Genomic DNA, 55524 nt, shown 5'->3' with positions numbered 1-55524 from the left:
TGCCTTCATCGCCATGACCGTACGGCCCTCGACGAGGCAGGTCAGACGCCCGCGGTCGACGGTGAGGACCATGCCGTCCTCGGCGTCCTCGTGCTTCGGACGGGTATGCGTACGAGGCCGGTTGCCCTTCGGGTTGGGGCGGAACCGGATGTCGTCCTCGTCGGGGTTCTTGCCGTAGCGGCGCATGACTCAGACCTCGAGCATTCGGGTCCACATCTGCGGGAAATCCGGCAGGGTCTTGGCGGTTGTCGCCACGTTCTCGATCTCCACTCCGGGGACTGCAAGGCCGATGATCGACCCCGCGGTGGCCATCCGGTGGTCGTCATACGTATGGAAGGTACCGCCGTGCAGCGGGCGCGGCTCGATGTGCAGCCCGTCGGCGGTCTCGGTGACCCGGCCGCCGAGCTCGTTGATCTCCTTGGTGAGCGCGGCCAGCCGGTCCGTCTCGTGCAGCCGCAGATGGGCGACACCGCTGAGCGTGGAGGGGGAGTCGGCGAGAGCCGCGACCGCCGCGATGCCCGGGGTGAGCTCGCCGACCTCGCCGAGGTCGACGTCGATGCCGTGGATGCGGCCCGAACCGGTGAACGTGAGACCGCGCTCGGTCAGCTCGCAGCTGCCGCCCATCGCGGTGAAGATCTCGCGCAGCGCGTCACCGGGCTGGGTGGTGCGCAGCGGCCAGTCGGGGATCGTGACCCGGCCGCCGGTGACCAGGGCCGCGGCCAGGAACGGCTGCGCGTTGGAGAGGTCCGGCTCGACCGTCAGATCCCGGCCGAGCAGCGCGGACGGGGAGACCCGCCAGACGTTCGGCTCACCGCCCGTCTCCGGCTCGTCGACCTGGGCGCCGACGACGCGCAGCATGTCGACCGTCATCCGGATGTGCGGCATCGACGGGAGCCGGGAGCCGGTGTGACGCACCTCCACGCCCTGGTTGAAACGCGGCGCCGACAGCAGCAGCGCCGAGACGAACTGGGAGGACGAGGACGCGTCGATCGCCACCGGGCCGCCGTCGAGCGCACCGCCGCCGTGCACGGTCATCGGCAGTGAGCCGCGCCCGTCGTCGTCGATCCTGGCGCCGAGCACCCGCAGGGCGTCGATCACGCCGTTCAGTGGCCGCTCGTACGAACGCGCGTCGCCGTCGAAGCGGATCGGCCCGTCGGCGAGGGCGGCGACCGGCGGCAGGAAGCGCATGACCGTTCCGGCGTTGCCGACGTCGATCGTGGTGGGGCCGTGCAGCCCGGCCGGGATGACCCGCCACGCCTCCCCGGAGCCGTCCGGGCCGACACCCTCCTCGATGCCGACGCCCATCGCGCGCAGCGCCTGCGCCATCAGCAGGGTGTCGCGGGAGCGCAGCGGGCGGCGCAGCCAGCCAGGTTCGGCGGCGAGCGCGGCGAGGACCAGTGCCCGGTTGGTGACCGATTTCGATCCGGGCACGGTGACGGTGGCGTCGACGGCTCCGCTCGCATGGGGGGCGGGCCAGAGGGCAGGGTGCACGGAACTTTCGGTCATGGCCCTCACTTTAGTGGCTCACCGCAAACCCGGATCTTGATCAAACAGGCGGAAACCGGGGCGTAATGCAAGCGTGGTATCGGCCGCAACAAGCCCGGGGCCGGGCGCCGCCGACCCTCACAGGCCGAGCAGCCAGCGGCCTCCACCGATCAGTGAGCAGAGCGACACCGCATGGAAGAGGAAGAGCCACAGCACGGCCGGGACGTCCGTGAGCCGGGACAGCTGGTCCGCGTCCGAGTCCGGTGCGCCGCCGTGGCGCCGCTTCGACTGGAGCTCGAACGCCGGACGCACACCGCCGAGCAGCAGGAACCACACCACGGTGTATGCGAACAGCGACTGCACGTCGGGCGAGGCGAGCCAGGACACCAGCAGGAAGGCGGAGCCGGTGCAGATCACCGTGAGCGCCCCGTACACATTGCGGATCATCACGAGCATCACGGCGAGCAGCGCGGTCGCCACCCACAGCAACAGCGTGATCCTGCCGCTGCTGAGCAGCCACGCGCCGCCCAGTCCCAGCAGCGGCGGAGCCGTGTAGCCCGCCGCCGCGGTGAGGATCATGCCGATACCGGTGGGCCTGCCCCGGCTGACGGTCAGCCCACTGGTGTCCGAGTGCAGCCGGATGCCCTGCAGCCTGCGCCCGGTGACCAGCGCGATCAGCCCGTGGCCGCCCTCGTGCGCGATGGTGATCGTGTTGCGGGAGACCCGCCACAGGACGTTCGGCACGACGGCGATGAGCGCGACCGTGGCCGTCACGACCACCAGCCACTGCTCGGGTGCGGGCTGGGTGCCGGATATGCGATCCCACAGATCGCCCAGATCGGTGCTGTCCATGGTGCGGGCGGCTCCTTGCGGTCGTGCCGGTGGGTCGTGGCAGTCTGGCACTTATGTGCGGACGGTATGCAGCGAGTCGGCGGCCCGAGGATCTGACCGGACTCTTCGGGGTCGAGAAGTGGGAACCGGCGGAGGTGCTGGAGCCCGACTACAACGTGGCGCCGACCAAGGAGGTCTACGCCGTACTGGAACGTCCGGTGAAAGACGCGGATGATCAACGTCCGGTTCGCCAGTTGCGCGCACTGAAATGGGGGCTCGTGCCCTCCTGGGCGAAGTCGCCGGAGGGCGGCGCCCGGATGATCAACGCCCGGGCGGAGACGGTCCACGAGAAGCCGTCGTTCCGCCGACCCTTCGTCTCCCGGCGCTGCATCCTGCCCGCGGACGGCTACTACGAGTGGGTCACCGGTACCGACGAGCGGCAGCTGGAGGAGCAGGGGAGGAAGAAGCGGCCCCGCAAGCAGCCGTACTTCGTGACGCCCGCGGACGGATCGGTCTTCGCGATGGCCGGGCTGTACGAGTTCTGGCGCGACCGCACCCTGCCCGACGACCACCCGCAGGCGTGGTGGGTGACCTGCTCCGTGATCACCACCGAGGCGGAGACCACCCCGCTCGCCGTCGCCCCGGCCGAGGGCCCGGCGGCGCTCGCCGACATCCACCCTCGGATGCCGCTGATGCTCACCCCGGACCGCTGGGACGCCTGGCTGGACCCCTCGCACACGGACGTCGAGGGACTGCGGGGGCTGCTCGCACCACCGCCCGGCGGACTGATGCGGGCCTACCCGGTGGCCACCACCGTCAGCAATGTCCGCAACAACGGACCCGAACTACTGGAGGAGCTGGCCGCGCCGGAGGTCGGCACACTGTTCTGACCGGGCAGGATGAGGCACGTGAGTCCTACAGAGACAGCCCGTACGGCGACCGAGACGGTCGACACCGACGCCGGGCCGGCCCGGATCACCTGGCTGCGCGCGAAGAAGCCGCGCCTGGTGCTCGCCGCCGGGCACGGCGCCGGTGGCGGCATCGAGGCCCGCGACCTCCAGGCCCTGGCCGCCGCGCTCCCCGCCCACGGAGTGAGCGTCGCCCTGGTGGAGCAGCCGTGGCGGGTCGCCGGGAAGAAGCTCGCACCCGCCCCGAAGACCCTGGACAGCGGGTGGCGCGGCCTGTGGCCCGCGCTCGCCGCCCCAGGGCTCCCGGTCGTCGCCGCAGGACGCAGCGCCGGTGCCCGCGTGGCCTGCCGGACGGCGACCGAGCTCGGGGCCCACGCGGTCCTCGCGCTCAGCTTCCCGCTGCATCCGCCGGGCAAGCCGGAGAAGTCCCGCAAGGACGAGCTGCTCGGCTCGGGTGTGCCCACGCTCGTCGTGCAGGGCGGCCACGACCCGTTCGGACGGCCCGCCGAATTCCCGCCGGGCGAGTACGAGATCACCGAGGTGCCGTACGGGGACCACGGGTTCGCCGTACCGAAGAAGGCAGACCTGACCCAGGATCAGGCGATGGAGATCCTCACCGCCGCTGTCACCGCCTGGCTGGACCGACTCCCGTAACGCCCGGCCGGTCCCCCTCGCGCACCGGACACGCCTCCTTTCGGGTGGTTCGGATCACCCTCGCGGAGAGCGGCCACAGCCTCGGGAATGTTGAGTGGGGGGCCACTGTTGTTGCGGACATCGGTACATCAACGTCGTATGTGGAGAGGGAGTCCGTCGCATGGGTTCGACCATCTGCCCGCGCCGCTCGAACGCCGCTGACCTGGAGTGGACGGTGCTGCACGCGGCGAAGACCACTCCCGAGCGGGCACTGAGCGGATCGGATCGACAGCCCGCGTCGAAGCAAGGTCGACTATTCTCCGATTCGAGCGGGTCCGGTTTCGGTTCCGCCACAGCGTTGGAGGAGGTGGGTCCGGTCACCGGTACCGACACAGGGACCGACGACGGCCGCGCGGAGGAGACGACCGCCGAGCGCAACGCGCGCTTCGAGCGGGACGCCCTCGGTTTCCTCGACCAGATGTACTCGGCCGCGCTGCGCATGACGCGCAACCCCGCAGACGCCGAGGACCTGGTCCAGGAGACGTATGCGAAGGCGTACGGCTCCTTCCACCAGTTCCGCGAGGGTACGAACCTCAAGGCGTGGATGTACCGCATCCTCACGAACACCTTCATCAATTCGTACCGCAAGAAGCAGCGCGAACCTCAGCGCAGTGCTGCCGAGGAGATCGAGGACTGGCAGCTGGCGCGCGCCGAGTCCCACATGTCGACAGGTCTGCGCTCCGCCGAGTCGCAGGCTCTCGACCACCTTCCTGACTCGGATGTGAAGTCTGCACTGCAGGCGATCCCCGAAGAGTTCCGCATCGCGGTCTATCTTGCGGATGTAGAGGGCTTTGCCTACAAGGAGATCGCGGACATCATGGGGACTCCCATCGGTACGGTGATGTCCCGACTGCACCGGGGCCGCCGCCAACTGCGCGGCATGCTGGAGGACTACGCCCGTGACCGCGGGCTCGTCCCGGCCGGTGCCGGAGAGTCGGACGATCGGAAAGGCTCGGGCTCATGAGCTGCGGAGAGCCGCACGAGACAGACTGCTCAGAGGTCCTCGATCATCTCTACGAGTTCCTCGACCATGAGATGCCCGACAGCGACTGCACCAAGTTCGAGGTGCACTTCGAGGAGTGCTCCCCGTGCCTGGAGAAGTACGGCCTGGAGCAGGCTGTGAAGAAGCTGGTGAAGCGCTGCTGCGGTCACGACGACGTGCCGAGCGATCTGCGCTCCAAGGTGATGGGCCGGATCGACCTGATCCGCTCGGGGCAGGCCGTGCCGGATCAGGACGTGGTGGCCGAGTCCCAGCTGCCGACCGCCGCCACCGAGTGACGGCCGGCGGGTGAGGGCCGAAGAGCGCCGGGCGGTAGCCGCTGAGCAGCGGTACGTCCCGTAGCCGCCTCTTTTCCTCTTGTACCTGTGAGGGCGCGCCGCGACTGTCGCGGCGCGCCCTCACACGTACCACCGGTACGGCGTACACATCACCCGAACTCACCCGAACGTGCTAATCGCGCTCATCGGCACTCGATCAAGCGCCCAACTCGCTAGCCTGGCGCCTCCATTGACCATCGTTGGGGGGCGGGTGAGAGCCACACCGTTAGCGGCGCGCGCGCACATTCTGGCCGCAGTGGTCTGTGCCACGCTCTGTGCCCTGCCCGCGTTGCGCCCCGGTGCGGGGATCGCGTGGACCACCGTCGGACTGCTCACGGCGCTCTATCTGGCCTGCGAGCTTCCGGGCCGCTGCCGCCTCCTGGGCAGTTCCGTGCCGATCAGTGCCGGATCGTTCTTCCCGCTCCTGCTCGCCGCCGCGTTCCTGCTGCCCCCCGCAGCCGCCGCGCTGGTGGCGATTCCCGGCTCGCTCGTCGGCCGGGTGGAGCACGCGCCCGCCACGGCCCGTCGCATCTGGCGGGCGGCCCAGCTCTCCCTCACCGTCTGGGCGGCGTCGTGCGTCCACGGTCTGCTCGGCGGCGGCGCCACGCTCGGCGGGCCGGGCCCCGAACGGCTGCCCGACTTCCCGTACGCGCTGCTGCCCGCCTGCGCCGCCGCGCTGGCCTTCAGCCTCGTCCTGACCGCCCTGGACGGTTCGATCCTGGCCACGGCCGAACGCCTGCCGCTTCGCCGCGCCTGGAGCGGGCTCCTGCCGCGCTCGCTCGGACCGCACCTGGTGCACGGTCTGGCCGGGCTGATGATGGCCGTGCTGTGGCGCAGCTCGTACGGACCGGTGTCCGCGCTCTTCGTCCTGCTGCCGATGTACATCTCCTGCTGGATCTTCTCCCAGTACCACCGCGAGCACGCCGCGCACCGCGCGACCATCAGGGCGCTGGTGCAGGCCGTCGACATCAAGGACACGTACACCCGCGGGCACAGCGAGCGCGTGGGGCGGGCCTCCGTGCTGATCGCCAGGGAACTCGGCATGGCGGAGGACCGCCTCGAGGTGCTCCGCTTCGCCGGCATCCTGCACGACGTCGGCAAGCTCTGCGTCCCGACCCGGGTACTGCGCAAGGACGGTCCGCTCACCCCGGAGGAGCGGCGCGTGATCGAACTGCATCCGGAGTACGGGCACGAGATCGTCCGGGGCATCGGCTTCCTGGGCGAGGCGCGTGCGGCGATCCTGCACCACCACGAGCGGCTCGACGGCAGCGGCTACCCGTACGGGCTCAGCGGGCGGGAGATCCCCGAGTTCGCGAGGGTCGTCGCGGTGGCCGACGCGTTCGACGCGATGACATCGACACGGTCGTACCGGAGAGGGAGGCCGGTGCCGGCGGCGGTGGAGGAGCTGAAGCGGTGTGCGGGCACGCAGTTCGATCCGCAGATGGTGCGGGCACTGGCGCGGGGCCTGGACCGGCACGGGTGGTCGACGGCGTCGACGGTGGTGACGGCCGACGAGACGGTGCCGGTGCCGGTGCCGAGAGCGGGCGGGGGCGCGGGGGTGGGGGCCGTCCGGAGGCCGGTTCGCCCGCGATCGCCTGACGGGTGCGAGCCGGCCGCCGGTCGTGCGGTGCCCGGTGACGAGCGCGACGTGGCCGGCGGCCGTGCGGTGGCCACGGACGGGTCCGAGCTCGCCTCCGGGGCGCAGTCGTCCGTGGACCGGACGCGGTGAGTCGAGGTCGGGGCCGGACGCGCCTGCCCCCCGCTGTCCTGGCCGTCCGGGGCGCCGCCGTTGCGCTCGCCGTCGCCGGGCTCGCCCACACGCTCTGGCACGGCCTCCACGAACCCGGGCTCGCTCTCGCCTTCGGCGTGCTCATCACCGTCGGGGAGCTGGCCCGCTGGGGTGCGCTGCCCGGTGAGCGGGAGCCCGCTCCGATCGGCGCCGCCGGAGCGCTCGCGTACGCGCTTCTCGGCCGTAGCGGCGGTGAGCCCACCAGCCACGGAGCCCTGCAGGTCATCGCTGTTCTCGTCGCGGCGCAGCTCGTCGCCGCCGTGCCCCATGTGGCACGCGGCAGCGGGCCCACCGCCGATCAGGTGGCCCGGCGGATCGTCATCGTCTCCTTCGCCGCCGTGTGCTTCCAGCCGCTCCACAACTCCGGCCGGTCCGCCGTCTGGTTCGGCGACGGCCCGTACTTCGCCCTCTTCCTGCTCGTACTGCTCGTGCTCACCGCCCTGTGCGACGCCGTGCTCGGCGCCCTGCTGCTGCGGTCCGGTACCCCCTTCCCGTACGGGCCGCTGCTCCGTGACGAGCTGCGCGCTCTGCTGGGCATCGGTTCGGCGGTCTGCGCGACCGGGGCGGTGATGGCCCTGGGGGTCTCTGTCGCCGGCCTGTGGGCGCTGCCCGTGCTCTGCGTACCGCTGCTGCTGACGCAGGTGTCCTTCCGCCGATTCGTCGCGGTGCGCACCACCTACCGGCAGACCATCACCTCACTCGCCAGGTCCACCGAGATCGCCGGCTACACCCCGCACGGGCATGCCCGCAGGGTGGCGATGCTCTCCACGGCCGTCGGCCGCGAGCTGGGGCTCTCCGGGGCCGAGCTGACCGTGCTGGAGTACGCGGCCCTGATGCACGACATCGGACAGCTCTCCCTCGTCGATCCGGTGCCCGACGGGGCGACCGCCCCGCTGCCGGCCGCCCAGCAGCGCCGGATCGCGCTGCTGGGTGGAGCCGTCGTCCGGCAGACCGGGGTGGACACCGAGATCGCCGTCGTGGTGGAGCGGCAGGCCGACCCGTATCGCGAGCAGCCGCTGCCCGCCCGGATCGTCCGTGCTGTCAACGCATACGACGACCTGTGCGGGGAAGGTCTCAGCGGGCCGCTCGACGCACTGGAACAGCTCAGGCTCGGGACCGGCCACGACTATCAGCCCGAGGTCGTGGAATCGCTCGCGCGCGTGCTGGCCCGGGGCGGTCTGACCCCCGTCCTGCCTGGGTAACCCATGGGTAATGAGCGGGCGTCCGGCTGGGCATGGTTGGATGCGAAGAAGACCGGAAAACGAGGGTGTCCGAGTCGGGACAGGCGGGAATCGTGAAGATCTTCGGGAAGGTACGGCATCGGCCCTCCGCCTCTTGGCGGCAGGCCACCGACCGCGCGTTCACGCTGATCGGCGACGGCCGGTACGAGGACGCGGGCGCGCTGCTGACACGGGCGGCGGACCTGGAGCCCTGGCTCTCCGAGTCGTGGTTCAACCTGGCGCTGCTGCACAAGTTCCGGCACGACTGGGAACAGGCGAGGGCGGCCGGCCTACGGGCCGTGGCGCTGCTCGACAAGGAGTCCGGTGCTCCGGACTGGTGGAACGTCGGGATCGCCGCCACCGCGCTGCAGGACTGGCCGCTGGCCCGTCGCGCCTGGCAGGCCTACGGCCTGAAGGTACCCGGCAGCGGCCAGCACACCGCGGCGGCCAACAGCGAGCCGACCGGCATGGAGCTGGGCAGCGCGGCCGTGCGGCTGTCGCCCGAGGGCGAGGCCGAGGTCGTCTGGGGCCGCAGGCTGGACCCGGCGCGGATGGAAGTGCTGTCGATCCCGTTGCCGTCCTCCGGGCGGCGCTGGGGCGAGGTCGTTCTGCACGACGGGGTGCCGCACGGCGAGCGGGTGACCGCCGCCGGCCCCTCGTATCCCGTGTTCGACGAGATCGAGCTGTGGGCGCCGTCCCCAGTGCCCACCTGGGTGGTGCTTCTCGAAGCCGCCACGGAGGACGACCGGGACGCCCTGGAGCAGCTGGCGTCCGATGCCGGGTTCGCCGCCGAGGACTGGTCGTCGTCCGTACGACTGCTCTGCCGGGCCTGTTCGGAGAGCCGGATGGAGAGCGACGAGGGGGACGGTGAGCACCTCGACCCGCACGACCACAGCGAGCCCGGCCATCCGGGCCCGCTGGGCCACCGGACCGCCGGTGAGCTGTGGGTCCCGGAGCGCGAATGCGGGATAGCGGCGCCGGCGGGCCTGGTCCGCGGACTGCTGGACGGTTGGGTGGCGGACAGCCCGGACAGCCGTGAGTGGCGGGATCTCGAAGAAGTCTGCTGAGCCGTGCGCCCGCGGCACGGCCGTTACGCTGTACCGGCATCGATTCGGGTTTTGAGGAAGGCGTGCGGCGGACATGGCGCAGCAGGAGACGGACGAGCAGATCAGCGTCGACGACGAAGGATTCGTCGTGGACACCGAGGACTGTGAGGCGCGTGAGGCGGCGTACCGCGAGCGTGGCACCTCCCGGCCGATCACGGTCGTGGGCAACCCGGTGCTCCACAAGGAGTGCAAGGACGTCACCGAGTTCGGCGACGAGCTGGCCCAGCTGATCGACGACATGTTCGCCAGCCAGAGGACGGCCGAGGGCGTCGGCCTGGCCGCCAACCAGATCGGCGTGGACCTCAAGGTCTTCGTCTACGACTGCCCGGACGACGACGGTGTGCGGCACGTGGGCGTCGTCTGCAACCCGGTGCTGGACGAGCTGCCGCCCGAGGAGCGCGTCCTCGACGACTCCAACGAGGGCTGCCTCTCCGTCCCGACGGCATACGCCTCACTGGCCCGGCCGGACTACGCGGTGGTGCGCGGACAGGACGCCAAGGGCAATCCGATCAAGGTCCGCGGCGACGGATACTTCGCGCGCTGCCTTCAGCACGAGACGGACCACCTGTACGGCTACCTGTACATCGACCGGCTCTCGAAGCGCGACCGCAAGGACGCGCTGAGGCAGATGGCGGAGAACACGCCGCGCTACGAGATCGTGCCGAACGACTGACGTTCCTGAGCCCACCGGGCATGCCCGGTCCGGTCGGCGCCCAACTGCGGTGTCCGGCACCGGACATGGAAGGGCCCCACGCGCCGGCGGTCAGGTGATCCGGCGGGCGGGGCCCCGTTCGGTGCGGCGTCGGGCGGGTTGCACCGTCAGCCGGGTCGCGTCGGGCGGATGATGCCCTCAGCCGGAGCTCGTCAGGCGGCGCGCGCAGTCAGCCGGGTCGCGCCCGTCGTCTGCACCGCGGTGCCGTCCGACGCCCGCTCCGTCAGATGCAGCTGCGAGATCGCGTTGCGCAGTGTCAGCGCACCCGCCCCGGTGTCCAGCTGCCAGCGCTGCGTACGCGCCGTCGCCGAGCAGTTCGCGAGTGACAGTTCCGCCCCCACCTCCAGCGGCGCGCCCAGATACTTCTTGCCACGCACCGCGTCCAGGCACTGACCGGTCTCCGTGGACCGCACCGTGTAGTACCCGTCGGCGGTCGCCGTCAGCGCCCAGGAGGCCGCGCTGTTCCTGACCAGGGACACGCCCGCGTCCGCCGCGGGGGCCAGCGCCTTCGCACCCGTGGTCAGCCGGTACGTACCGTCGGCGAGCGGGGCGCGGTCGGCGTTCTCCCAGCCCGGCGCGTGACCGATCTTCCGGGCGAGCGCCTCGAAACCGGCGTACGTCGGGCTCGGCTTCGGACCGCCCCAGGTCGCCTGCGCCACGAAGCGCAGCGGCATGAAGACCTTCGTCTCCACCTCGTTCTCCGTCTCGGCCGCCGCGCTGTCCGGCCACAGGCTGATCTTCGCGCCGGTGAGGTTCGCCGCACCCTGGGTCAGCGTCTGACCCTCGAAGCTCAACGGCGTCCAGTCGCTCTCGTACAGCTTCTGGGTCTGCATCGTGAAGCCGCCGCGCACCAGGTAGAGGGAGTAGGCGGAGTTCATGACCGGCCGGCCCTCGGCGAGCAGCGAGGACGGCTGCTGGATGGAGCCGCCGCCGAGCCAGTGCTCGACGGTGATGTCACGGTCCAGCGGGACGACGGCGTTCTTGCCGACGAGCCCGTCGTTCCAGATCCGCAGCGACCTGCCGTCCGCCTTCACATGCGCGTTGACCTGGTTGATGAAGTCGGTGAAGAGATCGTCGGGGGTCGCCGACGCTCCGAACTTCGCGGTCGCCGCGGCCTGCAGCTGCGGGTAGCTCGGGTAGGCGGAGCCGAGCATGTACTCGTCGGCGCCCATGTGCCAGTAGCGGCTGTCCCAGACCTTCAGCGCCTCGTCGACCATCGAGGTGTAGTACGCCAGTGCCTCGGGCCGGGAGATGTCGAGCCGGGGCGGTGAGGCGACACCGTTCTGGTCCTTGAGCTGGAGATCCGGATGGTTCTCCAGGTAGGTGTCCATGTGGCCGGGGGAGTTGATCTCCGGCACGAGCTCGATGTGGTACTTCCTGGCCATCGCGACCAGCGTGCGGACCTGCGGCTTGGTGTAGTAGCCCCAGAACGCCGATGCCGGGTCGGTGTCGCTCTTGACCTTGGCCTCGATCCACAGCTGGTTGAGCTTCTGCGACGCCATGTCCTTCATCAGCCGCTCGAACCACTGTGTCGATATGTTGATGTAGCAGGCGCAGACCCCGACTCCGCGCTCGCGGTACTCGGGTACATCGGCCGCCGAACCCCGCGCGGCGCGGCCGTCGTCGTTCAGCAGCTGGAGAACGGTCCGGGTGCCGTAGAACACGCCGGTGGAGGTCGCGGCGGTGACGGTGATGCGGGCGCCGACGGTGAGCCGGTAGCCCTCCGCGCCCAACGCGCCCTTCTCGGACGGGTCCTGGCGCAGCACGATGTCCCCGGAGCGGGCCGCTCGGCTCCGTGACACCGACGCCTTGCCGTTCAGTTCGCCGGCGAACCGGCCCGCGTCGGCGGCCGTACGACTGTCCCGCACGCCGTCCAGCACGATTCTGGCCCGATCGGTGAGCGTGAACTCGCCCTGACCGCCCTGCCATTCACGGAGCGTGGGCAGCACCTCGGGCGGGGCCGCGGCGGCCGAGCCGCCCTCGGCCGCCGCGCTCTGCCAGGGCAGCAGCGCGGCGGCGAGCGCCGTCACCACGGCTCCGATGGTCCTTCGTCTTGCCATCCGCATGTCCATGCGCCCGACCCTTGCGGCAAGCGGGGCCCGTGGTCCATGGACTGATGCAGAAAACGGTTGGACGAATGATCGGAGGTCAGGTCCGATGTGGATCAGGCAGCTTCGGAGACGGACATCGGCCCACGGAACGTGCGCCGGTAGGAATTCGGGGTGGTACCGAGGGACTTGACGAACTGATGGCGCAACGCGGCGGCGTTTCCGAAACCGGTACGACCGGCGATCCCGTCCATCGTTTCATCGGAGGTCTCCAGCAAGTGCTGTGCCAGCAGAACTCGTTGTCGTAGCAGCCAGCGGTAGGGGGTGGTGCCCGTCTCCTGCTGGAAGCGGCGCGCGAAGGTGCGTGGCGACATGTGCGCCTGCGCGGCGAGCTGCTCGACGGTCATCTCCTGGTCCAGGTGGCGCTCCATCCAGGCGAGCGTCCCGCCGACCGTGTCGCAGGCGGTGCGCGGCAGCGGACGCTTGATGTACTGCGCCTGGCCGCCGTCCCGGTGCGGCGGCACCACCATGCGGCGGGCGATGGCGTTGGCGACATCGGGGCCGTGCGCCTGACGGACCAGATGCAGACAGGCGTCGATCCCGGCGGCGGTGCCCGCCGAGGTGATGACCGGCCCGTCGTCCACGTACAGCACATCGGGCTCGACGACGGCCCGCGGGAAGCGGCGGGCCAGCTCGGCGGCGTGGCGCCAGTGGGTGGTGCAGCGGCGGCCGTCCAGCAGTCCGGCCGCGCCGAGGACGTACGCACCGGAGCAGACGCTCAGCACGCGCGCTCCCCGGTCCACCGCGCGGCGCAGGGCGGCCAGGACCTCCTCGGGGTACTCCCGGTCCATGAAGTGGCTGCCGGCCGGTACGGCGACGAGGTCGGCCTCCTCCAGCCGGTCGAGTCCGTGCGGTGTGCTGATGGTGAATCCGGCATGGGTCTGCAGCACCGGGCCTTCCGCGGAGACCACCGCGAAATCGTGGACCGGCAGACCCTCGTCGCTGCGGTCGAGGCCGAACACCTCGCACAGCACACCGAGTTCGAAGGGGTGGACCTCGTCGAGCAGGAGAGCGGCGACATTCTTCAGCATGACGCCAGTGTGGCAGCAATTCGATGCTGTGTGGCAGTCCTGCCACTGCCGGAATGTGGCCGCACGGACGACAGTAGAGGCATGAACACATTCACGAACTTCCTGGCCATAGCTGCACTTTTCGCTCTCGTCCTGCTGCCCGCGCTCATCGGGCTCGCCCGGGAGCGCCGGATCGACCGTGAGCTGCGCGCCGCAGAGCACGAACGGCGGGCGGAGCCCCCGGAAACGGCAGGCGCCGCGCAGCCGGTCACGGCCACGCGGCGCCCGTACCCCAGGGTCGGGGCCAGGGTCTAGAAGTCGTCGTCGAAGGCGACCGAGCCCTCCACCGCCACCTGGTACGCCGAGGGGCGGCGCTCGAAGAAGTTCGTCAGCTCCTGAACACCCTGCAACTCCATGAACGAGAACGGGTTCTCGGAGCCGTAGACCGTCGGGAAGCCGAGCCGGGCGAGCCGCTGGTCGGCCACGCACTGCAGGTACTCGCGCATCGACTCGGTGTTCATGCCCGGCAGGCCGTCGCCGCACAGGTCACGGCCGAACTGCAGCTCCGCGTCGACGGCCTCCTTCAGCATGTCGGTGACCTGCTGCTGGAGTTCGTCGTCGAAGAGGTCGGGCTCCTCCTTGCGGACGGTGTCCACGACCTCGAACGCGAAGTTCATGTGCATCGTCTCGTCGCGGAAGACCCAGTTGGTCCCCGTGGCGAGACCGTGCAGCAGGCCGCGTGAGCGGAACCAGTAGACGTACGCGAACGCGCCGTAGAAGAACAGTCCCTCGATGCACGCCGCGAAGCAGATCAGGTTCAGCAGGAAGCGACGCCGGTCGGCCTTCGTCTCCAGCCGCTCGATCTTCTCGACCGAGTCCATCCACTTGAAGCAGAACTGCGCCTTCTCGCGGATGGACGGGATCTCCTCGACGGCGTCGAACGCCGCCGCGCGGTCGTCCGGGTCGGGCAGATAGGTGTCGAGCAGCGTCAGATAGAACTGGACGTGCACGGCCTCCTCGAAGAGCTGCCGCGACAGATACAGCCGCGCCTCGGGGGAGTTGATGTGCTTGTACAGCGTCAGCACGAGGTTGTTCGACACGATCGAGTCGCCGGTCGCGAAGAACGCGACCAGCCGGCCGATCATGTGCTGCTCGCCGGGGGACAGCTTGGCGAGGTCGGCCACGTCGGAGTGGAGGTCGACCTCCTCGACGGTCCAGGTGTTCTTGATCGCATCGCGGTAGCGCTCGTAGAAGTCCGGGTAGCGCATGGGCCGCAGGGTCAGTTCGAAGCCCGGGTCGAGCAGGTTCTTCTCGGTGTTGCTCATTACTGGCAGGCCTCGCAGGACTCGGGGTTTTCGAGGGAGCAGGCGATCGCGTCCGCGTCGGGAGCCGCCGCCTGCTGTACGGGAATGGGGACGGCGGCCGCGGCCTGGCCGGATGCCGCGCGGGCGATCCGGGTCGCCGGGCGCGAGCGCAGGTAGTACGTCGTCTTCAGCCCCTGCTTCCAGGCGTACGCGTACATCGAGGAGAGCTTGCCGATCGTCGGCGTCTCCAGGAACAGGTTCAGCGACTGGCTCTGGTCGAGGAACGGCGTACGAGCCGCGGCCATGTCGATCAGTCCGCGCTGCGGGATCTCCCATGCCGTGCGGTACAACGCCCGTACGTCCTCCGGGATCCAGGCGAACCCCTGCACCGAGCCGCTCGCCTCGCGCAGTGCCTCACGGGTCCGTGCGTCCCACACGCCGAGCTTCTTCAGCTCGTCCACCAGGTACGCGTTGACCTGGAGGAACTCACCGCTGAGCGTCTCGCGCTTGAAGAGGTTGGAGACCTGCGGCTCGATGCACTCGTACACCCCGGCGATCGAGGCGATCGTGGCGGTCGGCGCGATGGCCAGCAGCAGCGAGTTGCGCATACCGGTCTTCGCGATCCGGGCGCGCAGCGCGTCCCAGCGCTCCGGCCAGGTCAGCTCGGTGGCGTAGTGGTCGGGGTGCAGCACACCGCGGGCGGCGCGGGTCTCGGACCAGGCGGGCAGCGGTCCGGACCGCTCGGCGAGGTCGCAGGACGCCTCGTACGCGGCGAGCATGATCCGCTCGGAGATCTTCGTGGAGAGCGCGCGGGCCTCGGCGGAGTCGAACGGCAGCCGCAGCTGGAAGAAGACGTCCTGGAGCCCCATCGCGCCCAGACCCACCGGGCGCCAGCGGGCATTGGACCGGCCGGCCTGCTCGGTCGGGTAGAAGTTGATGTCGACGACCCGGTCGAGGAACGTCACGGCGGTACGGACGGTGGAGTCCAGCCGCTCCCAGTCGATCTCACCGTCGGCCACGAACGCCCCGAGATTGACCGAACCGAGGTTGCAGACGGCCGTCTCGCCGTCGTCGGTGACTTCGAGGATCTCGGTGCACAGGTTCGACGAGTGGACGACGCGGCCCGGCTCGGCGGTCTGGTTCGCGGTCCGGTTGGAGGCGTCCTTGAAGGTCATCCAGCCCTGACCGGTCTGCGCGAGGGTCCGCATCATCCGGCCGTACAGCTCACGCGCCGGCATCGACTTGCGGGCCAGGCCCTTGGCCTCGGCGGCCCGGTACGCGGCGTCGAACTCGTCGCCCCACAGGTCGACCAGCTCGGGCACGTCGGCGGGCGAGAACAGCGACCAGTCGCTGTCCGAGTCGACCCGGCGCATGAACTCGTCCGGGATCCAGTGCGCCAGGTTGAGGTTGTGCGTACGCCGCTGGTCCTCACCGGTGTTGTCGCGCAGCTCCAGGAACTCCTCGATGTCCGCGTGCCACGTCTCCAGGTAGACGGCCGCGGCGCCCTTGCGACGGCCGCCCTGGTTCACCGCGGCGACCGAGGCGTCGAGTGTCTTCAGGAACGGCACGATGCCGTTGGAGTGCCCGTTGGTGCCGCGGATCAGTGAACCGCGGGCGCGGATCCGGGAGTACGAGAGGCCGATGCCGCCCGCGTGCTTGGAGAGCCGTGCCACCTGGTGGTAGCGGTCGTAGATCGAGTCGAGCTCGTCCAGCGGCGAGTCCAGCAGGTAGCAGGAGGACATCTGGGGGTGCCGGGTGCCGGAGTTGAAGAGCGTGGGCGAGGAAGGAAGGTAGTCGAGGCGGCTCATCAGGCCGTACAGCGAGGCGACCTCGTCCAGCGCGCGCGCCGAGTCGTCCTCGGCGAGACCGGCCGCGACCCGCAGCATGAAGTGCTGGGGCGTCTCGATGACCTGACGGGTGTGCGGGTGGCGCAGCAGATAGCGGCTGTGCAGCGTCCGCAGCCCGAAGTAGCCGAACCGGTCGTCGGCGCCGTCGGCGAGCGACTGCTCGACCAGCGCGTCGAGCTCGGCCGCGTGGAGCGTCACGAACGCGGCCGTGCGGTCCGCGATCAGACCCTCGCGGTGGCCGACGGCGACCGAGGCGGAGAAGGACACCGCGCCCTGACCGGCCGCCTCGTCCGCGATGGTGCGGGTGAGGAGGCGGGCGGCGAGCCGGGAGTACGCGGGGTCCTCGGAGATCAGACCCGCGGCGGCCTCGGTGGCCAGCGAACGCAGCTCTGCTTCGTCCGACCGGGCGTTGCGGCCGCGCAGCGCGGCGGCGGCGACGCGACCGGGGTCGGTGTCGGGCAGATCGACGGTGAGGTCGGTCAGGGTCCGCAGCAGTGCGGTCCCGGGTCCGTCGTTCGTGGTTCCCGTGGACTCGGCGACTGAAGCCGGATCGGCTGGCGCGATGGTCATGTGGTGCTCTCCCTCGCTCGGCTCGGGGCCGGGCGGGGAGCGGGGGCAGCCGGGCAGAGGCGTGCCCGGGAAAGGGGGCAGCACTCCGTGCGGCGTCCACCGGCCCATCCGCGAGGCCCGGACGTCTGGGCGTCCGGTTCGGTCGAGCCGGACGCGCTGTCGGCAGGTCCTCGGACTTACAGGGTGCGCAAAAGTACACCGATCACACCGTTGCGGGACAGTTCCGGATTCCCACCGGATTTCCCTGCGGCGACAGCGAGCACGAGCATACATGTGGGGGCCGCCCGTTGAGGCAGCCCCCACATGTTGTGTCGTTCGGGGTTCACAGGGTGAGACTGTAGGTGAGCAGCTTGAGGCCTGGGATGGGATACCAGTCGCGCTCCGGGGTCCGTACGAAGCCCAGGCGACGGTAGATCCGGTGGGCGGCGAGCATGGTCGACTGCGTCGACAGGACGAGCCGTGCGACGCCGTCGGTACCCCGTGCACGGTCGATACAGGCCCGTACGAGCGCCTCGCCCGCCCCGAGGCCACGCGCCTCCCGCGCGACGGCGAGCATCCGGAATTCGGCCTCGTCGGGGCCGGCGATGTCGGCCCACGGGTTGCCGGGCGGTGCGTATGTCACGCCGCCCAGTACCCGGCCGTCGGCACCGACCGCGACGAGCACGTCGGCCTCGGCGGCGCGGCGCGGCACGTCGCGGAGCTGCTCGGCATACGGGTCCTCGGTACCGAGGTCGAGCAGGCCGTCGTCGAGGTACGCGTATGCGGTGATCTCGCCGAGGAGGCGGTGCTCGGTGGAGTCGACGGCCCTGATCGATATGTCCATGGCGGAAGTGTGCCGTACGGGGACGGGGCCCGGGGGAAGCTGCCCGGGTACGGCCAGGGGTGCCGGTTCTGTACGGAACCGATGTGGCCCGGCCGGCGACGGATTCTTCCTCCGTCGCCGGCCGGGCCACATCTCTCGACTGCCGTGCACGCCCAGGGCTTGCCGTTCGGGTCAGGCTCGCCCGACCCGAACGGAAGACCCTAGTTGGTCGACGGGCTCGTGTCGGGCGACGCGGCCGGCTCAGGCCTGGCCAGCGGGAGTTCGACCTTCACGCCCGGGTCGCCCGCGTCCGCCGTGTAGTCGGCCGGTGACGTCTCGTCGATTCCTGCCGGGGCCTTCACCGCGTTCAGGACGAACGTCAGCACCACCGTCACCACCACGTTCAGCACGAACGCGGTCAGGCCGATGTACCCGATCTCGCCGATCCCCGGGATCTCCTTAGAGGAGCCGCCGAAGTGCGCCTGGGTCGGGCTCGCCACCCCGTAAGCGGCGAGCGTGCCGTAGAGCATGCCGACCGCCCAGCCGGCGAGCAGCGCCCAGCGGTGGAACCACCGGGTGAACAGGCCGCCGACCAGCGCCGGGAACGTCTGCAGGATCCAGATCCCGCCCAGCAGCTGGAAGTTGATCGCGACCGTCTTGTCCATCGTGAGGACGAAGACGAGCGCACCGACCTTCACCAGCAGCGACACCAGCTTGGAGACCTTCGTCTCCTGGGCCGGGGTCGCGTCGGGCTTCAGGAAGTCCTTGTAGATGTTCCGGGTGAAGAGGTTGGCGGCGGCGATCGACATGATCGCGGCGGGCACCAGCGCGCCGATACCGATCGCGGCGAACGCCACACCGGCGAACCAGTCGGGGAACATGTTCTCGAACAGCTGCGGGATCGCCAGCTGCCCGTTCTGCACCTTGACCCCGGCGGCGATCGCCATGAAGCCGAGCAGCGCCAGCAGGCCCAGCATCAGCGAGTACAGCGGCAGGATCGTGGTGTTGCGCCGGATCACGTCACGGCTGCGGCTGGAGAGCGTCGCCGTGATCGAGTGCGGGTACATGAAGAGCGCGAGCGCCGAACCCAGGGCCAGAGTGGCGTAGCCCCATTGGCCCGCCTCGCCCGGTGCGAGAGCTCCGCGCGGGGCGCCGGTCGCCGGGTTCTTCTGCGAGAACGCCTCGCCGGCCTTGGCGAAGACGTCGTCGAAACCGCCCAGCTTGATCGGGATGTAGATGATCGCCACCGCGATGACCAGGTAGATCAGGCCGTCCTTGACGAACGCGATCAGTGCGGGGGCCCGCAGCCCGGAGGAGTACGTGTACGCGGCGAGCACCGCGAACGCGATCAGCAGCGGCAGGTCCTTGACGAACCAGTTGGTGTTCTCACCGCCGCCGACGCCCATCACGTCGAGCACCGCCTGGATACCGACGAGCTGGAGCGCGATGTACGGCATCGTGGCCAGGATGCCCGTGACGGCGACCGCCAGCGAGAGCCCCTTCGACCCGAAGCGGCCGCGGACGAAGTCCGAGGTGGTGACGTACCCGTGCTTGTGCGACACCGACCACAGCCGCGGCAGGAAGGTGAAGATCAGCGGGTACACGAGGATGGTGTACGGGACCGCGAAGAAGCCGGCCGCGCCCGCCGCGTAGATCGCTGCGGGGACGGCGACGAACGTGTACGCGGTGTACAGGTCGCCGCCGAGCAGGAACCAGGTGACCCAGGTGCCGAACGAGCGTCCGCCCAGCCCCCATTCGTCGAGGCTGGCCTCGTTCTCGGCCTTGCGCCAGCGCGCGGCCATGAATCCGATGACCGTGACGGCCAGGAAGAAGAAGATGAAGACGCCGAGCGCGACGCCGTTCACGCCGTCCTTCATGCGGAAGCACCCCCCTTGCGGGAGCGCTGGTCACGCTGCCACAGCTTGTACGCGACCATCGTGAGCGCGGTGGAGATCAGCACCCAGAGCATCTGGTACCAGTAGAAGAACGGAATGCCGATGAAGGTCGGGTCCACCTTCGCGTACGAACCCACCCAGAGCATCGCCACGAACGGCGCGACGAGACAGAGGGCGATGACCACCCTCATGGGTGTGACCGTTGGTGGTTTCGTATCTGTTTCTTCTGGCATATGGCGACTCCGTCCCCTCGCTGACCACCTGTTGTAATGCGCAGGAAATCTAGGGGAGAGTCCCGGCCAGCGTCACCCCCTGTCCGCATTTCGGTCCGGCAACGGTGTGCCGGGGTCGGGGGAGGGATGCCGCCAGAGGGGTCCCAATCCTGATTTTCCGTCCGCATAAGGGAAGCTGGACGGTCAGGAGCCGGGCCCCGCCGTCTCAGTCGGTCGGCCGCTTCAGGCGCGCCACGAACTTGTAACGGTCGCCGCGGTACACCGACCGCACCCACTCGACCGGTTCGCCCTGTCCGTCCAGGGAATGACGGGACAGCATCAGCATCGGCAGGCCCACGTCCGTACCGAGCAGTCCGGCCTCGCGCGGGGTGGCGAGTGAGGTCTCGATGGTCTCCTCGGCCTCGGCCAGCCGTACGTCGTACACCTCGGCCAGTGCTGTGTACAGCGAGGTGTACTTCACGAGTGAACGGCGCAGCGCGGGGAAGCGTTTGGCCGACAGGTGGGTGGTCTCGATCGCCATCGGCTCGCCGCTGGCCAGGCGCAGCCGCTCGATCCGCAGCACCCGGCCGCCGGTGGTGATGTCGAGCAGCCCGGCGAGGGTGTCGTCGGCCGTGACGTAGCCGATGTCCAGCAGCTGCGAGGTCGGCTCCAGTCCCTGGGCGCGCATGTCCTCCGTGTACGAGGTCAGTTGCAGGGCCTGCGAGACCTTCGGCTTGGCCACGAACGTGCCCTTGCCCTGGATGCGTTCCAGCCGGCCCTCGACGACCAGCTCCTGGAGCGCCTGGCGCACGGTCGTGCGCGAGGTGTCGAACTCGGCGGCCAGGGTCCGCTCCGGCGGCACGGGGGTGCCGGGCGGCATGGTGTCCGTCATGTCGAGGAGATGGCGCTTGAGGCGGTAGTACTTCGGCACGCGGGCGGTACGCGTGGCCGCACCGGTGCCCGCGCCCGCCTCGTTCTCCGAACTGCCCCCGTCGGAACCCATCGCCCGCCTTCCCGACTGCTGCGCTGCTGCCGTCACCGGCTCCTCCATCTGTCGCGGCTCACATGGTGGCACGGTCCGGTCACGGCTCGTCGCCCTCCCTCAGGTGTCGGTCCTGTAACGGACGCGAGTGCACTTCTTATACACCCTTGACACCCCTAAAGGTCTAGGCCAAGCTCCCCGTACTGGTCTAAACCATTAAAGACCAGGTCCCAGCCCCACGGGCAGTACCCGTCGTATGCGGTTGTGCGACGGACGGCGATCTCGGGTGGTGGGGGGAATTCTCTTGCATCCCTGAGGAGGGTGTCGTGAAGCGCGGACTCATCGCGGCCATTGGTGTCGTAGCTCTCATGGCCGGTGCCACTGCCTGTGGCTCGGACGACGGCAAGGGCGACAGCGGCAAGAAGACCGGCCCCGACAGCTACAAGGGCCAGACGCTGACCGTCTGGGCCATGGACGGCTCCACGCCTCCCGGCTGGACCAAGGACCTGACCGCAGCCTTCAAGAAGAAGACCGGCGCCACGCTGAAGTTCCAGACCCAGAAGTGGGACGGCATCCAGCAGAAGATCACGACGGCTCTCTCCGAGTCGACCCCGCCGGACGTCATCGAGGTCGGGAACACCCAGACCCCGGCTTACGCGGCCACCGGTGGCCTCGCCGACCTGAGCGACCTCAAGCAGGAGATCGGCGGCGACTGGGTCGACGCGCTCAACAAGTCCTCGGTCTTCGACGGCAAGCAGTACGCCGCCCCGTGGTACTTCGCCAACCGCGTCGTCATCTACAACAAGAAGGTCTGGGCCGACGCCGGCATCAAGGACACCCCGAAGACGCGCGACGACTTCTTCAAGGACCTCGACGCCATCAAGAAGAAGGGCAAGGCCGAGCCGATCTACATGCCCGGCCAGAACTGGTACTTCTTCGACGGCCTGACCATCGGCCAGGGTGCGGACCTCGTGAAGAAGGAAGGCGACAAGTACGTCTCCAACCTCTCCGACCCCAAGGTCGCCGCGGCCATGGAGCTCTACAAGAAGTACCAGTCCTACTCGAAGGCCCCCAAGGACAAGGACGAGGCGACCCCGCAGCAGGCCGAGGTCTTCGCCAAGGGCAACGTCGGCGCCTTCATCGGCATGGGCTGGGAGGCCGGCACGGCCATCGCGGCCAACAAGAAGATCGAGGGCGACATCGGCTACTTCACCATCCCGGGTGAGACCGCCGACAAGCCCGAGGGTGTCTTCCTCGGTGGCTCCAACTTCGCGGTCGCCGCGGGCAGCAAGAAGCAGGACCTCGCCAAGGAGTTCCTGAAGCTCGCCCTGTCCGACCAGTTCGAGGGCCAGCTGGCCAAGGAGAACGGCGTCATCCCGAACAAGGAGTCGCTCAACTCCAACCTGACCGGCAACGGCGCCGCCGAGGCCGCGGCCCCGGCCGCCGTCGGCGGTGGCACCACCCCGCTCATCCCCGAGTGGGCCGCTGTCGAGAACGCGCCGAACCCGATCAAGAGCTACATGACCGCGGTTCTGAACGGCAAGTCCCCGGCCGACGCCGCCAAGGCCGTCGAGTCGGAGATCAACAAGCGTCTCTCGCAGACGAGCTGATCGCACGCGCCGGGGGGCGGGCAACGACCGCCCCCCGGCGCTCCCGCGTGACTCGACCGTACGGCCCGAGAAGAGATGGCGAGCATGTCAGTGCAGACCGAACAAGTGGACTCGGTCCCGGCAGCCGGCGTCCGCAAGGATGACGCGCCTCCCGGCGGCCCTGCCGCATCGAGCAAGAAGCGGGTCGGTGGCCCGGCCCCGTACCTGCTCCTCCTGCCCGCACTGCTCGCCACAGCGGTGCTCCTGGGCTATCCGCTGGTCAAGAACGGCATGCTGTCGTTCCAGAACCTCAACCCGCGCCAGCTGATCCTCCACCTGACCGAGTGGAACGGCTTCGACAACTACACCGAAGTCCTCGGCAGCTCGGAGTTCTGGAAGGTCGTCGAGCGTTCGATCTTCTTCACCGCCGCCAACGTCGTCCTGATCATGGTGCTCGGGACCCTGATCGGCCTGTTGCTCGCGCGCCTCGGCAAGAAGATGCGGCTGCTGCTCATGCTGGGCCTCGTGCTCGCCTGGGCCATGCCGCTCATCGCCGCGACCACGGTCTACCAGTGGCTGTTCGCCCAGCGCTTCGGTGTCGTCAACTATGTGCTCGACAGTCTCGGCTGGCACTCCATGGCCGACTACAACTGGACGAGCACCCAGTTCTCCACCTTCTCGCTGGTCACCCTGGTGATCGTCTGGATGTCCATCCCGTTCGTGGCGATCAACCTGTACGCCGCGTCGACCACGATCCCCAAGGAGCTGTACGAGGCCGCGTCGCTCGACGGCGCCGGTAGCTGGAAGAGCTTCACCTCGGTGACGCTCCCGTTCCTCAAGCCGTTCCTGCTGGCCACGACGTTCCTCGAAGTCATCTGGGTCTTCAAGTCCTTCGCCCAGCTCTTCGCGATCAACGGCGGCGGCCCGGACCGGCTCACCGAGACCCTGCCCGTCTACGCCTTCGTCGAAGGTGTCGGCAACCAGCACTTCGGCAAGGGTTCGGCCATCTCGTTCCTGACGATCATCGTCCTGCTGGTGATGACCGGCTACTACCTGCGCACCGTACTCAAGCAAGAGGAGGACGAGCTGTGAGGCGCTCACTGATCGGCCGGATCTGGCCCAACGCGACGGCAGTCGTCCTCTTCATCGGCTTCGCCTTCCCCGTCTACTGGATGTTCAGCACGGCCTTCAAGCCGACCGGCGACATCATCACCGACACCCCGGTGTGGTTCCCCACCGACATCACCTTCGAGCACTTCCGGAAGGCCGTCGCGGCCGACCACTTCTGGACCCTGGTCCGCAACTCGTTCACCGTCACCGTGCTCTCCGTGGCCGCCTCGCTGCTGATCGCACTGCTGGCGTCCTTCGCGATGGCGCGCATGCGTTTCAAGGGCCGCCGCGGCATCCTGCTGACCTTCATGATCGCGCAGATGGCGCCGTGGGAAGTCATGGTCATCGCGATCTACATGCTGGTCCGCGACGCGGACATGCTGAACAGCCTGGTCCCGCTGACGATCTTCTACATGATGATGGTCCTGCCCTTCACCATCCTGACGCTGCGCGGCTACGTCGCCTCGGTGCCGAGGGAGCTGGAGGAGTCCGCGATGGTCGACGGCTGCACCCGCCCGCAGGCCTTCATGAAGGTGATCCTGCCGCTCCTCGGCCCCGGCCTGATGGCCACCTCGCTCTTCGGCTTCATCACCGCATGGAACGAATTCCCGCTCGTCCTCATCCTCAACAAGGACATCGAGTCGCAGACCCTGCCGCTCTGGCTCTCCCAGTTCCAGACCGCGTTCGGTGACGACTGGGGGGCGACCATGGCCGCCTCCTCGCTCTTCGCCGTACCGATCCTGGTCCTCTTCATCTACTTGCAGCGCAAGGCCGTCAGCGGTCTTACCGACGGCGCAGTGAAGGGATAACGCCGGCCCATGACCACCTTCACCTCCACCACGGACACCGTCACGCGCGACGCCCTCGCCGTCCTGCAGCCCGGGTTCAGCGGTACCACCGCCCCCGACTGGCTGCTGCGCCGCGTCGGCGAAGGCCTCTCCTCCGTCGGCCTGTTCGGCCGCAACATCGAGACGCCGGAACAGCTTGCCGCGCTCACCGCCCGCCTCAGGGCCGAGCGGGACGACGTGCTCGTCGCGATCGACGAGGAGGGCGGTGATGTCACCCGACTGGAGGTGCGTCATGGCTCGTCCTTCCCCGGCAACCTCGCCCTCGGGGCCGTCGACGACCTGGAGCTGACCCGTGCGGTCGCTCAGGAGCTCGGCCGACGGCTCGCCGAGTGCGGCGTCAACCTCAACTGGGCGCCGTCAGCCGACGTCAACTCGAACCCGGACAACCCGGTCATCGGCGTACGGTCGTTCGGAGCCGACCCGCACCTCGTCGCCCGGCACACCGCCGCGTACATCGAGGGCCTCCAGGCCGCCGGGGTCGCCGCCTGCACCAAGCACTTCCCGGGGCATGGCGACACCGCCGTCGACTCGCACCATGCGCTGCCCCGCATCGATGTGGATCTCGACACCCTTCACGCCCGTGAGCTGGTGCCTTTCCGGGCGGCGATCGCAGCGGGTTCCAAATCGGTGATGAGCGCGCATATCCTGCTGCCCGCGCTCGACCCGGACCGCCCGGCAACCCTGAGCCCGCAGATCCTCACGGGCCTGCTGCGCAACGAGTTGGGCTACGACGGTCTGATCGTCACCGACGGCATGGAGATGCAGGCCATCTCCGCGACGTACGGAATCGAGCGCGGCTCCGTCCTCGCGATCGCCGCGGGCGCCGACGCCATCTGTGTCGGCGGCGGGCTGGAGGACGAGGCCACCGTGCTGCGGCTGCGCGACGCGCTGGTCGCGGCGGTACGGACCGGCGAACTGCCCGAGGAGCGGCTGGCCGACGCGGCGGCACGGGTACGTGCCCTCGCGTCCTGGACGCAGCGGGCCCGGGGGGCTGTCCCGGAGCCGGGCGCGGCAACGCAGGAGGGGACCGCGCCCGGCACCGGTATCGCGTCCGACATCGGCCTGGTCGCCGCGCGTCGCGCGCTGCAGCTGACCGGCACCGCCGAGCCGCTCACCGAACCCGCGTACGTGGCCGCGTTCACCCCCGTCGCGAACATCGCGGTCGGTGACGAGACCCCGTGGGGCGTCGCGGCCGAACTGGCCCGGGTCCTGCCCGGCACCGCGACCGACACGTACAGCGGCGAGACCGAGGAGCCGGCGGCCGCGGTGATGCGGGCTGCGGGGGATCGGCGCATCGTCGCGGTCGTCCGTGACGCCCACCGGCACGCGTGGATGCGCGAGGCACTCACCACGCTGCTGGCGGAGCGCCCCGACACGGTGGTGGTCGAGATGGGCGTGCCGCAGGCGGAGCCGCGGGGAGCGCTGTACATGGCGACCCACGGAGCCGCACGGGTCTGTGGCGTCGCGGCCGCGGAAGTCATCACGGGAGCACCCCACCCGACGGCGTCCGACGACTGAGCCGAGCTCGTCCGGCGTTCGAGCAACACGGAAGGGCCGGGACACCGCCACGGTGCCCCGGCCCTTCCGTGTCCGGAGACCTGGAGCCGGGCTGGGCTCGCCTGATCCGAACGAAAGACCTTAGATCCCCTGCCACCGCGGCTTCGCCGCGTACGTGGCGCGGAAGTAGTCGGCCAGCTTCAGCTTCGATGCCGCCGCCTCGTCCACCACCACCGTCGCGTGCGGATGCAGCTGCAGCGCCGACGCCGGGACGAACGACGCCACCGGCCCCTCGACCGTCTGCGCCACCGCGTCGGCCTTGCCCTCGCCCGTGGCCAGCAGGATCGGGTGGCGGGATTCCAGAATGGTGCCTATGCCCTGGGTGATGACATGGTGCGGCACCTGGCTGATGTCGTTGTCGAAGAAGCGCGCGTTGTCGATCCGGGTCTGCTCGGTCAACGTCTTGATCCGGGTGCGGGACGCGAGCGAGGAGCACGGTTCGTTGAAGCCGATGTGACCGTCGGTGCCGATGCCGAGCAGCTGCAGGTCCACCCCGCCGGCTGCGGCGAGCGCCTTGTCGTACGCCTCGCAGGCGGCCTGCACGTCCTCGGCGGAGCCGTCGGGGCCCATGAAGGAGGCCTCGGACAGGCCGAGCGGTTCGACGACCTCGCGCAGCACCACCGAGCGGTACGACTCGGGGTGGCCGGCCGGCAGTCCGACGTACTCGTCGAGCTGGCAGATGCGGGCGCGCGAGGCGTCCACCTCGCCGGAGCGGACCTTGGCGGTCAGTGCCTGGTAGATGGGCAGCGGGGTCGAACCGGTGGCAACGCCGAGAAGTGCGTCGGGCTTGCGGCTGAGCAGGGCGCCGATGGCCCCCGCGATGAGCTCGCCGCCTGCCTTGGCGTCCGGGACGATGACAACTTCCACGCGGGGCCTGCCGATCTGAGGAGGTGATGACGTGTGGTATAGACCAATCGAGATCTAATCTAGCAGAGCCGGACCACCGTGCGGTGACGTGCGGATGCCGTTCGTGCGCTGTCCGGCCGCGGCCCGCTGGCGGCCCCCGGCTCTGCCGTGGTCGACTTGGTCGGACCGCCGCTCCGGACGCACCGAGACACCTCTGGGAGGCACCCGACATGTCCGCCACGTTTCCGGCCGAAGAGGGCGAGCGGCCGGGCCGCATCATGTCCGGCGAGATGGCCGAGCAGCCCGGGGTGCTGCGCCGCATCCTCGACCGGGGCGCCCCGGAGATCCGGGCGGTGGCCGCCGAGATCGCGGCGAAGAACCCGCGCTTCGTCCTCCTCACCGCCCGCGGTACGTCGGACAACGCGGCGCTCTACGCCAAGTACCTGCTGGAGATCCGGCTCGGCCTGCCCTGTGGTCTGGCGTCGATGTCGACCACCACGGCGTACGGCGCCAAGCCGGACCTGCGGGACGTCCTCGTCATCACCGTCAGCCAGTCCGGCGGCTCGCCCGACCTGGTGGCCTCCACCCGGGCGGCGCGCGAGGCCGGCGCGATCACCCTGGCCGTCACCAACAACCCGGACTCGCCGCTCGCCGCCGTCTCCGAGCACCACATCGACATCCTGGCGGGACCGGAGAAGGCGCTCCCGGCCACCAAGACGTACACCGCCTCCCTGCTGTCCCTCTACCTCTTCGTCGAGGGACTGCGCGGCGGGGACGGCGCCGCCGCCGCGATCCTGCCGGAGCTGGCCGAAGCGGTTCTGGCCCGCAAGGACGAGATCAAGGGCCTGGCGTCGCGTTACCGCTTCGCCGAGCGCATGGTCATCACCTCGCGCGGCTACGGCTACCCGACGGCCAAGGAAGCCGCCCTGAAGCTGATGGAGACGAGCTACATCCCCGCTCTCTCCTACTCCGGCGCCGATCTGCTGCACGGCCCGCTCGCCATGGTCGACAACATCTCCCCGGTGATCGCCGTGGTCACCGACGGCAGGGGCGGCGAGGCACTCCAGCCGGTCCTGGACCGGCTGCGCGGCCGTGGCGCGGACCTCTTCGTGGTCGGCCCGAAGGCGCAGGTGGAGGCGGCGTCCGCGGGTTTCGTGCTGCCGACGGCCGGGGTCGCCGAGGAGGTTCAGCCGATCCTGGAGATCCTGCCGCTGCAGTTGCTGGCGTACGAGGTGACGATCGCCCGTGGTCAGGACCCGGACGCGCCCCGCGCACTGGCCAAGGTCACCGAGACCCGCTGAACACGGGGCGGCCCCCGGAAACACCCGCGGGCCGCGGCGCCAGGACGGGACCCTCAGCCCGTCCGGCACCGCAGCCCGGAGTTGCTCGGCCGGCGGTGTGCGGTGCCCCCGGCCGGGGAGAGGTGCCGTCGCAGTCAGGGCAGAGAGCGCGGCCACCTCGATCCGCTCTCCTGTGCGGGGAGAGCGGAAGCTCTTTCCTCAGCATTGTGGACTAGACCATTCGTCTGTGTCCATCCATCGGAGCGCGGCAATTTCCGGCCCCTTCCCCCTTGCACGCACAGGCCGGTCGTTCGGTTCGGAACCAGTGCGTATCCACAGGTACGCTCGCACACGTGCCCTCCATGAACGACCTCGTCCGCCAGCACACAGCCCTGAGTGACACCGACCTCGAGTGGCTGCATCTGCTGGTCTCGGAGTGGCAGCTGCTCTCCGACCTGTCCTTCGCCGACCTGGTCCTCTGGGTCCCCACCCGCGACGGAACCCGCTATGTGTCGGTCGCCCAGATGCGGCCCAACACCGGTCCCACCTCCTACCAGGACGACATGGTGGGTCACCTGGTGCCGCGCGGCCGCCGTCCGCTGCTGGACGCGGCGCTGGACGAGGGCCGGATCGTGCGCGAGGGCGACCCTGAGTGGCGCGAGGAGGTGCCGGTACGGGTCGAGTCCATCCCCGTACGCCGCGAGGGCAGGGTCCTCGGGGTCATCGCCCGGAACACCAACCTCCTGACCGTCCGCACCCCGTCCCGACTGGAGCTCACCTACCTCCAGTCGGCCTCGGACCTGGCCCAGATGATCGCTGCCGGATCCTTCCCGTTCCCCGGCCAGCAGGTCGACATGGATGCGTCGCCGCGCGTCGGCGACGGGCTGATCAGGCTCGATGCCGACGGCGTCGTCCAGTACGCCAGCCCCAACGGCCTCTCCGCGTACCACCGCCTCGGTCTCGCCTCCGACCTGGTCGGACACCACCTCGGCAAGACCACCGCCGAACTCGCGCCGTCCCGCGGCCCGGTGGACGAGGCCCTGGTCAAAGTGGCCAGCGGATACGCGCCGCGCGAGTTCGAGGTCGAGTGCGCGGGCGGCGTGATCCAGCTCCGGGCGATCCCGCTGAAGCCCAAGGGTGTCCGTATCGGCTCCCTGGTCCTGCTCCGCGACGTGACCGAACTGCGCCGTCGCGAGCGTGAGTTGATCACGAAGGACGCCACCATCCGGGAGATCCACCACCGGGTGAAGAACAACCTCCAGACCGTGGCCGCCCTGTTGCGTCTGCAGGCCCGCCGGATGGATTCCGAGCAGGGCCGTGAGGCCCTCAACGAGGCGGTACGGCGCGTCGGTTCGATCGCCATCGTCCATGAGACGCTGTCCCAGAATCTGGACGAGCGGGTCGAGTTCGACGAGATCGCCGACCGGGTCATCGCGATGGTGGCCGAGATCTCGCCGGGCAAGGTCACCTGCCGTCGCACGGGCCGTTTCGGCATCCTCGACGCGGAAGTGGCGACTCCGCTGGCCATGGTGCTCACCGAGGTGCTGCAGAACGCGCTGGAGCACGCGTTCACCGTCGCGCAGACCGGCACGGTGGAGGTCTCCGCGGTGCGCGGCGGCTCCCCGACCGAGGGCCGGTTGCGGATCACCGTCCAGGACGACGGGTGCGGGCTGCCCGAGGGGTTCGACCCGCAGCGCGCCGGCAATCTGGGCCTGCAGATCGTGAGGACGCTGGTGGAGGGCGAGTTGAGCGGATCGTTCGGCATGGTCCCGGCTCCCGGACGCGGCACGCAGGTGGTCCTCGACATCCCGGTCAGCGCGGAGAAGTAGCCGCGGCTGTTCCCCGGGGGAACAGCAGTGAGCCCGGACCGTTGTTGACGGTCCGGGCTCACTGGTCATGCATGCGCTTCGGGGGTACTGCGCGCTGCGACTCGGGGGGCGGGTTGGTGCGTACGCTCTGTACGCGCCGCCTGACTGAGGCTCGTAGCGGTGGCGTCGGATCAGGCGCTGGCGTTACGCGCCCGGTTGCGAGCGGCGCGGCGCTTCATTGCGCGGCGCTCGTCCTCGCTGAGGCCACCCCAGACGCCGGAGTCCTGGCCGGACTCGAGCGCCCACTGCAGGCACTGCTCCATGACGGGGCAGCGACGGCAGACGGCCTTGGCTTCCTCGATCTGCAGCAGCGCAGGACCGGTGTTGCCGATGGGGAAGAACAGCTCGGGGTCTTCCTCACGACAAACGGCGTTGTGACGCCAGTCCATGGCTGCTACCTCTCCTTGGTATTGCATACTGTTGCTTGTGAATGTGAACGCTTTCACGAATCCCCCCACAGGTGACGGGCCGACGCCCAGATGAACTGGTTGTGGTCCTGTGCAGTGAGGAGGGGTTCTGGCTCTCAGTGGAGGCCGTTGTTGCGGGCCGTCCCGATCGCCATGTAGAGATTCGCAAACCTCGGCGGCGGATACAACCCCTTCCGGAAACTTTTTTTTGATTCCTCGGTGTCGGCTAGGTCACAGCCGTACTTCTATGGGGTGGAGGCCAGTCCAAACGTTCGAGTTAAAGGACTTTGGGTCCTTCCGCTCACACAATCACACGCAGTGCACGGCGTACGCCTGTGAACGTCACACTCGTACGCAGGCCCAGGTGGTCACCATCCATCTGGAACGGCAGCGGAACCTTTGAATGCAAGGTGAAGTCCGTGAGGTCGTGAAGTGAAACAGCGTGCTTGCCGTGCGGGCCCTTCTCGGGACTCGAAGTGAGCAGCTGGGTGCCGTACCGGGCGACCGCGGGGGTGGAGAGGCGCTTCAGTCCGAGGACGTCCAGGGCGGTGTCGAACGAGGCCTTCGGGGACGCGTACATCGGACGATTCCCCAGGTAGGTCCAGGGGGCCGTGTTCGAGATTATGGACAGCGCGAGATCGGTGACCGGGTTCGCGCCGGGGGCTTCCAAGGTGATCGTTCCGTGCCGCCGGTGCGGTTCGTCCAGGAACTGCCGGACCACCTGACGTACGTACAGCGCATGCGTCGACCGCTTGCCGAGTTCGCGCTTCTGTTCGACCCTGCCGACCACGCCCGCGTCGAAACCGAGACCGGCACAGAAAGTGAACCAGCGCTCGGGGACCGACTCGTCCTCGGTGCCGGGTGTGCCGGCCGCCAGCCCCAGGCCGACCGTGCGTTCGGTCCGGTTGGCCAGTGCGTCCAGGATCGCTCCGGTCGCCTCCACCGCGTCGTTGGGCAGACCCAGGGCGCGCGCGAAGACATTGGTGGAGCCGCCGGGCACCACGGCGAGGCTCGGCAGATTGTCGATGTCGGGCCCCTTGTGGAGCAGGCCGTTCACGACTTCGTTGACCGTGCCGTCGCCGCCGAGCGCCACGACGAGATCGATGTTGTCGGAGTCGGCGGCCCGTCGCCCCAGGTCCCGGGCGTGCCCGCGGTACTCCGTGGTCACCGCCTCCAGCTTCATCTCGCTGGCCAGCGCATGGATGAGCACATCACGGGTCCGCGCACTGGTGGTGGTAGCAGCTGGATTGACCACAAGGAGTGCGCGCATGACGGCCAGACTACCTACCACGTGGTATCGGTCTGAAGTCCTTACCCGTTGCCTTCACGCTCGGTGACGGACCGGGTGCGGTGGGCTGGACCGCGGCGCTCCGATCCGTACCCCGGCTTCGCTTTCGCGGCGCCGGGATGCCAACCTGCAAGGGTGAGTACTCAGCAGAACACGCCGCCCTCGTCGCCCACGGCCGAGCCGACGAAGCCGGCCAGGATCGCCCTCGTGGCCGGACTCAACGCCCTCGAAGGGGCGGCGCTCGCAGTCGGTGGGGTCTACATGCTCGTCATGGGCCTGCTCGGTCGGCCGGACAGCCCGGAGCAGGCGGAGATGGGCGGCCTCACACTGACCGTGCTCGCCCTGATCCCGCTCCTCGCCGCGCGAGGACTGCTGCTGCGGCGCAGCTGGAGCCGGGGCCCGGCACTGATCACGCAGCTCATGGCCCTGCCGGTGGCGTGGACGCTGCTGCGCTCCCACGGTGCGCTGATCCCGGCGGGCATCGTCCTCGCCGCGGTGGCGCTGACCGCGCTGGTGCAGCTGTTCAGGCCGGTGACGAGGGAAGCGCTGGGTATCGGGGGTCCGCGCGCGACGCCGGAGACGTGACGCGCGACGCCCGCTACTCCTCGACCAGCAGCCGTTCGCGCAGCTGTGCCAGCGTGCGGGCCAGCAGGCGCGAGACGTGCATCTGCGAGATGCCGACCTCCTGTGCGATCTGCGACTGCGTCATGTTGCCGAAGAACCGGAGCAGCAGGATGCGCTTCTCCCGGGGCGGCAGGTCCTCCAGCAGGGGCTTCAGTGACTCCCGGTACTCGACGCCCTCCAGCGCCTCGTCCTCGGAGCCCAGCGTGTCCGCGACCGCCGGGGACTCGTCGTCCGTGTCCGGGACGTCCAGTGAGAGCGTGCTGTAGGCATTGGCCGATTCCAGGCCCTCCAGGACCTCTTCCTCGGAGATGCCCAGCCGCTCCGCCAGCTCATGGACCGTGGGCGACCGGCCGTGCTGCTGGGAGAGCTCCGCGGTGGCCGTGGTGAGAGAGAGCCGCAGCTCCTGCAGCCGGCGCGGTACCCGCACCGCCCAGCCCTTGTCACGGAAGTGGCGTTTGATCTCGCCCACGACGGTGGGTGTCGCGTACGTGGAGAACTCGACGCCGCGGTCCGGGTCGAACCGGTCCACCGACTTGATCAGGCCGATGGTGGCGACCTGCGTCAGATCGTCCAGCGGCTCGCCGCGGTTACGGAACCGGCGGGCCAGGTGCTCCACGAGCGGCAGGTGCATCCGCACCAGCCGGTTGCGCAGTTCGGCCTTCTCCGGCGAGCCGTCGGGGAGTTCCCGGAGCTCGATGAAGAGCGCCCGCGCTCCACTGCGGTCATGTGGATCGTGGTGCCCGTGCTCGCTCATCTGGCCTGCCCGCTCCGCCTGCTCCACCGCGACCGTACGGGCCACCGGCCCGTCCGCCCCGTCCTCCGGATGGGGCAGGGCCGCCTGCTGCTCCGGGATGCCTGCTGGTCGCACCACCCCTGGTCGGATCGTCTCGTCCCGCACAGGACCGTCCCCGTTCCCGTTGCTCACGCCGGCCCGGGTCCCGCGCCGCGCTGTTTGTACAGGCTGATACTGACCGTACGGTCGTCGGCGACCGTGGAGTCGACCTTGCCGGCCAGTGCGGAGAGCACCGTCCAGGCGAATGTGTCGCGCTCGGGGGCCCGGCCGTCCGTCGTCGGGGCCGCTACCGTCACCTCGAGAGAATCGTCGACGAGTCGGAAGACGCAGCTGAGGACGGAGCCGGGCACGGCCTGCTGGAGCAGGATCGCGCAGGCCTCGTCGACCGCGATGCGAAGATCCTCGATCTCGTCGAGCGTGAAGTCCAAGCGCGCTGCGAGACCGGCCGTGGCCGTACGCAGCACCGACAGGTAGGCACCCGCAGCGGGCAGCCGGACTTCCACGAAGTCCTGATTCCCGGGCTCGCCTGCGATCTGGGACACCCTCACCTCCAAGGTGGCACAAACTCTTTCGAGGTTCCGGGAAGGGTGCCCCGGAGCCATGCGGTACGTCTTCGGTTCTTGGTCCGGCGACGCTATCGCGATCCATGATGCCGTGTCGCCGGGACCCCATCCCATGACTGTCACTCATGGTAAACCCATGAGCACGCACAGTGGCTAGAGGTCTGCGGCGGTCAATTACGAACAACAGGCGCCGGTTTGACGTACCCAGACGTCAGACGATCGAACCGTCCTCGAAGCACCAACGCCAGCTCTCGCCCGCCTCGTAGCTCCGCATGACGGGATGGCCGGTCGTCTTGAAGTGATCCGTGGCGTGCTGCAGAGGCGACGAGTCGCAGCATCCGATATGCCCGCAGACCAGGCAGAGCCGCAGTTGCACGGGGTGGGTGCCCGCGGCAAGACATTCGGGACATGTGGCGCTGAGCGGGGCGGGCTCGGGGCGCGGCAGTTCGAGAACATGCAGGCACTCACTCATGATTGTCAGGTTACGACGGATACGAGGACGGTGAGATGGACGCATTGCCGCTGGTGGCACTCGTCGCGGCCAGTGCGGCCATCGCGGGGGCCGCCCGCCGAACCCCGGTGCCGGCCCCGCTGCTGCTGGTCGCAGTGGGGCTGCTCGCCTCCTATCTGCCGGGCGTGCCGGCGTACACCCTGGACGCCCACATCGTCCTGCCGCTGCTGCTGCCGCCGTTGCTCTACACGGCCGCGGTCGACAGCTCGTACCTGGATCTGCGCGCCAACGCCCGGCCGATCGCCCTGCTCTCCGTCGGCTACGTCCTCTTCGCCACCTTCGCCGTCGGCTGGCTGGCCTATTGGCTGGTGCCCGACCTGCCGCTGACGGCCGCCCTGGTGCTGGGCGCCGTGGTCGCGCCGCCGGACGCCGTCACGGCGGCCGCCATCGCCCGCCGGGTCGGGCTGCCGAGTCGGGTCACGACGATCCTGCAGGGTGAGTCCCTGGTGAACGACGCGACGGCGATCACCGCCTACAAGGTGGTGCTGGCCGCCGCCGTCGGCGAAGGCGTCAGCTGGGGCGCCGGGATCGGCGAGTTCCTCCTCGCGGCAGGCGGCGGTGTCGGGGTCGGTCTGGTGCTGATGGGTCCGCTGCACTGGCTCCGCACGCATCTCAAGGAAGCCCTGCTGCAGAACACCCTGTCGCTGCTGATCCCCTTCGTGGCGTACGCGGCGGCGGAACGCGTGCATGCCTCCGGAGTCCTCGCCGTGGTCGTCGTGGCGCTGTATCTGGGGCACCGCTCCTGGCAGGTCGACTTCGCGACCCGGCTCCAGGAGGCGGCCGTGTGGAAGATGGTCGCTTTCATCCTGGAGTCGGCGGTCTTCGCGCTGATCGGACTGCAGCTGCCCTTCGTACTGAAAGGGCTCGGCACCTATGCCGTCATGGAGTCCCTCCGGTACGCGGTGGCCGTGTTCCTCGCCGTCGTCGTGGTCCGCTTCATCTGGGTCTACCCGGCCACATATCTGCCGCGGTGGCTGTCCAGGCGGATCAGGGAGCGCGAGACCGAGACCGACTGGACGTCACCCCTGATCGTCGGCTGGGCCGGGATGCGCGGCGTCGTCTCGCTCGCCATCGCCTTCTCCATCCCGGTGGCGATGACCAACGGCGAGGACTTCCCGGCCCGCAACCTGGTGCTCTTCCTGACCTTCACGACCGTCATCGGCACCCTGGTCGTCCAAGGGCTCACCCTGCCGCTCCTGGTGCGGGTCCTGAAGCTTCCGGGGCGCGACGCGCAGGCGGAGACCCTCGCCGAGGCGCAGGCCCAGAGCGAGGCGTCCGCGGCTGCCGATGCGCACCTGGAGGAGTTGCTCACCGATCCGCGCAACTGTCTGCCCGGACCGCTCACCGACCGGCTGCGTACGGTCCTGGAGCGCCGCCGCAACGCCGTGTGGGAGCGGCTCGGCGCGGCCAACCCGGTGACCGGGGAGTCGGCCGACGACACGTACCGGCGGCTCGCCAGGGAAATGATCGACGCCGAGCGGACGGTCTTCGTACGGCTGCGGGACGAGCGGCGGATCGACGACGAGATGATGCGGACCCTGCTGCGACGGCTGGACCTGGAGGAGGCGGCGGCCTACCGCGAGGACTCCGACGCGCCCCAGGGCTGACCGGTGACGACCGCCACGAGCCTCGTCCCCGGGGCGAACGCGCCCTCCCGGGCCAGCACGGTCAGCCCGTACAGCAGTTTGGCGACATAGAGCCGTTCGACGGGCAGCCCGTGCCGGTCCTCGAAGTCGTCGGCGAAGGCGTGCAGCTCCGGAGTCGTCCGGGCGTAGCCGCCGAAGGTGAAACGTTCGTCCAGGGACCACACCCCGCTGGTCCCGCCGAAGGCCTCCCGCTGCAGTTGCCGTACCGCGTCTCCCAGAAACCCGCCGCGCAGCACCGGGATGCCGAGTGCCCGCTGCCCCGGTGCGAGGCCGGCGGCGAGACCGGCGAGGGTGCCGCCCGTGCCGCAGGCCACCGCGACCACATCGGCCAGGCCGTGCAGCTCCCGCCCGAGTGCTGTGCAGCCCTGTGCGGCCAGGGCGTTGCTGCCGCCCTCCGGGATGACGCAACACGCCCCGTAGGCACTCAGCAGCCCCTCCAGGGCCGTCGGATCGGTCTTCGCGCGGTACGTCGCGCGGTCCACGAAGTGCAGCCGCATGCCGTCCCTCGCGCACCGTGTCAGCGACGGGTTGAGCGGCCGGCCGGCCAATTCGTCGCCGCGTACGACGCCGACGGTGGGGAAGCCGAGCAGTCGGCCGGCCGCGGCGGTGGCGCGCAGATGGTTGGAGTAGGCGCCGCCGAAGGTCAGCACGGTGCGCCCGGCGGCGGCCGCCAGGTTGAGGGCCAGTTTGCGCCATTTGTTGCCCGGCAGATCCGGGTGGATCAGGTCGTCGCGTTTGAGCAGCAGTTGTATGCCGTGCCGGTCGAAGCGCTCGTCCTCGACCGGTTGCAGGGGTGACGGGAGCACCGGCTGCAGCCGGGAGAGGTCGAGCGGATCGCAGGGCATGCGCCCATTGTCGCCCGATCCGCGGGCCGGCCCCCGTCGTGCCGGTGGTGGGGGTGCGGGCGTGCGGCTACTTCAGACGGTCGTGGATCCGGGCGCGCATGGACTCCATCGTGAAGCCGCGCGGATCGACCTTCCCGGGCTGCCACTCCCTGTGGCCGATGACCGAGCGGGACGTCCAGCCGTGATGGCGGCAGATCGCGGCGGCGGCCTTCTCGATGGCTACGAGCTGGACGTCGGGCCAGGGGTCCTTGCCGTCGCCGAGGTTCTCGCACTCGAAACCGTAGAAGTGCGTGTTCCCGTCGGTGTTGGCCTCGTTGTCGGGCGGGAGGAGCTTCTCGGCGACGACGGCGCGCAGGACGTCGTCGTCGCCGAGGCCGGCGTGGTTGGCACGGCCGTAGCCGACGAGGTGGATCCGGCCGTCCTTGGCGATCACGCCGTGGCACAGCGGGCCGGGCAGCTCCGGATAGCCGTCGCGGCAGATCCGGACGGTGGCCGCGGTGCCACTGGTGACCGTGTGGTGGATCATCACGCCGTTCACAGGGCCCCAGGGGCCCTTGTGGTTCCGGTTGTGCGTACGCCAGTCGCCCACCTGGACGACGGTGAGTCCTTCGTTGTTGAGGGATTCGAGGAAGGCGCTCGCGGACATGGGGGTGGACATGGCCGACTCCTTCGGGGCGTGGGGGGGAGTGGGTCCGTGCACCGCTTGTATCGGAACGCCGTGCTCCGGGCCATCCCCCGGCGCGTTGTTCGTGCGGTGTGCGAGCAGATCCGGTCAACTCCGCGAGCGTCCGTTGAGGTTCAGTCCTGGGCGAACCACAGGTCGGGGCCGAACACCTCGTAGTGGATGTCGGCCGCCGGGACGCCCTTGGCCAGCAACTGGGCGCGGACGGCCCGCATGAAGGGCAGTGGACCGCAGAGATAGGCGTGCGTGCCGGCCGGGACCGTGAGGCCGCTCAGGTCGACGAGGCCGGTGCGGTCGGCCGCGTGGCCGGGCTCCGGGTTCTCGTACCAGAAGTGCGCCGCGGCGTCCGGGAGTTTGCCGGTGAGCCGCTCGTGGTCGGTGCGCAGGGCGTGATCGGCGGGGGAGCGGTCGCCGTGCACGACGGTGACCGGGGCGCTGTGGCCGGTGGCCGCGAGGTGGTCCAGCATCGACAGCATCGGGGTGCAGCCGATACCCGCGGAGGCCAGCAGCAGCGGCGCGTCGACGCCATCGAGGACGAGGTCGCCGTAGGGGGCGGAGACACGCAGCCGGTCGCCCGCCCGGGTGTGGGCGTGCAGGTGCGCCGAGACCTCGCCGTCGGGCGAGCCGCCGCCGTGCACCCGCTTGACGGTGATCGATCGGACCGGCGAGTCCGGGGCCGAGGAGAGGCTGTACTGGCGTATCTGGCGTGCCCCGTCGGCGAGTTCCACCTGAACGGAGACGTACTGGCCGGGGCGGAAGGCGGGGGCGGGGGCGCCGTCGGCCGGACGGAGTTGGAAGGTGGCGACATCCGCGGTCTCCTCGATCCGGGCGGTCACCTCCCACGCGCGCCAGACGTCACCGGCGGCCACGCCCTGCTGCGCGTACAGCCGGTCCTCGATGGCGATCAGGGCGTTGGCCATCAGCCAGTAGACCTCGTCCCAGGCGGCCGCGACCTCCGGGGTGACCGCATCGCCGAGCACCTCGGCGATGGCGGCGAAGAGATGGGTGTGCACGACGTCGTACTGCGCGGCGGTCACGCCGAGCGAGGCGTGCTTGTGGGCGATCCGGCCGAGCATCACGTCGGGGCGGGTGTCCGGGTGCTCGACCAGCTGGCTCGCGAAGGCGGCGATGGCCCCCGCGAGGGCCTGGCGCTGGGCGCCGGACGCCTGGTTGCCGCGGTTGAAGAGATCGCGCAGCAGCTCGGGGTGGGCGTCGAACAGCTTCCGGTAGAAGAGATCGGCGATGTCGCCGATGGCCGCGCCGACGACGGGGAGGGTGGCACGGACGGTGGCGGTCGACGGCTCGGAGAGCATCGGTCTGACTCCTCAGGATTGAATTGGCATCTGAGATGCGTATTTATGGGCGGCAGTGAGCGCGAGGTGGGGTGCGGGGGTTCAGTCGGCGGCCGGGCGGCTGCTGCTGATGCCGATCAGCAGGGGGCCGGTGGGGGAGGCGACGAGCTCGGCGACAGTGATCGGATCGAGCGAGGCGTAGAAGGCCTCCTGTGCCCGGCGCAGGGCGCCGCGCAGCCGGCAGGCCGAGCGCAGCGGGCAGGGGGTGCTGCCCTCGCACTCGACGACATCGCCGGGTCCTTCGAGCTCGCGGACGAGTCCGCCGATCGAGGCGGACCGGCCGGCGCCGGTGAGGGTGAGCCCGCCGCCGCGGCCCCGCCGCGCCTCGACCAGGCCGAGGTGCTGCAGCCGGGCGACCACCTTCGCGGTGTGGGTGTACGGCACCTGCATGGTCGCCGCCACCTCCCGGGTGGTCGGCGGATCCTCGTTCTCCACGACGGCGAGGCGCATCAGTACCCGCAGTGCCACGTCGGTGAATCTCGTCAGCCGCATGGTGGTCAGCGTAGATAACTTGCATTAGGGATGCAAATTAAGAAGCCCTGTGGACATTGCTCGGCGTCGTGCCCAGCCCAAAGACCGATTAGTCACACTCTTTTGTGTAATAGCGTGCTGCGTCCCCACGCTGAAAGGCTTCTTCTCGCAGGTCAGCCGATGATCGAGAGGACGTCAGATGTCCGTTGGTGAAGAGGTTCAGAACGCGCAGGCATCGCCGCAGCAGAGTCTGGGCACGGCGGCTGCGCGGAACCTCGCGACGACCACCAAGTCCGCTCCACAGATGCAGGAGATCACCTCGCGGTGGCTGCTGCGCATGCTCCCATGGGTGCAGGTGCAGGGCGGTACCTACCGGGTGAACCGCCGGCTGAGCTACTCGGTCGGAGACGGCCGGGTGACGTTCGTGCAGACCGGTGACCGGGTCACGGTGATCCCCGCGGAGCTCGGTGAACTGCCCGCCCTGCGGGACTTCGGCGACGAGGAGGTGCTCGCCGAGCTGGCCCGGCGGTGCGAGCAGCGCGAGATCGCCGCGGGGCAGGTGATCGCCGCCTCCGGGGAGTCCGCGGACCGGGTCTTCCTGCTGGCGCACGGCAAGGTCGAGAAGGTCGGCACCGGCCCCTACGGCGACGAGGCGGTGCTCGGGGTGCACGCCGACGGGGCGTACTTCGGCGACCACTCCTTGATCGAGGGGGACGCCGTCTGGGAGTACACGGCCCGCGCCGTCACCGCGTGCACGGTGCTCACGCTGAGGCGGGCGGATGTGCTCAACCTCGCCGAGCGGGCGGACTCGCTCCGCGCGCATCTCGCCGGGCTGCTCAACATCCCGCATCAGCGCACCAACAAGTACGGCGAGGCGGAGATCGACCTCTCCGCCGGTCATGTCGGTGAGGCCGTCGTCCCGCACACGTTCGTCGACTACGAATCGGCGCCGCGCGAGTACGAGTTGAGCGTGGCCCAGACCGTGCTGAAGGTCCACAGCAGGGTCGCCGACCTCTACAACCAACCGATGAACCAGACCGAGCAGCAGCTGCGGCTGACGGTCGAGGCGCTCCGCGAGCGTCAGGAGCACGAGCTCATCAACAACCGGGAGTTCGGGCTGCTCAACAACTGCGACTACGAACAGCGCCTTCAGCCGCACGACGGGGTGCCCAGCCCCGACGACATGGACGAACTGCTGTCGCGACGCCGCGGGTCGAAGCTGTTCCTCGCCCACCCGCGGGCCATCGCCGCGTTCGGCCGCGAGTGCAGCAGGCGCGGGCTGGTGCCCGAGAGCGTGGAGATCGGCGGCCACCATGTGCCCGCCTGGCGCGGTGTGCCGATCTTCCCGTCCAACAAGATCCCGGTCACCGACGCCCGCACCACCTCGATCATCTGCATGCGAACCGGTGAGGCCGAGCAGGGGGTCATCGGGCTCCAGCAGACCGGTATCCCCGACGAGATCGAGCCGAGTCTCTCGGTCCGTTTCATGGGCATCGACGAGCAGGCGATCATCTCCTACCTGGTGACGGCCTACTATTCGGCGGCCGTGCTGGTGCCGGACGCCCTCGGGGTCCTGGAGAACGTCGAGGTCAGCCGCTGGCGCTGAGGTCCGCGGGACCCGGACCGGCCGGTCCGGGTCCCACCCGCCGCCCCGGCCCGGAGGCCGTCTATCCGGGGCGCGCCGGGCCGGCTCGCCCCGGCCCCGGGACCGGCGGCCCGGCCCGGTTCGCTCGGACTGGCCTGGTCTCGCTCCGACGGCGGTGACCCATGGGCCGAGTGACCTGTGGCGCCGTCCCGGTGGAAACCACCCACTCACCGCACCACCCACGCCCCGGCCGGGCTGCTCCGGCCCGGGTGACCTGAGGGAGCCACTGTGACCATGATCAGTACGGACACCGCCACCACCGAGGGCCACCAGGCCCTGGCGCTCCTGGAGCACACCCGGAGCCTCGTCGATCCGCAACTTCGGGCCGCGGTCGAGTCGCTGCCCGGATCCATCCGGCGTGTCGCGATGTACCACTTCGGCTGGGAACACGCCGACGGGACTCCGACCGGTGGGCAGGCCGGCAAGGCGATCAGGCCCGGGCTCGTCCTCGCCGCGACCCGGGCGGTGGGCGGCGAAGCGGAGCAGGCGGTGCGGGCAGCCGTTGCCGTGGAGCTGGTCCACAACTTCAGCCTCCTGCACGACGACGTCATCGACGAGGACCGGACCCGAAGGCACCGTCCCACGGCCTGGACGGTGTTCGGTGTCCCGGCCGCCGTCATCGCGGGCGACGCCATGCTCGCCCTGGCCCATCGGCTGCTCGCCGAGGACATCCGCCCGGCGTCCGCACGTGCCTCGGCCCGGCTCGCGAACTGTGTCATCGAGCTGTGCGCGGGACAGCAGGCCGACTGCTCCTTCGAGGAGCGCGACCCCGACGAGGTCTCGCTCGACGAGTGTCTCGCCATGGCCACCGCCAAGACCGGCGCCCTCCTCGGCTGCGCCTGCGCGCTCGGTGCGCTGTACGCCGGTGTGGACGAGCGGGCGGTCGGCGCGATGGACGGCTTCGGCCGGGAGGCGGGCCTCGCCTTCCAGCTCATCGACGATCTGATCGGCATCTGGGGGGACCCGGTGCAGACCGGGAAGCCGGTCGGGGCGGACCTGGCCGCCCACAAGAAGTCCCTGCCGGTGGTCGCCGCGCTGACCTCCCACACCCCTGCGGCGGTCGAACTCGCGGCGCTCTACCGGGGTTCCATGCGCACACCCGGCGAGGTGGACCGAGCCGCCGACGCGGTCGACCGGGCAGGCGGCCGGGACTGGGCGCAGGTCAGCGCGGCGGACCGGATGGCCCGCGCGATCCACCATCTGTCCCGGGCGGTGCCCGACCTGGGGGCGGCGGGCGATCTGCTCGCCCTGGCGGAGTTCGTCACCCGCCGGACCCACTGAGGGAGGGAAGGAGAAGAAGTAAGCAGGTGTCACCCGCCGGTCGCGCCGGGACAGGAGAGGAGGACAGCGGAACGACCGGCTCCCGCCGGATCCGTACGGCATCAACTCTAAGATCCTGTGCGTCGGTTGAGGTGGTACGAGAGAGCGGGAGCCGGACATGGGTGTACGGATACGGCAGGCGGAGACGGAAGACCGCGAACAGGTGGTGCGGCTCCTGGACGAAGCGTTCCACCACGACCCGGTCAGCGGCTGGGTCTTCCCGGACGAGGCGCACCGCCGGGCCGTGCACGGAAAGTTCCTCGGCGTCTTCGTCGACGTCACGCTCGCCGAAGGCCGTATCGACCTGCTGGAGGACGGCACGGCCGTGGCCCTGTGGCTGCCCGTGCCGGCGGGCGCACCCACGGAGGAGGACACCACGCCCGCCCTGATGCGGGCGACCGCGGACCCCGACAACGAGCGGGCGGAGCTGGTGGGGCGACTCACGGGCGCGATCCACCCGCACGACCGGGCCCATGAGTATCTGCTCATGATCGGGGTGTCCCCGGACCGTCAGGGGGAGGGGATCGGTGCGGCCCTGATCGCCGATGTGCTGGAGCGCTGCGACCGCGACGGCGTCCCCGCCTACCTGGAGGCGAGCAGCGCGCGCAGCCGCCGGCTCTACGAACGGCTGGGCTTCGCCTTCATGGGCGCGACCGTCGAACTCCCGGACGGTCCGTCGATGTGGCCCATGTGGCGGGAGCCGCAGGTCGGCTGAGGTCACGGGCCCGCGGCGCCCGCGGCGGCGAAGTGGAGGGCGGCCGGGCGACGGCGATGGGCACGGGCTACAGTCCGTGCCCATGACAGATGAGTCATGGGCAGGGTGGTACCGGGACCGGCAAGGTTCCGAGGCCTTCATCCTCACCACCGATGGACAGCAACTCCGCATCCGGGTCAGGGGCGTCGACTTCGAGGGCGAAAGCTTCGACGACCTCGCTCCGGTGGCCGGCATGCCGCCGGAGAGCGGAATGTTCGCCCTGGCGGACGGCGCACTCACCGATTGCGTGCTGGAGTGGGACCTGCCGCTTCCGGTCGTCGCGGACGGCGCGGTTCACCAGGCCACGCTCAGCTGCCTGTTGTCGCTGCGCCGTCCGGAGGCCGATCTGCATCTGGAGCTGCACTTCGGCGGCGCGGTCTACGGGTCGCGCCGGGCCGAGTGCGACTTCGCCACCGCGCTCGCCATGATCCAGCGCTCCCTCCCGCCCGGAGTCCGCCTGCAGTCGTGCATCGCCTGCGCGTTCTCGGACTACTTCCCGGCGACGACCGACCGTGGACTCTCCGGCGGCCTTGCCTGTTTCCGGGGTGCGAAGGACGCGTACCGCGGGGCGGCGGGCGAGGACGATGTGCTCGATCTGTGGGACCGGCGGACCGGGTTCGTCCAGGAGATCTGGAGCTGCCGCGAGTTCGAGGCCCGCCCGGCGGAGGGTGCGGGCACCGGTCACCGGGGTGCGTTCCCGCTCGAACTCGCCTGAGAGCCCCGAAGACACCCAGGACGAGCTGTCTGTACCCGGTCCGCACCGACCCGGCCGCGCGTAGCGGTCATCCGCGCCGGGCTTCGGCGCGTACCGGTCGTGCACGCGCGGGCCGTCAGCGCAGGCCCTCCCAGCCCCAGCGCGGCGTCGGCCCCGGATCGCCGAGGTCCGCACCGGCCGGGGACGCCGAGACGTCGCGCGCGATCCTGGTGCCCCAGTCGAAGTACTCCAGCACCCGGCGGCGCAGCAGCTCGTCGTCCGGCAGCTCCTCGTCGACTGCGGCGGTCATCAGTTCCATCCAGCGCAGCCGCTGCGGCTCGGTGATCGACAACCCGAGATGGGAGCGCAACAGGGACTGATGGCCGCCGAGTCGCCCGGTGAAGTCGGCGGGCCCGTCGAAGATCTCGGCCAGCCACACGGCGACATGTTCGACATGGGCCGGAGTGAAGTCCACGAAAACGGGGGCGAGCAGCGGATCCGCCAGCACCTTGTCGTAGAAGGTGTCGCTCAGCCGGCGCAGTACGGCGACACCGCCGATGGCCTTGTACAGCGTTCCCGGACGCTCGCTCACGCGCCTACCTCCATGGCTGGACCCGGTCCGCCCCGGGCCGCTGGGCCCAGCATCCATCAGGGGGAGCGGCCCGCCGGGACCGTTCGCTGCCGGCGGATCAAGCGGGGGCACAGATTCAGCCGTCCCGCCGTGCCGTAGCGAGGACACCGGCGCGGCCGATTCCGCCCAGAGCGAGGAACTGTTCCCAACCGCCCTGCCCGTGGGCAGAGTCGGCCCATGAGGCTTTTGATCCTGGGCGGTACGGAATTCGTCGGGCGCGCTGTCACCGAGGCGGCGCTCGCGCGGGACTGGCAGGTCACGGTGTTCCACCGCGGCCATCACTCACCCCCGCAGGGCACCACCGAGCTGTTCGGTGACCGCACCACCGACAACGGGCTCGCGGAGCTCGCCGCCGCGGGGGAGGGCGGCTGGGACCTGGTCGTCGACACCTGGAGCGGCGCGCCCTCGGCGGTGCGGGACGCGGCCCGGCTGCTCGCGGACCGGGCGGGGCGGTACGTGTACGTCTCCAGCCGTTCGGTGTACGCGTACCCGGCCCCGGCCGGACTGACCGAGGACGGACCGCTGGTGACCGGCGCCTCGCCGGACGCCGGGGCGGAGGTCTCGTACCCGTTGGCCAAACGCGGTGGCGAACTGGCCGTGCTCGACGCCTTCGGCGACCGCGCCCTGCTGGCCCGCGCCGGACTGATCCTCGGCCCGTGGGAGAACATCGGCAGGCTGCCGTGGTGGTTGCGGCGGATCGCCCGCGGTGGACCCGTGATGGCCCCGGGCACCCCGGACACCCCGCTCCAGTACATCGACGCCCGCGACCTCGCGACCTGGCTGCTGGACGCGGCGGAGCGTGCCCTGTACGGACCGTACAACCTGGTCAGCCGCCCGGGGCACGCCACCATGGGCGAGCTGCTGGACGCCTGTGTACGCGTCACCGGTTCCGACGCCGTGCTGCGCTGGACGGCCGCCGAGAAGATCCTCGCGGCGGGCGTGGAGCCATGGACCGACCTGCCGGTCTGGCTGCCGCCGGGCGAGCTGCACGACACCTTGCACCGCGGCGATGTCGGCAAGGCGTTCGCGGCCGGGCTGCACTGCCGGCCGGTGGCGGAGACGGTCGCCGACACCTGGAACTGGCTGCGCGAACTGGGCGGCGCGGCACCGCAGCGGCCGGACCGCCCCGTGGTGGGGCTGGACCCCGAGACCGAGGCGAAACTGCTGATGTGACAGGGGCAAGGGCCGCCGGATGTGGCGGGGCGGTGCACGCGCCGGGGCCCGTCCGGGCCATCCGGTGCGTCACTTCGTCGGCGGGGCCACGGCTCCGGCGACGGCCGGATCGGCGGCCACGCCGATGGCCCGAAGGAACCGCCCGCGCAGCTAGTTTGGGCCCCATGGCCGAAGAACTGCTGCTTCACCTCACCGAACGCCCCCTGTGGGAGGCGGCCCGCGGGACCGGGACCTACGAGATGTCCACCCGCGGCCGCACTCTGCACGAAGAGGGCTTCATCCACTGCTCGTCGCCCCACCAGCTCCCGGGCGTGGCCGAGATGCTGTACGGCTCCGAGGTCCCGGCCGGTGCCGAGAGTCCGGTGGACCTGGTGGTACTCGTCATCGATCCCGCGCGGCTCCCGGTGCCCGTGCGGTACGAGGCCCTCGCGCCCGGCGGCGAGGAGTTCCCGCACATCTACGGTCCCGTCCCGGTGGACGCGGTCGTGGAGGTGCGTACCTGGCTGCGCAAGGAAGGCAGCTCCGCATGAACACCACACGCCCCACGGACCCGGGTGGCAGCGCCGCCGTCAGAGATGCCCCGATCATCGCGGTGACCGGTGCGAGCGGCGCGGTCGGCGGCCGTGTCGCACAGCGGCTCGCGCGCGCCGGTGTCCCCGTACGTCTCCTCGCCCGCGACCCGTCCCGGCTGCCGGACCTGCCCGGCGCGGTCGCCGCACCGCCCGCCGCCTACGGTGACGGGGAGGCGATGCGCCAGGCCCTTGCCGGCGCGCACACCCTGTTCCTGGTCTCGGCGCACGAGAGCCCGAGCCGGGTGGTCGATCACACCACCGCCGTGGACGCGGCGGTCGCCGCCCATGTCGAACGCATCGTGTACGTGTCGTTCCTCGGTGCCGCGCCGGACGCCACGTTCACCTTCGCCCGCGATCACTGGCACACCGAGGCGCACATCCGCGTCTCGGGTGTGCGCCACACCTTCCTGCGCGACAGCTGGTACCTCGCGGGTATCCCGGCGATGACCGGGGCCGACGGGGTGCTGCGCGGCCCGGCCGGTGAGGGCCGGGTCGCGGCGGTTGCGCACGAGGACATCGCGGACGCGGCCACCGCCGTGCTGCTTGCCGACACCGAGAGCGAGGACACCCGCCACGACGGGGTGACGTACGACCTCACCGGACCCGAGGCGTTCACCCTCGCCGAAGCGGCCGAGGAACTCGGCCGGGCCACCGGACGCACCATCACCTATCACCCGGAGACCCGGGAGGAGGCCTACGCCTCACGGGCGCAGTACGGTGCCGAGGAGTGGGAGGTCGCCGGCTGGGTGACGTCGTACGAGGCCATCGCCGCCGGCGAGATGTCCACGGTCTCGGACGCGGTGACGCGCCTCACCGGCCGCCCGGCGAAGAGCCTGGCCGCATACCTGAGCGAAAATCCCGACAGCTACCGGCACTTGCTGAAGGCCGACTGACCGTCCGACGGTAGGGCGGACGACAGGGGAGCCGGCGGCGAACGGGCCGGCTGTCCGACCGGAACGAAGGGACGTACGACAGCCATGCGCACGGAAACCCCGTGGGGTCCCTGGGATCCGGCCCCGCTCGCCGAGGTCGCCCGCCGCTTCGCCCCGCTGCGCACCCCCTGGTGGATCGCGGGCGGCTACGCGGTCGAGCTGGCGGTCGGCCACGCCTTCCGCGACCACGCCGACATCGACGTCACGCTGCTCCGCCGCGACCAGCTGACCGCCCAGCAGGTGCTCGCCGGCTGGGAGTGGTGGGCCGCCGACCCGCCCGGCACCCTGCGCCCGTGGCTCCCCGGCGAGATCCTCCCGCACGGGGTCCACGACATCTGGTGCCGGCCGGGCCCCGACGAGCCCTGGCGCATCCAGCTCATGCTCGACGAGGCGGACGGCACCGACTGGGCCTTCCGTCGCGACACCCGCATCCGGCTCCCGCTCGACCGGCTGGGCCGGGTCTCGGCGGACGGCATCCCGTACCTGGCCCTGCATGTGCAGCTCCTGTACAAGGCGAAGTCGCGGCGCCCCAAGGACGAGGAGGACTTCACGACGGCGCTGCGGGTCCTGACCGCCGACCAACGTGCCTGGCTGATCGAGACCCTCACCCTGGCGTACGCCGCCGACCATCCCTGGGCGGTACGTCTGCGCAGGTACCGGTGACGGTGGTCCCTGGCGGACGCGCACCGTGCACCGCGTCATGCGGCGCCTCACCTCACGTACACCCCTGCCCGTGCCGCCGCGGCCGCCGCCTCGGCCGCGCGGTCGGCCGCCGCTGTGTCGAGCGGGCCGCCGCCGGTCAGCAGGCGGTAGTAGAGCGGTGCCGAGACGGAGCGGATCACTTCGCCGGGGTCCGTGCCGGCGGGCAACTCCCCGCGTTCCAGGGCCTGGGTGACGCAGGCCGCCCATTCCTCGACGCGGATCGCGTAGAAGCGGTTCAGTGACTCGGCCGTGCGCGCGTCGCATGTCGCCGCGGCGATCACCGACTTGAACAGGGCGCCCTGGCGCGGATCGGACAGGGTCTTCGCGACGAGCCGCGCATTGGCCTTGAGGTCCTCGATGAGCGAACCCGTGTCCGTACGCGGGGTGGACTGCTCGGCCATGTCGTCGAGCAGGTCGGCGACCAGGCCGGCGGTGGTGGACCAGCGCCGGTAGACGGTCGTCTTGCCGACCCCTGCGCGACGGGCGACATCGGCGAGGTCGAGGCCGTCGAAGCCGTGTTCGGCCAGGGCGTCCCCCGCCGCCCGCAGGACGGACTCCCGTACCCGGGCGGTACGTCCACCGGGCCTGACGGTGCCTGGTTCCACACCCTCGGAAGTCATAACGGGTCTCCAGTTTCATTAGGGGGAGTTCCTCTGTTACGGTGACGTCATCTTAACGGAACCACAGGACCGTTAAAGCCTGTCTGAGGAAGGACACCCATGTCCGTACCCAGCACGACCCCCTCACCGGCTGTCGCCGAGGGCGCCACTGCCACCACCCGGGCTGCCGACGCCGACTTCCCGCAGTCCGAGGTCGGCATGACCGGGCGGCAGAAGCTCGTCCTCGCGCTGCTCCTCGGGGCCCAGTTCATGATCGCGGTGGACTTCTCGATCCTGAATGTCGCGCTGCCGGCTGTCGGGGAGGGGCTCGGCTTCGCCCTCACGAACCTCCAGTGGATCGCCACCTCCTTCGCGCTCGCCGCCGCAGGCTTCACGCTCCTCTTCGGCCGCGTGGCCGACATCGTCGGCCGTAAGCGGCTGTTCCTGGGCGGTATGGCCGTGCTCGGTGCGGCCTCCCTCCTCGGCGGACTCGCCACCTCACCCGAAGTCCTCCTGTCGGCACGGGTGCTGCAGGGTCTTGCCACCGCCGCCGTCACCCCGGCTGGACTCGCCCTGCTGACGACCGCCTTCAAGGAAGGCCCGCTGCGCGAACGCGCTCTCGGCCTCAACGGAGCCTTGATGTCCGCCGGGTTCACCGCCGGGGCCATCCTCGGCGGGCTGCTCACCGACCTGCTCTCCTGGCGCTGGGCCTTCTTCGTCAACGCCCCCGTCGCCTTCCTGGTCCTCGTCCTCGCTCCGTCCGTCATCACCGACTCACGCCCCACCGGGCGGCCGAAGCTGGACATCCCCGGCGCTGTGACCGTCACCGGCGGACTGCTCGCACTGGTCTTCGGGCTCACCCAGGCGGGCGAGACCGGCTGGACCGCACCCACCACCCTGGGAGCACTTCTGGCGGGCGTCGCCCTCCTCGTCGCCTTCTGGTCGGTCGAGAAGCGGGCCGCAACCCCGCTCGTGCCCGTACGGATCCTGAAACGGCGCAGCGTCATCTGGGGCAACGCCGCCGGACTGATCGCGTTCGTCACCGAGACGTCGCTGGTCTTCCTGCTCACCCTCTACCTGCAGGAAGTGCTCGGCTACACACCCCTCAGCACAGGTCTCGCCTTCGGCGTCCTGGGGATCGGCACCGTGATCGGCGGCGCGCTCGGCGGGCGAGCGGTCGGCCGCTACGGCAACCGGACGACCATCGTCACCGGCGGTGCCGTCCAGGCTGCCGCCACCCTCGCCCTGGTCGCGCTCGGCACGTCGGGGGCCTGGATCTGGCTGCTGCTCGCGGCCACGTTCGTCGGCGGCATCGGCAACATGCTGATGATCGTCGGGTTCATGGTCACCGCCACCTCCGGCCTCCCCGACGCCGAACAGGGCCTGGCCACCGGGCTGGCCACGATGACCCAGCAGGTCGGAATCACCATGGGCATCCCGGTCATGAGCGCGATCGCGGCCGCCCGGATGACCGCACTCGGCGACACCGGCTCCCACGGAGTCCTGTCCGGGGTCACCGTCGCGATCCTGGTCAACTCCGTGCTCGTCCTGGCTGGTTCGCTGCTCGCGGGGGCCTTCCTCGGGAGAGCGGGGCGCACCCCCTGATCCTGTCTCCGGTCTCCGCACTGCAGAAGGGCCCGACCGGCAACACCGGTTGGGCCCTTCTGTTCGTTGCCTCGACCCGCGTGGCAGGTCGAATCGCTCGGAAGCGGCGATCAGGCCTTCTTGGTCTCCAAGTAATTGGCCGGGTCTGCGACCTGCAGTGATCTTTGCTGTGGGTCTCTGACCTGGCCTTTTCTTGATTGCTGGCGACGGGGTGCGATGGACTTTATTGGGTGTCCTGCGGACTGTGTGCGGACTGGTATGTGAAGTGAGGCTTCTCCTCGACCATGGCCACCATCTCGAGGAGTCATCGCCTGCGCGCGCAGAACTCCGTACGTCGACTCCAGAGGGCTGACCTTCTTGGACTCGGAGTGCAGCGCGCTGACGCCCTGAACCTCCGTGTAAGCCTCGGCCACGAGAAGGGCGACGAGACCAGGGCCGGCCCAGGCAATTCGCGCGATGACACGTCACGCAAGCGGGCGCTGACCGACCTCGGTGCGGCCGAGATCGACTTACCCAGAGACCGGACCGGCTCCTGGGCCGTTGAGCCAGGCATCGAGTTCTTCGGTGGCCTCGTCGGCCGCGCGGGAAACAGGTCGCGGGAGAGGTCCACGTCGCAGATCTCCGCGAAGACCACCAGGGCTTACGCAAAACAAGACACACTGTGACGTAAGGCCAACTGCCCTGAGGCCTAACGTTGTTGATGTACGCTCAAGCCCCCCTTGCAGGGGATTCCCCCCATGGCGGCCTTCACTCAATTCACCTTGTGATGCACACGCCTGCCCGCGATTCCAAACGAGAGGTACAACTGTGCGTAAGTTCGGAACCCATAATATCTGGAAGCGGATCGGTATGATTGCTTCCATCTCGACCCTCCCATTGGCCCTCGCAAGCCCCGCTTGGGCTGTCGTGAAGTACTCGTACATCGAGGGTGGAGTCGCCGGCTTCAACTCGCATTCTGTGACCGATGACGGAGGTACCGGCCCGAACAAGGTGGACTTCACCGGATGTCATACGTACTCGGGCAGAAGTGTGACTGTTCAGCTGCGTCGTGAAGTCATCGGACCCGACACCGGATACGACGATAAGACGTACACGGCATGCTTCAACGGTGGAACGTCGTCCGGCGAGTGGGGTGCCGGAGAGGAGGGCCACGACTACTACTTCCGCATCACCGAGGTCGATGGCAGTTCGATAGTCGGCCCGACGATCAGCGTCGATGAGACCCGTATGTCGTTCTAGGTGACACTGGATTTGAATTCCTGGGTGGAGACCTGAAAGGCGGGTCTCCACCTGCCTCTTGATGAAACAGACAGAGGCGCCCCCACGCTGAAATACCAAGGTGTCGCATGCCCATTTCGATGTCCGAGTGTTCCTTCTCCTATCGGCGTAGACGCCCGGTGCTACGTGATCTCAGCTATACGCTGCCGCCCGGGCGGACCGTGCTCCTGGGGCCGAATGGAGCGGGAAAGAGCACCCTGTTGGGCTTGTGCGCATCTGCGCTGCGCCCCGATTCCGGTTCCGTCACCTATGGCGACCTGAGCACCGGCCGACGTCGCGCGCTGCCCGCGTTCCGTAGGCGTGTGGCATGGATGCCTCAGCAGGTGGGGCAGGTGCCGGGGCTCACGGCCCGGGATCAGGTCGCGTATTCCGGTTGGCTCAAGGGGATGCCCCGGCGCGAGGCGTGGCATGAGGCTCTCCAGGCCCTGGACCGCGTGGAGTTGGCCGATCGGGCGGATGACAAGGTCCAGGAACTCTCCGGGGGGCAGCAGCGGCGCGTCGCAGTGGCGCAGGCCCTCGTGCATGACGCAGAGGTCCTTCTCCTCGATGAGCCGACAGCGGGCATGGATCCCCGGCAGCGGCAGGTCTTCCACCAGATTCTCGCCGATCTGTCGAAGGAGGTGCACATCGTTCTCTCCACCCATGACACCTCGGACATCGCCAACTCGTATGATTCGGTCGTGGTTCTGATGGACGGTCAGGTGCGCTTCTCGGGAACGGTGGTGGAGTTCCTTTCCCACGCGAGCGCGACGGCGACATCCGACGAGCAGCGGGCCACCTCCGCTTATCAGGCCTTCACCGAGATCGACGGGGCGGTCTCGTGGTGAACCGAATCCCCTTCGCTCGACACTCGGCCGTCATCGGGCTCGGAGCCCCGACGGTGGCTCTGGCCATATACTTCACCGCCTACCAGCCCTCGCCGTTCACCGGTGAGGATTCCCTCGTCGTGGTCTCGGTGGCCCTGAGGGTCGCCGCGCTGGGAATCGCCTTGGTGGCTGCCTGGGATGCAGGGAGGCTTCGCCAGGCTCGGATCACAGCCGCCCCGAACAGCCGCCACCTGCTGCGAATATTTGTCGATGCGATGGCCCCCACCCTGGCCTTGGTGATCATCAGCTGGGTGGCGTCCTTCCTGTTGGTGATCAGCTATCTGGGAGGCCCCGCACCAGGGCTCCACGACACCGTTCCAATAGTCCGAAGTCTCGCGATCCCCTTCAGCGCAGTAGCAGTCGGCTTCTTCCTCGGGCTCTGTCTTCCGCCCGTTATCGCCCGCCCCATTGCGGTGGTGATCACGGCGCTGTGGGTCTTCGTCGCCTATACGCTGGGTATCCCATGGCTGCGGGCGATGTCCGGATTCGACCAGAGCACTCCGACCTATACGGATGTCGTGGACCGCGCCTACCTCATGGCACCGGCGATCCTGGCTCTCGGGCTGCTGCTCGGTCTTGTCGCGCTCAGCCTGCTCTCACGTCCTGCGCTGCGTGCCGCCGCCATGGCCTGCTGCGTCCTCGCGGGCTTCGGGGCGTCGTATCCTCTGGTGAGTGACGCCCCGCGCTACGCCGACCCCACCGTTCCCCGCACTTGGGCAACGACGTGTGAGGGAACTGCCCCGGTGATCTGTGTGCCCGGCGAGTTCGCCGGCGACATCCCCACGCTGCACCGCTCCGCTCAACAAGCGCTGCCCCGCCTGCGAGAGGTCGGGTTCACCCCACCCCGGAAGCTGGCCTTCGTCTCGGAGGAGCTACCGCTGGCACGCGACACCTGGCGAACCTTCCTCCAGAAGCCGGTGACCCGCCACCGCAGCCGGACCGTCTACGTCAGCGCCTTGGTTCCGACAGGGCTCCACGACTGCCCGGACCTTCCTGATGACTACGTTTATCCGGGGCGCGGAGCCGCTTCCGCCTGGATCGGCCTGACGATTGGTATGTCGGAGGCAGAGGCCGCCCGCAGCTACGGAGCCAGCGGTGTGTACCGGGCACGCTGGGTGCGCAGCCTCCCCAAGGCGAAGCAGTACGCCTGGTACAAGCAGCAGTTGAGTTACCTCGAGTCCTGCGACGAGCACGTCCACGAGAAGGCCCGGGCGGGGGCCAAGGCCGAGAACGAGCGGGGCCGAGCGCTGGGCCCGCGGTTGGAGGATCCGGCGGACATGGCACCGGGGGTGGACCGTTGACCCTCTGGGCGCGCACACGAAGAATCTGGCTGCTGCCTGTGGCCCTGTTGGCCTGGACGCTCCTCCTTGTACTCGTGCGCGACGACGTGGCGAAGGTTCCCCAGATCGCCGCGCGGGGCAACTTCTCGATCAAGCTGATGAACTTCGTTCCGCTCATCCTGTGCATCCCGACGACGTACTGCATGAGCCGGCGCCTGATCGCCACCGAAACCACAGCGGCGCGAGCGGTCGCCGTCGTTGACCGGCTGGCTCTCCTGCTTCTGGGGGTGAGCGCGGTGGGACTGGGGTTTGCACTCGGGGAGTTCCTGGACATGCCGACAGCGGTGGCGGGCGGACGAAACACCGTCATGGTTCTGGGCCTCGCTCTCCTCGTACACAGCTGGTACGGCCCGATCGCCGGTGGCGCGGCGGCGACCATGTTCGTGATGGTCAGCATTGTCACCGGCCTGGCGGGAGACCGGAGGCCCTACCCGTGGGCGGTTCTCCTGATGGAGTCCACCAGCGTCGTGGCGGCAGTCGTGGCGGCGGTCAGTTTCACTGCCGGTCTGATCACGATGTCGTACCGCCGACAGATACCGGGTTGACATGCCCCTTGGGCTGAAGCCCGAGGATTCTGGCCGTCCCTACCCGGTGCTGTGCGAGGAAGCCCCCAAGGCCGGGGACCACAAGGCTGAGCTCTCCGGAAGGTTCGTCGGCACGGCGGCGGAGGGGGTCCGCGAGCACGTCGTCGCACCTCCGCTGCGCGCCGAGATTGACCAGGCCCTGTCCCTGGTCAAGAGTGCCGTCACCAAGAAACGCTCGTACCTGCGTACCTGCACGGCTCGTTCGGCGCCGGTAAAGGCCACTTCCTGACCGTGCTGCACGCCGTCCTGAACAGCGGCCCAGAGACCCGGGAGGAGCGGCTGGGCCGGCTGGAACCACCGCGACCATGCCGAGGCCCTCGTCGACTTCCTCCGCTCCCGCACGGAGGCGGACGGCTGGGCCCTGGACGACCCCCGTTCCGTACCGCCTGCGGAGACTGTCCGGAAGATCGTGGATCACTTCGACGAGTCGGGCTCTGAGCTGGCGCAATCAACACCAGATGAAGATCAACCCGCGAACTATCGGACAGTCTCGGGTCAGAAGTCATCGACGTCCCCCGGCTCGGGAAGCGGTTCACTCGGCCCGGGTGAGGCCGAAGAGGAGTCGTCGCTGTTGCGTGGTCCGGTCGAGGTAGGTGTCGATCTCAGCGGGCGTGGCGGCGCGCGAGAGCGGGTCGAGGCCGAGGACGAGGGCGGCCGGTGTCTGCTGCCGCAGTAGTAGCAGCCAGGGTCTGCTTGTGGGTACCCGCTTGCGGTACAGAGTGCTGTCGATGCGCAGGGTGACGCTCGTCGGGCTCAGCGGGCGCAGGCGCGGTCCGATATCGGGCGGCAGTGCTGTGGTCGGCCCGAGGCTGAGTGCGGTCGCGACGGCGTGCATGCGTCGCTCGATGATCCCGAGCGTCTCGTACGGGCCGCGAGGTGGCTGCGGCACGAGGAGCAAGCAGCACGGGGGCGCTCCGCTCGGGTCGGTGTCGAGCCAGGTGGTGGTCGCGAGGGAGGCGATCAGTCCGGCGGTCGGTGCGTACGGTTCGGCGGCGTGGGTGGGCATCAGCATGTGGTCACCAGCGAGACGTGAAAGGACGCCCAGACGCGTTTGCCGGGACCTTCGCGGGCTGCGACGCCCCAGTCATCGGCGAGGGCGGAGACCAGGAACAGTCCACGTCCGTTGTCGCTGGTGTCCTGAGGTTGGCGTTGCCTGGGGGCGCCGTCATCCCTGTCGTGGACCTCGACCAGTAGCTGGGCGTCGTGGAATTCGACGCGCACGAGGATCACGTCGTCGGCGGACGTCCCGTGCAACAAGGCGTTCGTGACGAGTTCCGACGTGCAAAGCCGGATGTCGTCGATGCGTTCGCCGCAGCCCCAATGAGCAAGGGTCTCGGTGACGAACTCGCGGGCTGCGCGTGCGGTGGTCTTGCGGCGGGCGAGGACCATCGTGCGTTGCGTTTCAGTCTTCGCGTTGCGATCCGACGCGGCTGTTCTCGGCTCGTCGTGCGGTCTGCTGTGCATGCCCAACAGCCAATCGCCATAGCTCATTTGGGTCGGGAGCCGGCACGGGGGCCAAGGCGGGGGGCCACTATGGGGGCCAGGATCCACATGCTCCTGGGAGATGGGATGGGCGATACGGGTATCGGCGCCTTGCTCCTCGGCTTGCGCACAGAGCGAGGCTGGACCCAGCAGCAGGTTGCCGACGAGTACAACGCCCTGGAAGGGCGTGCAGCGATGACCGGCAAGGAGATCGGGTGCTACGAGCGTGAGGTGCGGATCCCAGTTCCGTACACCCGAAGCCACTTGGCCCGGGTA

General features: G+C 69.7%; 58 protein-coding genes and 1 riboswitch (2 of these 59 running past the window's edge). Of the genes, 33 read left to right on the top strand and 25 right to left on the bottom strand.

The window, feature by feature from the left end:
• From rsgA to OG963_RS17450, 3 genes are all read right to left on the bottom strand, one after another.
• A protein-coding gene (gene rsgA, locus OG963_RS17460; RefSeq protein WP_093772672.1) for a ribosome small subunit-dependent GTPase A crosses the window boundary here: on the bottom strand, positions 1-186 show its beginning. It extends 831 nt beyond the left edge of the window; 186 of the gene's 1017 nt are visible here — the first part of the coding sequence; it begins with the start codon at positions 184-186; its stop codon lies beyond the left edge, outside the window.
• A gap of 3 nt (positions 187-189) precedes the next feature.
• A complete protein-coding gene (gene aroA, locus OG963_RS17455; protein ID WP_093772670.1) occupies positions 190-1506 on the bottom strand; it encodes a 3-phosphoshikimate 1-carboxyvinyltransferase in 1317 nt (438 codons plus the stop codon).
• Between the two features lie 117 nt (positions 1507-1623).
• Positions 1624-2337 (bottom strand): M50 family metallopeptidase, encoded by a 714-nt coding sequence (locus tag OG963_RS17450; protein WP_030915596.1) that lies wholly within the window; start codon positions 2335-2337, stop codon positions 1624-1626.
• Positions 2338-2390: 53 nt separating this feature from the next.
• On the opposite strand from OG963_RS17450, the gene OG963_RS17445 reads away from it, so the two are divergent.
• The 8 genes from OG963_RS17445 (at position 2391) to def (ending at position 10022) form a co-directional block, all read left to right on the top strand.
• On the top strand, positions 2391-3206 hold the full coding sequence (locus tag OG963_RS17445) for an SOS response-associated peptidase (protein ID WP_093772668.1): 816 nt from the start codon (positions 2391-2393) through the stop codon (positions 3204-3206).
• 18 nt (positions 3207-3224) lie between these two features.
• A complete protein-coding gene (locus tag OG963_RS17440) occupies positions 3225-3878 on the top strand; it encodes an alpha/beta family hydrolase (protein ID WP_256223418.1) in 654 nt (217 codons plus the stop codon).
• A 346-nt stretch (positions 3879-4224) separates the two neighbouring features.
• Positions 4225-4881, top strand: coding sequence for a sigma-70 family RNA polymerase sigma factor (locus tag OG963_RS17435; RefSeq protein ID WP_030915605.1), 657 nt, complete (start codon positions 4225-4227; stop codon positions 4879-4881).
• Positions 4878-5195 carry a mycothiol system anti-sigma-R factor gene (rsrA, locus tag OG963_RS17430; protein WP_030915608.1) on the top strand — a complete coding sequence of 106 codons (318 nt, stop codon included), beginning with the start codon at positions 4878-4880 and terminating at the stop codon, positions 5193-5195. The genes OG963_RS17435 and rsrA overlap by 4 nt, the downstream gene beginning before the upstream one ends.
• Positions 5196-5445: 250 nt before the next feature.
• Positions 5446-6963 (top strand): HD-GYP domain-containing protein, encoded by a 1518-nt coding sequence (locus OG963_RS17425; protein WP_319329321.1) that lies wholly within the window; start codon positions 5446-5448, stop codon positions 6961-6963.
• Positions 6960-8225, top strand: a complete 1266-nt coding sequence (locus OG963_RS17420; protein WP_371126324.1) for an HD-GYP domain-containing protein — start codon at positions 6960-6962, stop codon at positions 8223-8225. The genes OG963_RS17425 and OG963_RS17420 overlap by 4 nt, the downstream gene beginning before the upstream one ends.
• Positions 8226-8317: 92 nt before the next feature.
• The gene (locus tag OG963_RS17415; protein WP_030915617.1) at positions 8318-9310 is read left to right on the top strand and encodes a hypothetical protein; all 993 of its coding nucleotides are present in this window, start codon (positions 8318-8320) and stop codon (positions 9308-9310) included.
• A gap of 73 nt (positions 9311-9383) precedes the next feature.
• Entirely contained in the window at positions 9384-10022 is a 639-nt protein-coding gene (gene def / locus OG963_RS17410; protein WP_093772662.1) for a peptide deformylase, read from the top strand.
• Positions 10023-10213: 191 nt separating this feature from the next.
• On the opposite strand, the gene OG963_RS17405 is transcribed toward def, so the two are convergent.
• Entirely contained in the window at positions 10214-12127 is a 1914-nt protein-coding gene (locus tag OG963_RS17405) for a family 20 glycosylhydrolase (protein WP_371800303.1), read from the bottom strand.
• A gap of 98 nt (positions 12128-12225) precedes the next feature.
• A complete protein-coding gene (locus tag OG963_RS17400) occupies positions 12226-13200 on the bottom strand; it encodes a GlxA family transcriptional regulator (protein ID WP_030915627.1) in 975 nt (324 codons plus the stop codon).
• 81 nt (positions 13201-13281) lie between these two features.
• On the opposite strand from OG963_RS17400, the gene OG963_RS17395 reads away from it, so the two are divergent.
• A complete protein-coding gene (locus tag OG963_RS17395) occupies positions 13282-13494 on the top strand; it encodes a hypothetical protein (protein ID WP_030969786.1) in 213 nt (70 codons plus the stop codon).
• Here OG963_RS17395 and OG963_RS17390 read toward each other — a convergent pair.
• The 6 genes from OG963_RS17390 to OG963_RS17365 all read right to left on the bottom strand — a co-directional run bounded on the left by OG963_RS17390 (position 13491) and on the right by OG963_RS17365 (position 20812).
• Positions 13491-14504 carry a ribonucleotide-diphosphate reductase subunit beta gene (locus OG963_RS17390; protein ID WP_030915635.1) on the bottom strand — a complete coding sequence of 338 codons (1014 nt, stop codon included), beginning with the start codon at positions 14502-14504 and terminating at the stop codon, positions 13491-13493. The genes OG963_RS17395 and OG963_RS17390 overlap by 4 nt on opposite strands.
• On the bottom strand, positions 14504-16900 hold the full coding sequence (locus tag OG963_RS17385; protein WP_371799220.1) for a ribonucleoside-diphosphate reductase subunit alpha: 2397 nt from the start codon (positions 16898-16900) through the stop codon (positions 14504-14506). Before OG963_RS17385 ends, OG963_RS17390 begins: the two co-directional genes overlap by 1 nt.
• A gap of 143 nt (positions 16901-17043) precedes the next feature.
• Positions 17044-17182, bottom strand: a riboswitch (cobalamin riboswitch).
• Between the two features lie 40 nt (positions 17183-17222).
• Positions 17223-17723: an N-acetyltransferase gene (locus OG963_RS17380; protein WP_093772654.1), complete on the bottom strand. Its 501-nt coding sequence runs from the start codon at positions 17721-17723 to the stop codon at positions 17223-17225.
• 200 nt (positions 17724-17923) lie between these two features.
• Positions 17924-19579 carry a monocarboxylate uptake permease MctP gene (gene mctP / locus OG963_RS17375; protein ID WP_093929407.1) on the bottom strand — a complete coding sequence of 552 codons (1656 nt, stop codon included), beginning with the start codon at positions 19577-19579 and terminating at the stop codon, positions 17924-17926.
• Positions 19576-19830 (bottom strand): DUF3311 domain-containing protein, encoded by a 255-nt coding sequence (locus OG963_RS17370; RefSeq protein ID WP_030915647.1) that lies wholly within the window; start codon positions 19828-19830, stop codon positions 19576-19578. The genes mctP and OG963_RS17370 overlap by 4 nt, the downstream gene beginning before the upstream one ends.
• Positions 19831-20035: 205 nt before the next feature.
• Positions 20036-20812 carry a GntR family transcriptional regulator gene (locus OG963_RS17365; protein ID WP_030915649.1) on the bottom strand — a complete coding sequence of 259 codons (777 nt, stop codon included), beginning with the start codon at positions 20810-20812 and terminating at the stop codon, positions 20036-20038.
• Positions 20813-21117: 305 nt separating this feature from the next.
• Here OG963_RS17365 and OG963_RS17360 point away from each other — a divergent pair, with 305 nt between their 5' ends.
• The 4 genes from OG963_RS17360 (at position 21118) to OG963_RS17345 (ending at position 25856) form a co-directional block, all read left to right on the top strand.
• Positions 21118-22401: an extracellular solute-binding protein gene (locus OG963_RS17360; RefSeq protein ID WP_030915652.1), complete on the top strand. Its 1284-nt coding sequence runs from the start codon at positions 21118-21120 to the stop codon at positions 22399-22401.
• 84 nt (positions 22402-22485) lie between these two features.
• On the top strand, positions 22486-23472 hold the full coding sequence (locus OG963_RS17355; protein WP_030915653.1) for a carbohydrate ABC transporter permease: 987 nt from the start codon (positions 22486-22488) through the stop codon (positions 23470-23472).
• Entirely contained in the window at positions 23469-24299 is an 831-nt protein-coding gene (locus OG963_RS17350; RefSeq protein ID WP_093772650.1) for a carbohydrate ABC transporter permease, read from the top strand. The genes OG963_RS17355 and OG963_RS17350 overlap by 4 nt, the downstream gene beginning before the upstream one ends.
• Before the next feature lie 9 nt (positions 24300-24308).
• Positions 24309-25856, top strand: coding sequence for a glycoside hydrolase family 3 protein (locus tag OG963_RS17345; RefSeq protein ID WP_093772648.1), 1548 nt, complete (start codon positions 24309-24311; stop codon positions 25854-25856).
• A gap of 120 nt (positions 25857-25976) precedes the next feature.
• Here the strand turns inward: OG963_RS17345 and nagB are convergent, their stop codons facing one another.
• Complete coding sequence (gene nagB / locus OG963_RS17340; protein ID WP_030915661.1) at positions 25977-26762, bottom strand: glucosamine-6-phosphate deaminase; 786 nt, start codon at positions 26760-26762, stop codon at positions 25977-25979.
• 209 nt (positions 26763-26971) lie between these two features.
• Here nagB and OG963_RS17335 point away from each other — a divergent pair, with 209 nt between their 5' ends.
• A complete protein-coding gene (locus tag OG963_RS17335; protein ID WP_093772646.1) occupies positions 26972-28042 on the top strand; it encodes an SIS domain-containing protein in 1071 nt (356 codons plus the stop codon).
• Between the two features lie 341 nt (positions 28043-28383).
• The gene (locus tag OG963_RS17330) at positions 28384-29850 is read left to right on the top strand and encodes a sensor histidine kinase (RefSeq protein WP_030915668.1); all 1467 of its coding nucleotides are present in this window, start codon (positions 28384-28386) and stop codon (positions 29848-29850) included.
• A 170-nt stretch (positions 29851-30020) separates the two neighbouring features.
• Here the strand turns inward: OG963_RS17330 and OG963_RS17325 are convergent, their stop codons facing one another.
• On the bottom strand, positions 30021-30278 hold the full coding sequence (locus tag OG963_RS17325; RefSeq protein ID WP_003953983.1) for a WhiB family transcriptional regulator: 258 nt from the start codon (positions 30276-30278) through the stop codon (positions 30021-30023).
• A 319-nt stretch (positions 30279-30597) separates the two neighbouring features.
• On the bottom strand, positions 30598-31566 hold the full coding sequence (locus OG963_RS17320) for a diacylglycerol kinase family protein (RefSeq protein WP_371799219.1): 969 nt from the start codon (positions 31564-31566) through the stop codon (positions 30598-30600).
• Positions 31567-31791: 225 nt separating this feature from the next.
• Between OG963_RS17320 and OG963_RS17315 the strand changes: the two genes are divergently transcribed.
• Positions 31792-32169 carry a hypothetical protein gene (locus tag OG963_RS17315; protein WP_371800302.1) on the top strand — a complete coding sequence of 126 codons (378 nt, stop codon included), beginning with the start codon at positions 31792-31794 and terminating at the stop codon, positions 32167-32169.
• A gap of 13 nt (positions 32170-32182) precedes the next feature.
• Here OG963_RS17315 and OG963_RS17310 read toward each other — a convergent pair whose 3' ends face one another.
• From OG963_RS17310 to OG963_RS17300, 3 genes are all read right to left on the bottom strand, one after another.
• On the bottom strand, positions 32183-33133 hold the full coding sequence (locus OG963_RS17310) for an RNA polymerase sigma factor SigF (RefSeq protein WP_371126322.1): 951 nt from the start codon (positions 33131-33133) through the stop codon (positions 32183-32185).
• A complete protein-coding gene (locus tag OG963_RS17305; protein WP_030915678.1) occupies positions 33130-33543 on the bottom strand; it encodes an anti-sigma regulatory factor in 414 nt (137 codons plus the stop codon). The genes OG963_RS17310 and OG963_RS17305 overlap by 4 nt, the downstream gene beginning before the upstream one ends.
• A 232-nt stretch (positions 33544-33775) precedes the next feature.
• Complete coding sequence (locus OG963_RS17300) at positions 33776-34036, bottom strand: UBP-type zinc finger domain-containing protein (RefSeq protein ID WP_371799218.1); 261 nt, start codon at positions 34034-34036, stop codon at positions 33776-33778.
• A 35-nt stretch (positions 34037-34071) separates the two neighbouring features.
• Between OG963_RS17300 and OG963_RS17295 the strand changes: the two genes are divergently transcribed.
• Positions 34072-35682, top strand: coding sequence for a Na+/H+ antiporter (locus OG963_RS17295; protein WP_093772638.1), 1611 nt, complete (start codon positions 34072-34074; stop codon positions 35680-35682).
• Here the strand turns inward: OG963_RS17295 and OG963_RS17290 are convergent.
• The 4 genes from OG963_RS17290 to OG963_RS17275 all read right to left on the bottom strand — a co-directional run bounded on the left by OG963_RS17290 (position 35649) and on the right by OG963_RS17275 (position 39092).
• Positions 35649-36566, bottom strand: coding sequence for a 1-aminocyclopropane-1-carboxylate deaminase/D-cysteine desulfhydrase (locus tag OG963_RS17290; protein ID WP_093772636.1), 918 nt, complete (start codon positions 36564-36566; stop codon positions 35649-35651). The two genes, OG963_RS17295 and OG963_RS17290, sit on opposite strands and share 34 nt — an antisense overlap.
• 67 nt (positions 36567-36633) lie before the next feature.
• Positions 36634-37224: an N-acetylmuramoyl-L-alanine amidase gene (locus OG963_RS17285; protein ID WP_176902137.1), complete on the bottom strand. Its 591-nt coding sequence runs from the start codon at positions 37222-37224 to the stop codon at positions 36634-36636.
• A gap of 140 nt (positions 37225-37364) precedes the next feature.
• Complete coding sequence (locus OG963_RS17280; protein WP_093772634.1) at positions 37365-38561, bottom strand: globin domain-containing protein; 1197 nt, start codon at positions 38559-38561, stop codon at positions 37365-37367.
• Positions 38562-38642: 81 nt separating this feature from the next.
• On the bottom strand, positions 38643-39092 hold the full coding sequence (locus tag OG963_RS17275; RefSeq protein WP_093772632.1) for an Rrf2 family transcriptional regulator: 450 nt from the start codon (positions 39090-39092) through the stop codon (positions 38643-38645).
• 178 nt (positions 39093-39270) lie between these two features.
• Here OG963_RS17275 and OG963_RS17270 point away from each other — a divergent pair, with 178 nt between their 5' ends.
• From OG963_RS17270 to OG963_RS17255, 4 genes are all read left to right on the top strand, one after another.
• On the top strand, positions 39271-40677 hold the full coding sequence (locus OG963_RS17270) for a family 2B encapsulin nanocompartment shell protein (protein WP_093772630.1): 1407 nt from the start codon (positions 39271-39273) through the stop codon (positions 40675-40677).
• Positions 40678-40950: 273 nt separating this feature from the next.
• Positions 40951-41997 (top strand): family 2 encapsulin nanocompartment cargo protein polyprenyl transferase, encoded by a 1047-nt coding sequence (locus OG963_RS17265; protein ID WP_093773365.1) that lies wholly within the window; start codon positions 40951-40953, stop codon positions 41995-41997.
• Positions 41998-42154: 157 nt separating this feature from the next.
• Positions 42155-42751 carry a GNAT family N-acetyltransferase gene (locus tag OG963_RS17260; RefSeq protein WP_093772628.1) on the top strand — a complete coding sequence of 199 codons (597 nt, stop codon included), beginning with the start codon at positions 42155-42157 and terminating at the stop codon, positions 42749-42751.
• An 82-nt stretch (positions 42752-42833) separates the two neighbouring features.
• The gene (locus tag OG963_RS17255; RefSeq protein ID WP_093772626.1) at positions 42834-43505 is read left to right on the top strand and encodes a DUF6304 family protein; all 672 of its coding nucleotides are present in this window, start codon (positions 42834-42836) and stop codon (positions 43503-43505) included.
• Positions 43506-43620: 115 nt separating this feature from the next.
• Here the strand turns inward: OG963_RS17255 and OG963_RS17250 are convergent, their stop codons facing one another.
• Positions 43621-44076, bottom strand: a complete 456-nt coding sequence (locus OG963_RS17250) for a group II truncated hemoglobin (protein ID WP_256223416.1) — start codon at positions 44074-44076, stop codon at positions 43621-43623.
• A gap of 216 nt (positions 44077-44292) precedes the next feature.
• Between OG963_RS17250 and OG963_RS17245 the strand changes: the two genes are divergently transcribed.
• The 4 genes from OG963_RS17245 (at position 44293) to OG963_RS17230 (ending at position 47455) form a co-directional block, all read left to right on the top strand.
• Complete coding sequence (locus OG963_RS17245) at positions 44293-45288, top strand: NAD-dependent epimerase/dehydratase family protein (protein WP_319329347.1); 996 nt, start codon at positions 44293-44295, stop codon at positions 45286-45288.
• Between the two features lie 164 nt (positions 45289-45452).
• The gene (locus tag OG963_RS17240) at positions 45453-45818 is read left to right on the top strand and encodes a DUF952 domain-containing protein (RefSeq protein WP_093929403.1); all 366 of its coding nucleotides are present in this window, start codon (positions 45453-45455) and stop codon (positions 45816-45818) included.
• Positions 45815-46753 carry an NAD(P)H-binding protein gene (locus tag OG963_RS17235; RefSeq protein WP_093772620.1) on the top strand — a complete coding sequence of 313 codons (939 nt, stop codon included), beginning with the start codon at positions 45815-45817 and terminating at the stop codon, positions 46751-46753. Before OG963_RS17240 ends, OG963_RS17235 begins: the two co-directional genes overlap by 4 nt.
• An 84-nt stretch (positions 46754-46837) precedes the next feature.
• Positions 46838-47455: a nucleotidyltransferase domain-containing protein gene (locus OG963_RS17230; RefSeq protein ID WP_093772618.1), complete on the top strand. Its 618-nt coding sequence runs from the start codon at positions 46838-46840 to the stop codon at positions 47453-47455.
• 47 nt (positions 47456-47502) lie between these two features.
• Here the strand turns inward: OG963_RS17230 and OG963_RS17225 are convergent, their stop codons facing one another.
• Positions 47503-48114, bottom strand: coding sequence for a TetR/AcrR family transcriptional regulator (locus OG963_RS17225; RefSeq protein ID WP_093772616.1), 612 nt, complete (start codon positions 48112-48114; stop codon positions 47503-47505).
• Positions 48115-48213: 99 nt separating this feature from the next.
• Between OG963_RS17225 and OG963_RS17220 the strand changes: the two genes are divergently transcribed.
• From OG963_RS17220 to OG963_RS17190, 7 genes are all read left to right on the top strand, one after another.
• Positions 48214-49698 (top strand): MFS transporter, encoded by a 1485-nt coding sequence (locus OG963_RS17220; RefSeq protein ID WP_093772614.1) that lies wholly within the window; start codon positions 48214-48216, stop codon positions 49696-49698.
• Positions 49699-49982: 284 nt separating this feature from the next.
• Positions 49983-50363, top strand: a complete 381-nt coding sequence (locus tag OG963_RS17215; RefSeq protein WP_371799217.1) for a hypothetical protein — start codon at positions 49983-49985, stop codon at positions 50361-50363.
• A gap of 142 nt (positions 50364-50505) precedes the next feature.
• Positions 50506-50937, top strand: a complete 432-nt coding sequence (locus OG963_RS17210; RefSeq protein WP_371799216.1) for a hypothetical protein — start codon at positions 50506-50508, stop codon at positions 50935-50937.
• A 107-nt stretch (positions 50938-51044) separates the two neighbouring features.
• Positions 51045-51803 (top strand): ATP-binding cassette domain-containing protein, encoded by a 759-nt coding sequence (locus tag OG963_RS17205; RefSeq protein ID WP_093929399.1) that lies wholly within the window; start codon positions 51045-51047, stop codon positions 51801-51803.
• A 53-nt stretch (positions 51804-51856) separates the two neighbouring features.
• Complete coding sequence (locus OG963_RS17200) at positions 51857-53143, top strand: hypothetical protein (protein ID WP_319329355.1); 1287 nt, start codon at positions 51857-51859, stop codon at positions 53141-53143.
• On the top strand, positions 53140-53727 hold the full coding sequence (locus tag OG963_RS17195) for a hypothetical protein (protein WP_143136427.1): 588 nt from the start codon (positions 53140-53142) through the stop codon (positions 53725-53727). Before OG963_RS17200 ends, OG963_RS17195 begins: the two co-directional genes overlap by 4 nt.
• A 1-nt stretch (position 53728) precedes the next feature.
• Complete coding sequence (locus OG963_RS17190) at positions 53729-53995, top strand: hypothetical protein (protein ID WP_143136426.1); 267 nt, start codon at positions 53729-53731, stop codon at positions 53993-53995.
• A 303-nt stretch (positions 53996-54298) separates the two neighbouring features.
• Here OG963_RS17190 and OG963_RS17185 read toward each other — a convergent pair whose 3' ends face one another.
• A complete protein-coding gene (locus OG963_RS17185; protein WP_319329361.1) occupies positions 54299-54778 on the bottom strand; it encodes a hypothetical protein in 480 nt (159 codons plus the stop codon).
• Complete coding sequence (locus tag OG963_RS17180) at positions 54772-55230, bottom strand: ATP-binding protein (protein WP_327422086.1); 459 nt, start codon at positions 55228-55230, stop codon at positions 54772-54774. The genes OG963_RS17185 and OG963_RS17180 overlap by 7 nt, the downstream gene beginning before the upstream one ends.
• Before the next feature lie 105 nt (positions 55231-55335).
• Between OG963_RS17180 and OG963_RS17175 the strand changes: the two genes are divergently transcribed.
• Positions 55336-55524: the beginning of a hypothetical protein gene (locus tag OG963_RS17175; RefSeq protein WP_256223412.1), read on the top strand. It continues 342 nt past the right edge of the window; only the first 189 of its 531 coding nucleotides appear in the window; it begins with the start codon at positions 55336-55338; the stop codon falls past the right edge of the window.

The sequence above is a fragment of the Streptomyces sp. NBC_01707 genome, assembly GCF_041438805.1.
GTDB lineage: Bacteria > Actinomycetota > Actinomycetes > Streptomycetales > Streptomycetaceae > Streptomyces.
This window is presented reverse-complemented; position numbering and strand designations above follow the sequence as displayed.

Coding starts and splice junctions, on each gene's coding strand:
- aroA (WP_093772670.1), bottom strand. CDS start 1,506: ATGACCGAAAGTTCCGTGCACCCTGCCCTCTGGCCCGCCCCCCATGCG.
- OG963_RS17450 (WP_030915596.1), bottom strand. CDS start 2,337: ATGGACAGCACCGATCTGGGCGATCTGTGGGATCGCATATCCGGCACC.
- OG963_RS17445 (WP_093772668.1), top strand. CDS start 2,391: ATGTGCGGACGGTATGCAGCGAGTCGGCGGCCCGAGGATCTGACCGGA.
- rsrA (WP_030915608.1), top strand. CDS start 4,878: ATGAGCTGCGGAGAGCCGCACGAGACAGACTGCTCAGAGGTCCTCGAT.
- def (WP_093772662.1), top strand. CDS start 9,384: ATGGCGCAGCAGGAGACGGACGAGCAGATCAGCGTCGACGACGAAGGA.
- OG963_RS17405 (WP_371800303.1), bottom strand. CDS start 12,127: ATGCGGATGGCAAGACGAAGGACCATCGGAGCCGTGGTGACGGCGCTC.
- OG963_RS17400 (WP_030915627.1), bottom strand. CDS start 13,200: ATGCTGAAGAATGTCGCCGCTCTCCTGCTCGACGAGGTCCACCCCTTC.
- OG963_RS17395 (WP_030969786.1), top strand. CDS start 13,282: ATGAACACATTCACGAACTTCCTGGCCATAGCTGCACTTTTCGCTCTC.
- OG963_RS17390 (WP_030915635.1), bottom strand. CDS start 14,504: ATGAGCAACACCGAGAAGAACCTGCTCGACCCGGGCTTCGAACTGACC.
- OG963_RS17385 (WP_371799220.1), bottom strand. CDS start 16,900: ATGACCATCGCGCCAGCCGATCCGGCTTCAGTCGCCGAGTCCACGGGA.
- OG963_RS17380 (WP_093772654.1), bottom strand. CDS start 17,723: ATGGACATATCGATCAGGGCCGTCGACTCCACCGAGCACCGCCTCCTC.
- mctP (WP_093929407.1), bottom strand. CDS start 19,579: ATGAAGGACGGCGTGAACGGCGTCGCGCTCGGCGTCTTCATCTTCTTC.
- OG963_RS17370 (WP_030915647.1), bottom strand. CDS start 19,830: ATGCCAGAAGAAACAGATACGAAACCACCAACGGTCACACCCATGAGG.
- OG963_RS17365 (WP_030915649.1), bottom strand. CDS start 20,812: ATGGGTTCCGACGGGGGCAGTTCGGAGAACGAGGCGGGCGCGGGCACC.
- OG963_RS17355 (WP_030915653.1), top strand. CDS start 22,486: ATGTCAGTGCAGACCGAACAAGTGGACTCGGTCCCGGCAGCCGGCGTC.
- OG963_RS17345 (WP_093772648.1), top strand. CDS start 24,309: ATGACCACCTTCACCTCCACCACGGACACCGTCACGCGCGACGCCCTC.
- OG963_RS17335 (WP_093772646.1), top strand. CDS start 26,972: ATGTCCGCCACGTTTCCGGCCGAAGAGGGCGAGCGGCCGGGCCGCATC.
- OG963_RS17330 (WP_030915668.1), top strand. CDS start 28,384: ATGAACGACCTCGTCCGCCAGCACACAGCCCTGAGTGACACCGACCTC.
- OG963_RS17325 (WP_003953983.1), bottom strand. CDS start 30,278: ATGGACTGGCGTCACAACGCCGTTTGTCGTGAGGAAGACCCCGAGCTG.
- OG963_RS17320 (WP_371799219.1), bottom strand. CDS start 31,566: ATGCGCGCACTCCTTGTGGTCAATCCAGCTGCTACCACCACCAGTGCG.
- OG963_RS17300 (WP_371799218.1), bottom strand. CDS start 34,036: ATGAGTGAGTGCCTGCATGTTCTCGAACTGCCGCGCCCCGAGCCCGCC.
- OG963_RS17295 (WP_093772638.1), top strand. CDS start 34,072: ATGGACGCATTGCCGCTGGTGGCACTCGTCGCGGCCAGTGCGGCCATC.
- OG963_RS17290 (WP_093772636.1), bottom strand. CDS start 36,566: ATGCCCTGCGATCCGCTCGACCTCTCCCGGCTGCAGCCGGTGCTCCCG.
- OG963_RS17285 (WP_176902137.1), bottom strand. CDS start 37,224: ATGTCCACCCCCATGTCCGCGAGCGCCTTCCTCGAATCCCTCAACAAC.
- OG963_RS17280 (WP_093772634.1), bottom strand. CDS start 38,561: ATGCTCTCCGAGCCGTCGACCGCCACCGTCCGTGCCACCCTCCCCGTC.
- OG963_RS17275 (WP_093772632.1), bottom strand. CDS start 39,092: ATGCGGCTGACGAGATTCACCGACGTGGCACTGCGGGTACTGATGCGC.
- OG963_RS17270 (WP_093772630.1), top strand. CDS start 39,271: ATGTCCGTTGGTGAAGAGGTTCAGAACGCGCAGGCATCGCCGCAGCAG.
- OG963_RS17265 (WP_093773365.1), top strand. CDS start 40,951: ATGATCAGTACGGACACCGCCACCACCGAGGGCCACCAGGCCCTGGCG.
- OG963_RS17260 (WP_093772628.1), top strand. CDS start 42,155: ATGGGTGTACGGATACGGCAGGCGGAGACGGAAGACCGCGAACAGGTG.
- OG963_RS17255 (WP_093772626.1), top strand. CDS start 42,834: ATGACAGATGAGTCATGGGCAGGGTGGTACCGGGACCGGCAAGGTTCC.
- OG963_RS17245 (WP_319329347.1), top strand. CDS start 44,293: ATGAGGCTTTTGATCCTGGGCGGTACGGAATTCGTCGGGCGCGCTGTC.
- OG963_RS17240 (WP_093929403.1), top strand. CDS start 45,453: ATGGCCGAAGAACTGCTGCTTCACCTCACCGAACGCCCCCTGTGGGAG.
- OG963_RS17235 (WP_093772620.1), top strand. CDS start 45,815: ATGAACACCACACGCCCCACGGACCCGGGTGGCAGCGCCGCCGTCAGA.
- OG963_RS17230 (WP_093772618.1), top strand. CDS start 46,838: ATGCGCACGGAAACCCCGTGGGGTCCCTGGGATCCGGCCCCGCTCGCC.
- OG963_RS17225 (WP_093772616.1), bottom strand. CDS start 48,114: ATGACTTCCGAGGGTGTGGAACCAGGCACCGTCAGGCCCGGTGGACGT.
- OG963_RS17220 (WP_093772614.1), top strand. CDS start 48,214: ATGTCCGTACCCAGCACGACCCCCTCACCGGCTGTCGCCGAGGGCGCC.
- OG963_RS17215 (WP_371799217.1), top strand. CDS start 49,983: ATGGCCACCATCTCGAGGAGTCATCGCCTGCGCGCGCAGAACTCCGTA.
- OG963_RS17205 (WP_093929399.1), top strand. CDS start 51,045: ATGCCCATTTCGATGTCCGAGTGTTCCTTCTCCTATCGGCGTAGACGC.
- OG963_RS17190 (WP_143136426.1), top strand. CDS start 53,729: ATGCCCCTTGGGCTGAAGCCCGAGGATTCTGGCCGTCCCTACCCGGTG.
- OG963_RS17185 (WP_319329361.1), bottom strand. CDS start 54,778: ATGCTGATGCCCACCCACGCCGCCGAACCGTACGCACCGACCGCCGGA.
- OG963_RS17180 (WP_327422086.1), bottom strand. CDS start 55,230: ATGCACAGCAGACCGCACGACGAGCCGAGAACAGCCGCGTCGGATCGC.